The sequence below is a fragment of the Paenibacillus sp. J22R160 genome (assembly GCF_059692135.1).
This window is the reverse complement of record NZ_JCAUAU010000005.1, coordinates 173,014-230,684: the sequence shown is the minus strand read 5'-3', so window position 1 is coordinate 230,684 and position 57,671 is coordinate 173,014. Positions and strand designations below refer to the sequence as shown.

Sequence of the window (57,671 nt, the reverse complement as noted above, 5' to 3'; positions counted from 1 at the left end):
GGAGCTCCGATATCGATTCCTGCATGGAACTCCTCGCCGCGAGAGCCAAAATCCGATGTTATTGTATGGGAAGAAGGGACAGGCCATTCCCATGTACCGGCGCTCTGAATTTCTTTTTCCAGTGCCGCCTTAAGTTGTTCTTTCACATCAGGAGCAATCATAGCATCGACGCTCGACAAATCTTCTACATCTTTTTTAGCATGGTCAACTTCATTGAGGCTTTGTTGCTGTAGCTGGCTTAATAAAGTTAAACGTACTGCGAGCTTTTTTTCTTGTTCGGCTTTCGCGGCGTTTAGCGTATTTTGCTGGGTTGCAAGTAAGGATTGCTTCTCCTCTAATTCTTCCTTCATCTTCGTTAATTTTGTTTTATCATCCATTTTTGTTTCGATAATCTGCTTATCCTCACTAAGCAGCATAATTAACATACTCATTCGATTGATAAAATCGCTAAAATTTGAAGAACCTAAGAGTACATCCATATAAGAAATTGAAATGTTTCCGCTCGTATACATATAAGTAAGTCGATTTTTCAACAACTGATCGCGGTTATCCATATCCTTTTGAACATCAGCAATAGCTTTTTGTAATGTTAAATTTTGGATATTCATTGTGTCGATCTCAGGTTGCAGTTCGTTTGCCAATTTATCATATTCAAAAACTTGACGGTTAATCGTTGTAAGCTGGCTTTCAATTTCAAGTTGTTGATCATTAAGATCATGGATCACTTGTAAACGTTGATTATAAGATGCAATTAAATCTTGGGCACTCTGTTCCGTCATATCTGCTGCATGAACATAATGAATATTAAAAAATAGTATCAACAGGGCTGCTGCAAGAACAAGTTGCTTGGATCTCATCCTATCATCCCTTTCAGCATGAACCTATGATGTCAATGAAGATGAATGAATGAATTTCTACATTAATAAAATTTTAAAACTTATCGTTCAAGCTGTCATTGGTATGTTATTCCTTACAAATTAATTTACAGGCCGAACTTGTTTTACAAGTAAAATTGCAAACGCTTTCTAATGAATTGGTAAATGTGGAAAGGTAATGATGGGTTCGGTATGGAAAGAATAGGGGGATACTGCGTTTCTCTACTTTTTAGACAGGAGGGAGCCGATTGATCAGCCTTATTCAGATTGCCTTTTCCAACTTTAAATTCCGCAGCTTGTTTTTTCGAATTTTGTTCCTGCTAATCCTGCTCGTGGTGATCACGGTGCTAATCGTAGGTTTTTTCGCTAACCGCTACAGTCAGAATGTCGTCAGGAACGAGGTCAAACAGTCCAGCTTTCAAATGCTGGAGCAGACACGGCGTCTAATGGATACGCTGCTGAATGATGTCGACCAAATTACGGTCAGGCTGGCGCAGAACCGCGCATTTTCGGCAGCGATGGAAGCGGAGACTGAAGGGCCGTCCCCATCCGATATGGACCAAATTCATAGCTACTTGCTGGATTCTTACATTACTTCACCGTATATTGAATCGATCTATGTCTATTACGCGGCTAGCGACATAGTTCAAACAGCGTTAATCGGACCAGTCAAGTCCAAGGAATTTGATGATCCGGATTGGCTGTCAAATTATCATACCATGAGCCGCACGGAAGGAAGATGGTTTGTACGTGAATATCCGGGTGATAACAAAAATTTATCAGAGACACAGGTTACTTTAATTCGTACTACCCCTTGGACGGGGTCGCCTATCAAAGGAGCAATTGTCGTCAATATGAATCAGCAGGCACTTTTTCAAATTCCTTCGTTCCGGCTCATGCGGCAAGGGGAAGAAATTTGGATGGTTAGTCCGGATGCTACTTTGGCTTTTAATAGCAATACGGGCCTCCAAGTGCCCAACCAAGAATTTTCCGTTGTTCAGAACAAGCTTGGCAGTGATATATCCGCTTTTACCGACCACTTCCGTGGCAGCGAGTTTTCATTTACCGCTGTATCCTCCCCTTATACGGGGTGGAAATATGTCGATCTCATCCCAACAAGTTCCTTATACAAAAGCAGCAAAGAAATTCAGAGCTTCATGAAGATCCTCATGGCATTCAGTATTTTGGCAGCTGTACTTGTAGCTTTTTATATAACACTTCGGATTTACAGTCCTATTCATTCACTTGTGCAAATGGTTAATAACAAGAAAGGCAATTGGAAGTCTGCAGTTCCGGTCCGTGAGCAGAGCGAACTGGCGATGCTGTTCTCGGCGTTCATATCGATGAAGGAGCAGGGCGCAGAAATGGAGATCCAGTTAAAAGATAATTGGCCGGTGCTGCAGCAGAGTTTTCTCCAGCAATTAATTCATGAACGGTCAAAACTACATGAGGAGCGCTTTGCCAAATTTGCGTATTATCAGCTGCCTGTGACGCGTTGGGGATTTTTTGTCATTGTGATCCGCATCGATGATTATCATGCTTATGTAAACAAATACGGGAGCTTTGACCAAAGCTTGATCCGTTACTTTATCGCCAAGCTCGCCGGTGAGCTTGGCGGCCACATGTATCGAAGCTACCCGCTGCATACGGAGAGCAGAGATGTCATACTCGTCTGCAATCCGGAGGAGAGCATGTCTTCGGAAGCTTTTTACCAGGGAGCGCTCGAAACGGCCGAGCGGATGCGCGCTGCGATCCGGGAATATTTGCACTTGACCGTGAGCACTGGAATTGGCGAGCTCAAACTGCAGGCAGGCGATATCAGCGAGTCTTATCGTGAGGCCGTCGAAGCTCTGGAAAGCCGGGCGTTCAAAGGCTACGGATTAATCGCGCCAAGCTGGCTCGTCCGGGAAAAGAAGCCTGGCGACCACCTGCTGATCCGCAAGCTGGCGGAAATGAAACGCGAGATCCTCCTGCTGTTTCGCGAAGAGCCTTCGAAGAGTTTCGAAGAAGAGCTGCAGAAGTTGGGTGATGCGGCTGAAGGCGCAGAGGGTTTGCCGTTCCCTCTCATCCAGCATGCCTATTTTCAGATGATGGTCGAAGTGTTCCAGCGTTCCACCGAGCTAGGCCTGCCGGCTCAAACCGATAATGAATTGGCCATGCTGCAGGAAAAGCTACTGCGTTTGGAAACGGTTGAAGATGTCGTGCATGTCACACAGACTTATATTCGCCAGACAAATCTGCGGTTTCACGCTGAGAAGAAAAGCGAACCGGAGTCTGTAGCCAAGCAGATCCTGGACTACATTCAGGTTAATTTTGATAAGGAAATCTCACTCGGGGGCATCGCTGACCAATTACAGTTGGACCCTTCTTATGTCAGCCGTTTGTTCCGGCAGGAGATCAGCATCACATTCATGGATTATGTCATCTCGCTGCGATTGGAGAAGGCCAAGGAGCTGCTGCAGATGAGCGAAAAGACGGTGAAGGATATCGGTGCCTTAGTGGGTTATACCAACCAGCGCAGCTTTAACCGCATTTTTAAAAAGCACGAAGGCATGACGCCAGGTGAATTCAGAGACATTCATGCTCCCAAGAAACTCCATAGGGAGGAAATTTATTGATTTCTCCAAGCAAGTGAACGATATCAGAAAAGGTCCATACCCTGTAAGGACACGGTTCTAAGACCCAGGTTACATAGTTCGGAAATGGTCTCTTTACGTTATTTCGTCTTGTCACTATGATCGGTGTTGTAGATGCAGGAGTCTACAACACCATTTTTTCTCAAGGAGGAAGATTCCAATGAAGTGGGGTACTAGAAAAACGTCTACGATCTTGTTCACCACACTAGCCTTATTCGCAGGAGTTCTCAACGGATGCAGCGATTCCACACCGCAAGCGCAGAGCAATGTGGATAAAAAAGGGGGAGTAACCGAGGCAGCTAAGCCCTCAGAGCCGGCTAAGAAAGGTGAGTCGGTAATTTATCATCTCGGGGAAACCGTAAATCCGGAGCAGGTCACCAATTTTAACCCGTTTCTCGCCACCGGCAACTGGCAACCTTTCTTTGATTACGTATTTGACCCTCTGTACTTCTTCAATCCCGTGAAAGGGCAACTTGTTCCCCGATTGGCCGTGGGTGACGGAACTTGGTCAGACGACAACAAAATCTACACCGTCAAGCTGAATATGAAGGCTAAATGGCAGGATGGCAAACCTTTTACCGTAGACGATGTGCTCTATTCCTTCCTTACTTTAAAAAATAATAAAGTGCTCGACCGCTATCAGCTGTGGGGAGACGGCAGGCTGCAAGAAGTAAGCGCACAAGGCAGCGATACCGTCGTGTTTAAACTGAGCAAGCAATTCCCATCCTTACCTTTCTATTTAACGACCGTCTATATCGTGCCAAAGCAGCAGTTTGAGAAAGAAGATCCCTCCCAATTCCTGAACAAAACGCCGATCGGCACAGGTCCATTCAAATTTAAAAGCATTAATGAAAGCGCTATAGTTTTGGATAAAAACGCTGATTATTTCCTTGGCGCTCCGAATATCGATCAATTGTTCGTGAACCGTTTTAATAACTCATCCACCCTCACGCTTGCTTTGGAAAAAGGCGACGTGCAGGGCTCGACCGGAACGGTTGCCATGCCAAGTGTACCGAAATTGTTAGAGAATCCGGTGAATAAATTGCAGGTGTACCCGGGATTGAATACGTACTCCGTGATCATGAATAACGAAAAACCGGGGCTGACAGACGCTGCTGTGCGCCGGGCCATCCAATTAGCGCTCGACCGCAAGTCGCTCATTGAAAAAGGAGAATCCAACGGCGTATTCCCGGCAAATCCAGGTTTCTTGTCCTCTGTTTTTGGAGAAATGGTTGATTCCAAGCTGGTCGATAGTCAAACTTATGCCTATAACGTCAATGAAGCCACTAAGTTATTGGAGTCCGCAGGATACAAGAAAAATGCCAAAAGCATCTACGAAAAGGACGGTAAGCCGCTTTCCTTTACCTACCATATGGCTGCCAACGCACCTGCCCAAAATAAAGAAGGCGCCATGATTACCGACTGGCTGAAGAGCATCGGCATCGAAACGACGGTGAAGCTGGTGACCTGGCCGGAGCTGACTAAGCTCTTAATGTCCGGCGATTATGACCTGCTGCAGAACGGCATTCAAACACCGCCGGATCCGCAAGCCCAGCTGGAGATTTTCCACAGTAAAATGACAGCACCGACCAAAACGAATGCGCCCGGCCTCAACTACATGCGTTTCCGTGACGCGGAAGTCGATAAATGGCTGGACGAAGCTTCTTCCGCCGATACCGGCAAACGGAAAGAGCTCTACCAACAGGTTCAGAATCGAATCGCGGAAAAAACGCCTTTAGCCGTCATGTATAACGTCGGCGGACACATTCCTTACCGTGTCGACCAGTTCACCAATTATAACGAGAATCTGCCGGTCACCTCCGCACTCTCGCTGCTACAAATTAAGAAGAAGTAACCAAGCTAAGGGAAGAGGAGGCGCGTTCGATGCGTTACAATTCCGTATATCTTTTGAAAAGAATCGGCTTTGCCTTGATCACGTTATATGTGGCAGCTACGTTGAATTTCTTGCTCCCGCGTTTAATGGGAGGAGATCCAGCGAGCGCGCTTGCTTCGGAAAAGGCGCTGGGCTCGCAGGAGGTGGCTAATGCACTGAAGGTACAATTCGGACTGGATAACCCAAGTCTCTTGTATCAATACGTGAAGTATTTGAAGCAGCTCTTGCAAGGCAACCTTGGCGTATCGTACGCCAACTATCCTTCTCCCGTAGCCGATGTCATGCTGAAGGCGCTCCCCTGGACGTTAGGCACGGTCCTCACAGCCACGCTGCTCAGCTACCTGGTAGGATGGCTGATTGGGATCCGGGGAGCGTGGAAATCAGGCTCATTCTTTGACAACTCGACGCTATTCACGGCTTTCTTCCTGAATTCAGTTCCTTTCTTTTGGATTGCGATCATCTTTATTATGATTTTCTCCTTCTATTTGGAATGGTTCCCGCTGGGGCAGGCGGTCGATCCTGCCTTTGACGGCTTTTCGGGGTTGGAAAAAGGGAAATCAATCTTGTATCACGCCTTTTTACCCGTATTCACATTAATTATCGCAACACTTGCCGGACATATCCTGGTGCTGCGCAACAATCTAATGCGGGTGCTGTCTGAAGATTATATGCTGCTAGCCAAGGCCAAAGGGATTCGCGAAAGAAGAAGGAAGTACATGTACGGAGCACGGAACGCGTTGCTTCCCTCCTTTACCGGACTCATGACTTCGCTTGGACATGTCATAGGGGGGGCGATTACGACGGAGATCGTCTTCTCCTACCCCGGCGTTGGGCTGGTCACCTTCAATGCGATTCTGAATCATGATTATCCGCTGATCCAGGGGGCATTCTTGTGTATTGCCATTTCGGTTATAGCCTGCAATTTGATCGCCGATCTCGTCTATCCGCTGATTGATCCCCGAGTGGCGCTCAATTAACCGGTCTAGGAGGCTAACATGCAAACCATGAAACAATTACTGAAGGCAAGCTGGTCCGCTTTTCCGGGAACAAAAGGGAAGTTGGGGCTCGTCATCTTATTAATCTTCACCGTTATTGCGCTGTTCGGTTCTTGGTTCGCCCCGTCCCCAAGAAACTTCATCGGCTTCGATTCCTGGCTGCCGCCGTCTTTCAGCCATTGGCTGGGTACGGATAGCTACGGCCAGGATGTTTTGAGCCAAATGATTTACGGCACGCGAACTTCATTCTGGGTCGGGATCCTTGCTGGATTTATTACAACGGTAATCGGCGTCACGGTCGGCGTTGTTTCCGGTTACAAAGGAGGATGGGTGGAGGAATCGCTGATGCGGATCGTTGACTTGTTCCTGATCATCCCTACACTCGCGCTGATGATTATTCTGGCTTCTTTTCTTCCTTCGATGGGAACGCTCAGCACGATTCTCATTATTGGTTCATTAAGCTGGCTCTACATGGGCCGAAGCATCCGCAGCCAGACGATGAGCGAGCGGCAAAGCGGGTATGTGGAAGCCGCACGCATGGTTGGCATGAAGGATTCGGAAATTATGTTTCGCGAAATCCTGCCTAATATCGTCCCGGTTATACTGGCGAATCTCGTTCTCGTTACGACACAGGCTGTGCTGGCGGAAGCAGGATTAAGCTTTCTCGGGCTTGGAGATCCCACGAATGTGAGCTGGGGGACAATTCTGGCGCTGGCTAACGCGAATAATGCCGTTTTGTTTCATGCCTGGTGGTGGATTCTTCCGCCAGGGCTGGCTATCGCTTTCTTCTGCTTCGGGTTTATCCTGATTGGGAACGGCATTCTGGAGAAATATCGGGCGAATCGTGGTAATGCGGCCTTGTAAGACTGCAAGGCAGATGCTAATAAGGAATCAGGAGGAGGGATCGTTATGGCGGATTTGCTGCGAGTCCATAATCTAAGTATTGAATACGCTTCCCCCAGGGGTGTCGTAAAAGCTGTCGACGAGGTCAGCTTCTCCATTGGCAAAGGGGAGATTTTCGGTCTTGCCGGTGAGTCCGGCTGTGGGAAATCGACGACTGCCTTCGGCATATGCAGATTGCTGCGCCACCCGGCTAAAATTACAGGCGGCAGTGTACAATTGACCGGCACGGAGTTGACGGCACTGAAGGACGAGGAATTTGATCGGCTGCGTTGGTCCAAGATGTCCATTGTCCTTCAGAGTGCCATGAACAATCTGAATCCAGTGCTCAAAATCCGCGACCAGCTGGTCGATGCTATTCAGGCTCATGAGCCTGATGGCAGGAAGGAGGTCCATCAGAGAGCGGAACACTTGATGCAGCTCGTGGATCTTCCGTCTGACCGCTTGGACAGCTACCCGCATGAGTTGTCAGGCGGGATGCGGCAGCGGGTGGTCATCGCCATGGCGATGGCGCTTAAACCAAGCCTAGTGATCATGGACGAGCCGACGACCGCGCTCGATGTCGTGGTTCAAAACGGCATTATCCGAAAAATCTTGGAGCTTCAAAAGGAGTTTGGTTTCTCCATCCTATTTATTACGCATGATCTTCCCTTAATGCTGGAGATGTGCGATCGAATCGGCATTATGTATGCGGGTAAGCTGGTCGAGGTGACTGCAAGGGAACAGATTTTGCGGAAACCGCGCCACCCTTATACACAGGGACTGCTCAACTCTTTCCCATCGTTATCTGGTCCCAAACAAAGGCTTGCCGGCATTCCCGGCCACCCGCCGGACTTGATCCGACCGCCTGTGGGCTGTCGATTCTATCCGCGCTGCTCGCAAGCGGTCCCCCAGTGTCAAACCCTGCAGCCAACTTTAGTACAGGACGAATGGGGACAGATTGCCTGCCATCTTTATTCCGAGGAGGGATTATCCCGTGAGCAAGCCTCTGCTGCACGTGAATGAGCTCGGCAAGGTGTTCAGTACCCGCTCGATGTTTCGAAAGAAACAATTTCGTGCGGTTCATGATGTCAGTTTTACATTGGAAGCGGGAGAGGTGTTGGCGATTGTCGGCGAATCCGGAAGCGGCAAGAGCACGATCGCCCGCATGTTGACAAATTTGATTCCAGCCACGTCCGGAGACATTGTCTATAGCGGAGAATCCTTGCGGGCGAGCAGGCAGCTGCGCCAAAAGCTGCCTACCTTTGTGCAAATGATCTTCCAGGACCCTTTCGCTGCTTTAAACCCGCATCATACCATCGGCTATATCATCGGCCGTCCGCTGCAGGTGCAGCACATTATGAAAGGAGATCTTCGGCAGCGTGTGCTGGAGCTGTTGCAAAAGGTAGGTCTTACGCCAGCGGAGGATTTTATCGATAAGTATCCCTATCAATTATCAGGCGGGCAGAAGCAGCGCGTTGTCATTGCTAAGGTGCTGGGGCTGGCGCCTAAGGTCATTGTCGCTGACGAGCCGACATCCATGCTGGATGTTTCCATCGGCGTCGATATTATGAATTTGATTCTTGATTTAAAGGATAAGGAAGATCTGGCGCTGATGCTGATCACACATAATCTGGGCAGCGCCAGATATATGGCGGATCGCATCATGGTGATGTATGCAGGGCAAATGATGGAGTACGGACCGGCGGAAGAGCTGATCCAAAATCCGCAGCATCCTTATACGAAGCTGTTGCTGTATTCGTCTCCCGATCCATGGAGAGAGCAGTTGGATGCCTTCGAAGTGATCGATCCACAGGGACGGGATGTCTCCAGCACGGGCTGCAGCTTCCAGCGCCGCTGCCCTTACGTCACCGACATCTGCAGGACGAAGCCAGTAAAAGCTGTACAGCTCGCAGACGGACATCAGGTTCGATGTCATCTTTTTGGATAAGTGGAGGGACTAAACATGAAAAGACCGAATGTAATCATTTTTTATTGTGATGATTTGGGATACGGCGATCTGGGCTGCTATGGCTCCGACGCCATGAAAACACCGCACCTTGACCGGCTTGCCGGTGAAGGCATCCGCTTCACGAATTGGTACTCCAATTCGCCGGTCTGCTCGCCCTCGCGGGCATCGCTGTTGACTGGCAAATATCCGGCAAGAGCAGGGATTAGCCATATTCTTGGCGGTAAAAGAGGAACTAAAGGGCTTCCACTTGGGCATACAACATTGGCTGCAGCCTTGAAAGAGCAAGGTTATCAAACGGCTATGTTCGGCAAGTGGCATTTGGGCGCATCCGCGGAGTATGGGCCGAATGCTCACGGTTTTGATCAATTTTACGGATTTCGGGCAGGCTGTATTGATTATTACTCACACATTTTTTACTGGGAGCAAGGAGGCGGCGTCAACCCCGTACACGATTTATGGCATAATGAGACGGAAGTATGGGAGAATGGCCAGTATATGACGGAAGTAATTACGAGAGAAACGGTGTCTTTTATCGACGCAGCCTCCGATCAGGAACCCTATTTTCTATATGTAGCTTATAATGCGCCCCACTATCCCATGCACGCGCCGAAAGAGTATGTAGATCGTTTTCCGGATCTTCCTCCAGATCGAAGGATTATGGCGGCCATGATTGCAGCTGTTGACGACGGGGTAGGCGAAATTGTTGAGACGTTAAAGCGGAAAGGCGTCTTCGAGGATACGATCATTTTCTTCTCAAGCGATAACGGTCCGTCGACAGAAGCGCGCAATTGGCTGGATGGCACGGAGGATCTGTATTACGGAGGCAGCGCCGGCCGATTCCGCGGTCATAAGGGCAGCCTCTTCGAAGGCGGCATTCGGGAACCGGCTATTCTTAGCTATCCAGGAGGCCTCACGGGAAGCAATGGCCAAGTAAACGATGAGGTATGTGCGATGATGGATATTTTTCCGACAATGCTGGAGCTGACGGGCACTGGACGCGAAGGCTATAATTTGGACGGTAAAAGCTTATGCGCGACCCTTCGCGGAACTGCCCCTAGCCCTCACAGGCAGCTGTTCTGGGAATACGGAGATCAATTGGCGGTTCGCGAAGGGAGATGGAAGCTTGTGCTGAAGGGCAAACTAGACTTTAGCCGTACAGCAGCCGATCCTGTGCATCTCTCCGATCTAGAGCAGGACTGCGGTGAACGTATCAATCTTGCGGAGCAATTCCCAGACATCGCCCGAAGGCTGGAGGAAGATGTAAGACGGTGGTACCAATCTCTAAGCGAGGAGGCGCAAATGCATTGAAAGCGATTGTGGTACTGTTTGATTCCTTGAACCGGCATATGCTTCCACCTTACGGAGGCGATTGGACACATGCTCCTAACTTCAGCCGGCTGGCCGAGCAGAGTGTTACATTTGATAATAACTGGGTGGGGAGCATGCCGTGTATGCCGGCGAGGCGCGATATGCTGACGGGTCGCTACAATTTCCTGCACCGAAGCTGGGGACCTCTGGAGCCTTTTGATGATTCGATGCCTGCATTGCTAAGAGCGCATAAGGTCTACTCGCATTTGGTTAGCGACCATTATCATTATTGGGAGCCGGGCGGAGCCACTTACCACAGCCAATATACGACCTGGGATTTCGTTCGCGGGCAGGAAGGCGATCCCTGGAAGGGGGAAGTCGCAGATCCGGAAATACCTGAGCACGTAGGGAAATTCGATGGATACCGAAGCCAACTGTTCCGTCAGGATTGGATTAACCGTAAATACATGATGGAAGAACAATTGCATCCGCAGTCAGAGACCTTTGCCAGGGGAATCGAGTTCATTCGAACTAATCGAACCGAGGACAGGTGGCTGCTGCAAATTGAGGCATTTGACCCGCATGAGCCGTTCTTTGCTCACCAAAAGTATAAAGACATGTATCCGCATGAATATACGGGCAAGCACTTCGATTGGCCGGGTTACCAGCCTGTTCAGGAAACGAGGGAGGAAGTCGAACACTGCAAATACGAGTATGCTGCACTGCTCAGTATGTGCGATGCCTACCTTGGCAAGGTGATGGATGCGATGGATGAATACGATCTGTGGCAGGACACGATGCTGATCGTGACGACTGATCATGGTTTTCTGCTCGGCGAGCACGACTGGTGGGCCAAAAACATCATGCCCTTCTATAATGAAATCGCCCGGACGCCACTCTTCGTTTGGGATCCTCGCGATAGGAGAAAAAGCGAACGCTGCGACGGTTTAACGCAATTGATCGATTTGGCGCCGACTTTACTGGAGTTCTTTGGCGTGGATGTGCCCAAAGATATGCTGGGCGTTCCTTTGCATGCAACTCTTCAAGCAAGCGGGAGGCCGCAGCATGCGCCTCAGCGCGAAGCTGTATTGTTCGGTATTCATGGCGGGCATGTCAACTGCACGGATGGAAGGTATGTGTACATGCGCGCCCCGGTACGACCGGATAATACGCCGTTATATAACTATACGCTAATGCCGGCGCATATGGCTTCGTTGTTTAGTGTAAAGGAGCTGCAGGAAATGGAGTTGGCAGATCCGTTTTCCTTTACAAAAGGGGTGCGAACGCTCAAAATTTCGGCTGCTTCGTATATTTCAGCGCATCGCTTTGGAACTTTACTGTTTGACTTGGCAACCGATCCGGAGCAAAAGCAGCCAATTCAGGATGCTGCCGTTGAAAAGCGGATGATCGACCATTTGATCCGAATCATGAAACTTCATCATGCTCCGACTGAACAGTTCGAAAGATTGGGCATTTAACGGCCGAGCTGATACGTATTTGTCTCCTTCTGAAAGGATAGTAAGTAAGGAGAGAGACGAGGATATAAGAAAATATGTTCTGAATTACCTCTGGATGCGAAAAGCCTGCTGTTCTTATAAGCAGGCTCTTCGCAATTAGCTTTGGTCAGTAATATTGCAATAATTTGCTCTTGAAATACTTTTATATTTTTATGTCATGGTGTCTAATTGGAAGCTAATTTCATTCATTACTTTTCTTCGATATACGCCTGGAGTAACGCCAGTAAACTTCTTAAATAACTTATGAAAATAAGGTAAGCTCTCATAACCGCAATTGTGGGCGATCGTATCAATACCTAAGTTGGTAGTTAAAAGCAGCTCCTTTGCAGTTGAAATTCGCTTGGCATTCACATAGTCGGTGATGTTCATACCGGTTAGTTGTTTAAACACCCTAGATAAATGAGCGGCTGAGACGGAAGTGTGCTTAGCCAAATACGAAAGTCCAGCGATTTGTTCAGTGTGAAACTGATCTAAGTGTTGAAGTATGTTTAGTAACCAGGGGGGGCCGATATCGGACGCGACCAATTGATGATGGGATTCTTTTAATATTAAACGATTAATGCTGATGAGAAGGCTATTTAAATGTAGTTGAACTGCGTATCTAAAACCAGCTTCGTGTCGTTCCAATTCTTCATGCATTTGTTTGAGTTTTTCTTCGAGATGAGGGCGCATGGTTGGTGGGATAACAAGCTTATAGTTCTTATATTTTCGGGCTCGCTCAAAAACTTGCATATTCGTAAACGAATCACCTGCTGAATAATGTCCGATCAATTGCGGATCAAAATAGACTGCGGTGGCAGTAATTGGAAATTCAGAATCTGGCAATGCCTGATGAATCGTATTTCCAGGGATGATGAAGAGGTCTCCTTCATTCATCTCATAGAGCATTTGGTTTAAGAAAAACGTACCTTTTCCACTATAAATATAAACCAATTCAAAGCGATCATGAAGATGCTCTGGTAGTTCACGATTTGGTGTCTTTTTGTCCTTAAATACAATGTCAAATGGTAAGAGGTGATCGTTAATAAAGTTCTTTATAAGCGGTTTTTGCATGTTCCGAACCTCCCCAGATCATCTCACTTCGTTATTTTTCTTATTTATAGAATATCAAAATAGAGTACGTTTTTGCAAAGGTAAAGAATTAACAAATGCCATATTCTTGATACAATATTATTGAGCAGCACTAACCTTGAAGAAACTCAATTTATTCTATAAGTTCGGAAAATCTCATTAAAGGAGCCAATCATCGATGGACGTCGTTTACCAATTTGAAGAAGTAGCGAGACTTCCCTTGCCCGGGGATAACTGCGCCGTTGCGATTCACCAATTGAACTCCGGTACTGTCATTCAGTATGAAGGCCAATCCCTCGTCTTGGATAACACGGTTATGGAAGGCCATCGATTCGCGGTGAAAGCGATTGCTCCTGGTGAAGATCTGCTTTCGTGGCATTTGCCTTTCGGTATTGCGATTAAGCCGATTCAGCCCGGCCACTATGTTATTAACGAAACCGTACGGGAAGCACTCAGTGTGCGCCAGTTGACATTCGCGGTTCCGGCGGAACCCAATTTCGCTGATCAAGTTTCTCCGTATATCTTTGACGAGGAGAACTTCCGGCCGGCTCAGGCATCGCCGGTTTTTAAGGATACGCGCACTTTCATGGGATATCGCCGCCATGAAGATCGCGGGGTTGGCACCCGGAACTACATCGTACTGCTTGGCACCACCTCGCACACGGGGAGCTACGTGACTGAGCTTGCCGCTCGTCTGCAAGGCGAATGGAAGAACGATTCGAATATAGACGGGATCGTTCCCGTCGCACACACGGAGGGCGGCACAGAGAATCCGAATAATGTGGACTTGCTGCTGCGGACGCTCGCAGGTTTCATGGTCAACCCGAACGTCGGAGCCGTGTTGGTTGTCGATTATGGCAATGAATCGGTCACGAACAAGATGGTGGAGGCTTATGCTCGCGAGCATAGCTATCCAATCGATGAAGTGCTGCATAAGTTCGTGTCGCTCACGGGCAGCTTCGAAGAGGAGCTGGTTAAAGGTGAAGCGATAGTTCGGGATTGGCTGGGGGCGGTTAGCTCGATGCAGCGGACGCCTGAATCCATCAGCCACTTGCGAATCGGCTTGCAGTGCGGAGGTTCGGACGCATTTTCCGGAGTATCCGCGAATCCGCTGCTCGGCTGGGTTTCGGAACAATTGGTGCGCTACGGCGGTGCGGCTAGTCTAGCCGAAACGGACGAGTTGATTGGCGCGGAGCCCTATGTCCTGTCGAAAGTACGCAACTTGGAAACCGCCCGCAAATTTCTGGAACTTGTGAACCGATTTAAGGAGCGTACGTCCTGGCATGGCACCAGTGCGGAAGGTAATCCATCAGGCGGCAACATGTATCGCGGCTTGTACAATATCTATCTCAAATCTATAGGCGCTGCGATGAAGAAAGACCCGACGACGCGAATCGACTATGCAACGGAGTACGGGGAGCTCATGAAGGATGGCGGCTACTATTTCATGGATAGCCCTGGAAATGACCTGGAGAGCATCGCCGGTCAAGTAGCCGCAGGCTGCAACATGATCTTCTTTACAACGGGAAATGGTTCGATCACCAACTTTCCATATGTACCTACGGTCAAGGTGGTCACGACAACTCGCCGCTTCCAATTGCTGTCGAACGATATGGATGTGAATGCGGGGCAGTATCTGGAAGGCAAGTCGATGGATGAGCTGGGCCAAGAGGTATTCGAGTTGGCGCTCCAAATTGCCTCTGGTCAACAAAGCGTCGGCGAGAAGGCGGGCCATGCCCAAGTACAAATTTGGCGCAACTGGCAGCAGAACGATGCGAGTCAGCTGGAGACGCTGCTTCACACTCCTGTACCGACAGGAACTCCGATAGCAATTGATGATGCTGTAACAATGGCTCACTCGATCCAATTTTCCTTTACTCGGCATCGCAATCGGCAGTCTAGTGATCATATCGGCTTAATCGTGCCGACCAGTCTTTGTGCCGGTCAGGTAGCGGGTATGATCACACGGCGCTTGAACGAACAAGGAGCAGGGAAGCCCGAGCTCTCGCGCTTTGTCACCTTAGCGCACACGGAAGGCTGCGGCACCTCGGGGGGACCAGCTGAATCCCTGTTTTCCCGCACGATGATCGGTTATATTACGCATCCGATGGTGGAGCATTGTTTGCTGCTGGAACATGGCTGCGAGAAAACGCATAACGACTACATGCGCCATCAGATGGACGTGATGGGTGTCGATGCGAGCCGTCTTGGTTATGCCAGCATCCAGCTCGACGGGGGAATTGCCAAGGTGAGCGAGAAGGTTGAGGCCTGGTTCGCCGATCAATTGGCTGCCGCCGAACCTGCCGAGAAGGTGACGGTCGGTCTGGAAGGGCTGCGCATCGGGATCGTAAGCGTTGGTGCCATTAACAAAGATGCCGGCGAGCAGTTAGGGCTGCTAACCAAGATGATCGTCGGGGCCGGAGGCTTGGTCGTCGTTCCCGCGAACAGCGGATTGCTTGCCGAGGACGGGTTCAGTCAGCCTTTATTTGGCTCGTCTCAAGTTCGGCCGTCCATTGCCTATGGGGAACACGTCCGCCGAAACGGCTTCCACGTGATGGAGACACCAACAACGCATGGCGTAGAGACGATCACAGGACTCGCCGCCACAGGTGTGGAGTTAATCATCGCGCTGATCGGTGATCGTCCGATGCAGGCGCATCCTTTCGTCCCTATGCTGCAAGTGACGTCGGAACAGGTTGATCTGCATAACCATAAGCATGATGTCGATTTGGTACTCGAGGGCAAACCGAGCTTCTGGGTGAATCAAATTCTCGAACGCAGCAAAGAAATTCTGGAACATACTTATGTACCGCGTCTCTATCAGCAAGGGAATATCGATTTTCAAATGACACGGGGCTTTTTGGGTGTGTCGTTATAATGCAGACAATATCAAGAAGCGAGGAACACACCATGACGAAAGCATTATTATCAAAAAGACCGCTTGGCAGTACGGGCCTACTCATATCATCGTTATGTTTTGGGGCCGCTCCGCTTGGGGATATGCCGGAAACCTTTCAATACAGCACGTCGGAGGAACAAGCATTGGTGACGTTGCGCACCGCCTTCGAAAGCCCAATCAACTTTCTGGATACGGCTGCGGCTTACGGCGAAGGCGAGAGCGAACGGCGAATCGGTAAGGCCATTCATGCGTATGGTGGTCTTCCCGCAGGTTACGTGTTGGCCACGAAAGCCGACCGCGACCTTAAGACCGGCGACTTTAGCGGCGAACAGATTAAACGTTCCATCGAAGGAAGTCTCGAACGCTTAGGACTTGATCGTCTGCAATACGTTTACATCCATGATCCTGAACATACCACCTTCGAAAATGTGATGGGATCCGGCGGACCGTTAGACGTACTGCAAAAGTTTCAAGAGCAGGGAGTCATCGATCACATCGGCATATCCGGCGGACCGATCGATATGCTCATTCGTTATGTCGAAACGGGAGCGTTTAGCAGCGTTGAAACCCACAATCGATATACGCTGCTCAATCGGGCTGCGGAACCTTTGCTTGATGTTGCGAGCCGTATGGGCGTTGCGGTTATTAATGCTGCTCCTTATGGCAGCGGCATACTCGCTAAAGGTCCGGAAGCATACGCACGTTATGCCTATAGCGAAGCTCCGCCGCTCTTATTGGAGAGAGCGCGTATGTTCGCCAAGGTTTGCTTAGAATACGATGTTCCGCTTGCCGCCGCCGCACTTCAATTTTCGCTTCGCGACCCGCGAATCGCTAGTACGGTCGTCGGCATGAGTAAACCGGAACGGATAGCCCAAACGCTGGAACTCGCGAATTACCCGATTGCCTCTGAGCTATGGCCGGCACTTGATGCCTTTGGCTTTGATATGGAAGATCCCGAAGAGAATCGTTTTGCTTAGAGTACTGAGCGAGCTAAGTTCAAGCAAAGGAGCTTCCACCCATGATAATAGACGCCCATCAGCATTTCTGGAATTTGGAAAAGGTTGCTTACCCTTGGTTGGATCCGGCCTACGGGTCGATATGCCGCAACTTTGAAGCGGATGAATTGGAACCACTGATTCGCAAGGCTGGTATTAACAAAACGGTCATCGTACAAGCTATGAATTCTTATGAGGATACCGAATATATGTTAAAGGTAGCCGCCGAAAGAGAATGGGTAGGCGCGGTTGTTGGGTGGGTACCCTTGAACATTCCGGAAGTGGCGGATAAAAAGCTGCAGGAATATGCCGCCAATCCTTACTTCAAAGGTGTTCGTCATCTGATTCACGAAGAGAAGGATCCAGATTGGGTCATCCGTGATTCGGTGATTGAGGGACTCAAGATTCTCTCTTCTTTCGGCTTGACCTTCGATATCGTAGGGGTGTTCCCGAATCATTTGAAACATATCCCTTATTTGGCTGAGCAAATACCGGATCTTCGAATGGTCATAGACCACTTTGCCAAACCACCGATCAAGGAAAAGCAAATGGGAGCATGGGCGGAACAATTTGCTGCTGCGGCTGGGTACCCGAACGTGTATGCCAAGGTATCTGGATTGAATACAGCAGCGGATTGGCATACTTGGAACTCAGAAGATTTGAGACCCTATATCGACTATGCGTTAACACATTTTGGGGCGGATCGCCTCATGTTTGGAAGCGATTGGCCAGTAGCCAACTTGGCGGGGGGCTTTGAGAAAGTCTGGGAGCAAACCAATCATACAATTGCCGATTATTCGGAACATGAAAGAGCTGCCATATTAGGCGGAACAGCGGCGAAATTTTATGGTATTCAAGCTGAATATTAGAGGAGTGGAAGTATGCGTTTACAAGATAAGATAGCTTTGATCACCGGAGCTGGATCAGGTATCGGGAAAAGCACGGCATTGCTTTTTGCACAAGAAGGCGCGACAGTTATCGTGAACGACTTGGATGAAATCAAGGGCAGAGAAACCGTGAGCGAAATTAAGGACAAGGGTGGCGAAGCACTATTTCTCCACGCGGATGTAACATATCCTGAGCACGTCAAGACGATGGTAGAAGCGGCTATTGCTGAATTTGGTCGCATCGACGTTCTGTTTAACAATGCCGGAATCAGTGGCGTCGGAGCCGTGCATGAAATTGAGCCGGAAGCTTGGGACCGGATTATGAGCATTAACGTAAAAGGCGTGTTCCTGCCCTCGAAATATGTATTGCCCTACATGATGGAGCGTAAAACAGGTTCGATAATCAACATGTCCTCGTGCGTAGCGGAAATTGGACTCGCGCGCAGAGTTTCTTATGCTGCAACGAAGGGAGCCGTACTCGCCTTAACCAAATCGATGCAGGTTGATTATGCAGCCTACAACATCCGGGTAAACGCACTTCTGCCGGGTACGATCTTTACACCGTTCGTAGAGAACTATTTGAAGACTTCCTATGATGATCCTACAGCTGCCATCGAATCATTAAAACAGCGCCAGCTCAGCGGTGAACTGGGCAAGTCAGAGGATGTTGCTAATGCGGCATTGTTCTTGGCATCTGATGATTCCAAGTTTATGATGGGTTCTCCGCTCTACATTGACGGTGGTGTTGTTTTCGGCAAGAACGCCTAACAATAGCTAGATGGAGGAGAATATTTACAAATGAAACTACTGACATTTAACGACAACGGCCAATTTAAGCTTGGTATTCAAACGGAGAAGGGCATTTTGGATGTCGCTGCAGCAATCGAAGGAATGACTTTGGACCAAACGAGTAGCCTGCCGACCACGCTACATGCTGTCATAGAAGGAGGAACGGCGGCGGTTGCGCAACTGCAGCGTCTTGTGAACATCGTGCTTGAAGCAGGCTCAGAGGGAGAAGCTTATTGGCTGGATGAGACTCATATTCAATATGGACCCTGTGTGACGAACCCAAACAAAATTATTTGTGTAGGTCTCAACTATCGCAAGCATGCTGAAGAAACCAATGCGCCGATTCCGGAGTATCCGATTCTTTTTAATAAATTTTCGAACACGCTAACTGGACATGGCTCTGAAGTTCCACTCCCGGAGAAAGTGTCGTCGCAGGTTGATTACGAAGCAGAGCTTGTGATTGTGATCGGTAAAGAAGCTAAATATGTGGAGAAAGAGCATGCGTTAGATCACGTATTCGGTTATTGCAATGTGAATGACTTGTCCGCGCGAGATTTGCAAATGAGAACGCAGCAATGGCTGCTTGGTAAATCGTGCGATAGCTTCAGCCCGTTAGGACCATTCCTTGTTACCGCAGATGAAGTAGGAGATCCGAACAATCTGGACATTCGCTGTATTGTCAACGGCGAGGTTAGACAGCATTCCCATACATCCGATATGATTTTTCATTGCAACGAGATTGTCAGCTACATCTCGCAACACATGACCTTAGTTCCAGGTGATATTATCCTAACGGGAACGCCTGCCGGCGTTGTGTTAGGCTATCCGAAGGAGAAGCAGATCTATTTAAAACCGGGAGACGTTGTAACCATAGAGATTGAAAAATTGGGATCTTTAACAAATACGATGGTTGCTGAGAAATGATGCTTTTCCTTGGGTTAAGGAGATCGAGGTACATAGTAGAATAAATAGTAAGAACCTCGACCGTTGAGGTTCTTTTGCTTTACATATCTGACAATTTAATAAATATATCATTCATATAGATGAGAGGTGCACCATGAAAGTATCCTTATTTATTACTTGTCTTAGCGATGCGATCTATCCCCGAGTAGGAGAAGCGATAGTGCGGCTTTTAGCCAAATATGGGATTCAGTTGGAATTTCCAAACGTTCAAACCTGCTGCGGTCAACCAGCGTTTAACAGCGGATATTGGGATGAAGCACGGATAACGGCCAAAACCATTCTCAAAGCATTTGAAGATAGCGATTTTGTTATCTCTCCTTCGGGTTCATGCACCTACATGATTCATCACTATTCGAATCTCTTTCAAGATGATCCTGTTAACTTGGAGAAAGCGGTAGAGCTTCAGAAGAAAACTTACGAGTTTACTCAGTTCCTTGTGCAGGTGTTGGGGGTTACTGATCTGGGGGCGGTGTTTCCTCATAAAGTTACCTATCATCCATCATGCCACGGAAGCAGGCTTCTTGGTGTCAAAGATGAGCCGTTGGAATTACTAAAAAACGTGCAAGGTTTACAATTTGTTCCGCTTCCTTTTGCTGAAGATTGCTGCGGGTTCGGCGGGACTTTTGCTGTAAAGATGGCAGACATTTCAGGAGCTATGGTCTCAGAGAAGGTGAATCATGTGAAAGAAACGGAAGCGGAAGTTCTCGTCGGTCTCGATATGGCATGCTTAATGAATATCGCTGGCAACCTGCGGTTTCGAAACGAACCCGTCAAGGTGATGCACTTGGCAGAGCTGCTGCATGAAGGAGTGAATCGGGCTTGAGTACTACTAATTCTGTTGCTTCAAGCGTTAAAGAACGTGCGGATCTGGCGCTTAACGATGAATTCTTGCGCAATGCCGTGCGCTTCACGACTGAGCGGCTGCGCGGAGGTAAGAAGAAAGCTGCTGAAGAACATGGCAATTGGGATAGTTGGAGAGAGAGAGGTCGCCAAATCCGGCTGCATACGATTGCTCATCTGGATTATTATTTGAATTTGTTTGCGGATAACGCTCGTGCTAATGGTGTTCATGTCCATTTCGCTGATACATCGGCTGATGCGGTGAAAATTGCTCTGGCGATTGCGGAACGTAAATCTGCAAAGTCGGTTGTAAAATCAAAGTCAATGGTAACCGAAGAGCTTCATCTAAATCACGCGCTTGAATCTATCGGGATAGAAGCTATCGAGTCGGATTTAGGTGAGTACATTATTCAACTCGCAGGAGAAACGCCTTCCCATATTATAATTCCGGCTATTCATAAGAACAGATATCAAATTGCGGATCTGCTCTCCAAAGAAGCCGGAGAGACGCTGCCGCCGGATACTTCGATTCTAGCAGGATTTGTTCGTAAGAAGCTGAGGGAGAAGTTTCTTGAAACCGATATCGGGATGACAGGCTGCAACTTCGCGATTGCCGAGACCGGATCCATGGTGCTGTTCGAGAATGAAGGTAACGCCCGGATGGTAACTACGGTTCCTAAAACGCAAATTACGCTAATGGGTATGGAGCGTATTATTCCTTCCTGGACCGATTTGGAAGTCATGGCAACGCTTCTGCCGCGTTCGGCGACAGGTCAGAAGCTGACGGTGTACATGTCAGGGATTACGGGTCCGCGAAGAGAACATGATGCTGATGGTCCTGAGGAAATGCATATGATTATCGTCGATAACGGACGTTCTTTGCAGCTGGGAGATCCCGAATTTCAAGAATTGCTGAATTGTATCCGCTGCGGCGCTTGCTTGAACGCTTGTCCAGTGTACCGTCATATCGGTGGGCATGCATACGGGGGCACTTACAGCGGCCCGATCGGCGCAGTATTGACTCCTGCGTTAAAGAAAAACGTGGCCGAGTGGGACGATATTGCGAATGCCTCCAGCTTATGCGGGGCTTGCTACGAAGCCTGCCCCGTCAAGATCCCTCTGCACGATATGCTTGTTTCTTTACGGCGCCGTAAGGTGGAGAGCGGTCATGGCAACAAACTTGAAGCGGTAGGCATGAAAGGCTTCTCGGCGGTTATGGGCAATTCGAGCCGTTTCAAAGGTGTGCTGAAGCTCGGTAAGATCGGTCAAAAACTTGTCGTCCGTAACGGAGAGATCCGTACGAAGCTGGGTCCGCTCAAAGGCTGGAATTCGTATCGGGTAACGCCTAGTTTGCCTGAAAAATCGTTCCGCGAGGGGTGGGCGACATTGGAGGCGGAACTGCGCCAAGGGCTGAAGGAGCTGGATCCGGAAGTGCGCCAACGAATGGAAGCCATTGTCAAGGAAAGAAAAACCGGAGGAGGGCATGAACATGGCTGATACGCATCAGGAATGGTTAGATCAGCTTGAAGCGAAGTCACGCGAGAAACAGGAAGCATTTATGAATGGCATCGCTAGCAAGCTTGGAAGAGCACGGGTGACTGAGAAACCGGCTCAGCCTTACCGAGGGGCGCCTGATTACTGGCAAACATTCGAGTGGCCTCTTGAAGAGAGAATTGAGAGATTTACGGAAAATTTCCAAACTGCTGGCGGGTATGTGGCTCGTTTATCTTCCATGGAAGATGTTAAACAATTCATAGTGAATAAAGCACAGGAAATGAGCGCTAAATATATCATCCGGCAAAACCAATCGGAGCTTGATGCTCTTGATTTGGAAGGAGTGCTAAAAGACACTAGCGTATCGGTTTGGAACCGTTACCCGGAGAATCACTGGAAAGCCCGCGCCGCTGAAGCGGATATTGGTATTGTGATGGCGGATTACGCTACAGCGTATACAGGCTCCATGACGGTCCTGTCATCTCGTGACAAAGGAAGATCTGTTAGTTTACTCCCGACAGTATTGATGGCTATTATTCCGGTAGAAAGACTGAAAACACGTTTAGGCGAAACATTAGTTAATTTCGATCGTACAGGAAGTGAGAACCTTCCTGCGGGTATTCATTTCATCTCTGGACCAAGTCGTTCGGCTGATATCGAGAATGACCTGACCATCGGGGTTCACGGACCCGGTATTGTGTACGCATTGATTGTGGGGTAAATAAAGCAGCGGCACTCTGGGACTCCTATTCCAAGATATCTTTAAATCAACTTAAGCATCATTCAACGATCCCAGTCAAATGCATTAACTAGGACAAAGCTGGCAATGTTTGCGGCTCGTTGTATTGAGAACGAAAAGATTGTCTAGACAAAATAAAGCTCCCCTTTCAGTAGCAGGTTTTTTATTACTTCACCTGTCTACCCGTAAGGGGAGCATATCACACTGCAGTTGCTCCTTGTTTTTATTAGACTTCGTGTAGAGCGTCATTTTTCATTTGTCTGACCGGCGAAGATCATTCACGGCATCAATGAGTTCCTGGCCAATGTAGGACCTGGCTTCTTGATACACAGGTTCAAGCGCTTGCTCCCAGCGTCTTCTTTCTTCGTCGGACAGTACGTGAATGTCCATTTGACCGGTTTTATATAACTCTTCCAATTGCTTTTTGTTCAAATTAATCGCATTATGGTTGGCCCAAGCGGTTGCTTCCTGCATAGCTTCCGTGATCGTCTTTTGCTCGGACGCCTTCAACTTATCCCAGAACACTTTATTCATCAAGACGCCGTAGCCCAAATAGGCATGGTTGCTGATCGTCAAATACTTTTGAACCTGATATAGCTTTCGGGAGTATATATTGGATATTGTATTCTCTCCCGAATCTACCTCGCCGAGTTCCATACTGCGGTACACGTTGTTAAATGGAATAGAAACCGTCGCCGCATTCAATTGAAGGAACTGAGCCTCTATGATCTTGCTGGGAAGAATGCGGAATTTCAAGTTGCGAAAATCTTCTAGCTGGACAAGCGGGCGCTTATTAGACGTCATTTGCTGGAAACCGTTGGCCCACAAACCGAGACCGATCATTCCTTTCGAGCCTAATTTGCCCATCAGTATGGAGCCGATTTTACCCTTGAATGCCTTGTCCACCGCATCATCGTTCTGAAAAGCAAACGGTAAATCCATCACCATCCACTCGGGTACGACTTCAGATATGTTGGAAAAGCTTGGGGCAATCATTTGAATACTGCCGTGCTGCAAAGCAGCGACTTCGTCGGTTTCATTGTACAAGGTACCGTTAGGAAATAGCTCAACCTTGATTGAATCGTTCGTTTTTAATTTAACTAATCGGGCAAACTCCTGTGCAGCCAAGCCTTTCGGTGTGTTTTCGGCCACCACAAAACTGAAGCGGATGACGATCTGCTCTCTGAGTCCGCTCTGTTCATCGTCATAGACACGCTGTCCGCTATTAAATTGCGAGGAGAAGCCAAATACCACCGCTGTAACAAGCCCAAAGATGACAAACAGCGCAATTCCTACAAACGCTCTCACAGCTAGCCTCCCGTTTTTTAATGTCAACGTATAAATTCAGTTTATCATATTGTATGATGATTGTAGCAACCAACGGGAACAGAAAGCGAGGGGGCGGATTTTGATAATCAAAGGGCTCCGAATGAATTGGAAAATTACGATTCTATCGTTCGGCATCGTCCTGTTCGCGATATGTATCGGTGGCATTATTCTGATTGGCCGGGTGATTCACCTGCAGGAACAGGAGTTGGGACAGAGGCTGCTTGTTACGGCACGAACGGTTGCCGGGCTGCCGACCATGCTCAGCGCGCTGCCGGAACCAAACCGCTGGGGTGAAATCAATCAAGTAGCGGAACGCATACGAATTATCAACGATGTAGATTATATTGTCGTAATGGATATGAACGGTACTCGTGTATCACACCCTAACGCTGCACGCATCGGGGAGGTGTCGCAAGGGGAAGATGAGCGTTATGCTTTTGCCGAGCATACCTATGTGTCTAAAGCCAAAGGCGAGTATGGTACAGCGCTTCGGGCATTCGTGCCCATAATGAATGAGCAGCATGAGCAGGTGGGTGTTGTGCTCGTAGGGCATATTGTTTCTGGGCTCACAGGTGTCATTTTGGCAATGCGGGGGCAAATATATGTGACTGTTTTCTTGTCGTTGCTGTTCGGCGTATGGGGTTCCTGGCTTCTTTCACGGCACATTAAGAAGCAAATGTTCCAGCTAGAGCCCGAGGAGATCGCACAGTTGCTCGTCGAACGGACGGCGACTTTTAACGCCATGCATGAAGGAGTTATTGCCATCGATAGCCGTGAATTTGTAACGGTGTTTAACGATAAAGCCAAAAGCATGCTCCATATCGAAGGAGATGTTCTTGGCCGTCACATTCGAGAGGTGCTGCCGGATACACGGCTTCCTGAAATATTGCAACTAAACTACCCTATATTTAATCAGGAGCTGCATATCGGACCCGCTTATATCCTAAGCAACCGAGTGCCAATTAAAGTTGGAAATCAGACGGTCGGTGCGGTGGCTATTTTCCAGGACCGAACGGAAGTGACCAAAATTGCTGAAGAGCTTACGGGGGTCAAAGCGTTTGTAGAAGCGCTTCGCGTTCAAAATCATGAATATATGAACAAGCTCCATACGATCGGTGGCTTGATCCAGCTTGGATCAAAGCAGAAAGCGCTTGATTATTTGTTCCAAACGATTGAGTCACGCTCTGAGCTGAGTAGTTTTATCTCCAGAAAAATTGCGAATGAGAGTGTAGGCGGGTTGATTATAGGGAAGATCGGCCATGGCAGAGAGCAGGGGATTGATGTACGGCTGGACCGGGCTAGCAGGTTGCTGCAATTTCCGGTTCATATGGACGAGCATGACATGGTTGTCATTTTAGGTAATTTAATTGAGAACGCTTTCGATGCGCTTAATAGTAAGGAAGGCCGTAAAGAGGTCTTTATTAGCATCGAGCAGGATGAGGAAGTGTTATCGATCCTTGTGGAGGATAGCGGAAGCGGGATGGATGAGGAAACCAAGCGGAGGCTGTTCGAGCGAGGGTATTCCACGAAAGAAGGCGTTAGCAGGGGGATCGGTCTTTATTTAATCCATAATATTGTAAACAAATGCGGTGGACATATGGTTGTAGAGTCCAAGCCCGAGGAAGGGACGAGCTTTATGCTTACTTTTCCTATGACACAGCGGAAGGTGGAGAGTTATGGTCAGAGTCATACTAATTGAGGATGATCCGATGGTTCTTGAAGTGAATAAGCAATTTGTCGAGCAAGTGCCCGGATTCGAGATCGTAGGGACTGCGTCTAATGGACTTGAAGGCATTGACAAGTTGCGCAGCCTGCAGCCGGATCTTGTCATTTTGGATATCTACATGCCCGTTCAAAACGGGATTGAGGTGCTGCAACAGATACGCCAAGATCAGCTCTCTACGGATGCGATTGTGATTACGGCGGCTAGTGATATCACGACTGTGCAGCGGATGCTTCATCAAGGAGCAGTGGATTACATTGTAAAGCCGTTTAAGTTTGAACGGGTCAAGGAAGCGCTGGAAAATTACCATGCGATGAAAATAATGTTAAGCAAGGATTACTCTTTGTCCCAATCGGACCTTGACCAGATTCTGCATGGCCGTCCCATTGTGAAGGCTCCTGAAATTGTGACGGGTCTACCGCTTTTGGACTTACCCAAAGGATTGCAAGAGGCGACGATGAAGCAGGTTATGCAGTATTTGAAGCTGCTGCATAGATCTTTGTCGGCGGAAGAAGTAGCCGAGGGCGTCGGATTGGCAAGGGTCACAGCGCGAAGGTATTTGGACTTTTTGGAGAAAAGTAAACAGGTGAAGCTAGATCTTGCGTATGGTGGCATCGGTCGCCCCGTCAATCGGTATGTGTGGATTGGGTGAGCAACCCTATTGTGAGACCAAAATGACCATAAGTACCAATATGGTCAAATTCTTCACGCCATCTTATGAAAGCGGTATCATTAAAGCTGTCAAAGAAAAACCATTCTGAATGCGTTTGAGGTGTTGTACATGTCAATCCCGTCGGGAGTAAATACGAGCATTATTTTACGTCTTGAATTAGAGAAAGGTGCCGCATCTTTCGGCAGCATTGCGACAGCCATTGGTGACATGGGCGGTGATATTATTGCGATCGACATCGTGAAAACCGACATCAACATCACGGTCCGTGATATCACAATCAATGTGTTTAACCAGTGAGTGGTGGAGCGGGTCAGAGAAGCAGTTATCCAAGCCGCTTATGAAGACGGAGTAGCAAGAAGACGCAGAGAAAAAGTGCAAGGATAAAGATTAAAAAAGGAGGAATCACAAACATGACAATGCTTAGAAAAAACTTGACGTTTCAAGTGTTGATAGCGATTGTGCTAGGGATTGCGGTAGGCCAGTTTTTTCCTTCGCAAGCAGTCGAGTTAAAGGTGCTTTCCGATGTTTTTATCAAGATGATCAAAATGGTTATCGCACCGATCGTTTTTTTCACAATTGTAATTGGATTTGCGGGTATGGGCAATATGAAAAAAATTGGCCGCATAGGCGGCAAAGCGCTGCTGTACTTTGAAATTATAACGACCTTCGCCATGGCAATTGGCATCGCCGTTATGTACGTTTTTCAGCCAGGTGCAGGCATGAGCACCAACGGTGTGAAGGTTGGAGATGTCGAGAAATACACGAAAGAAGCTGCGGCAACGAGTCATGGCTTCATGGATTTCCTTATCGGTATTGTGCCGGATAACGTAATGGCCGCTTTCTCCAGAGGCGAGATGCTCCCCGTGTTGTTCATCTCCGTGCTATTTGGACTCGCGATGGTGGGTCTGGGCTCCAAGGTGAAGCTGGTTAAAAGCTTCTTTGAGCAATTAAACCAAATTTTCTTCCTCCTAGTCGGTATTATTATGAAGTTTTCTCCGATTGCCGCATTCGGAGCGATGTCCTATACGATTGGTAAATTCGGTGTTCATTCCTTGTTCTCGCTAGGTAAAATGATGGGCTCTGTTTATGTGACGATGGCTCTTTTCATCTTTATCGTATTAGGAGCCATTTGCAAATTTTACGGCTTCAGCCTGCTTAAGCTGCTTGGTCACATTAAAGAAGAATTGCTGCTTGTTCTTGGTACGTCCTCTTCGGAATCCGCTCTTCCGAGGGTCATGGAAAAGCTGGAGAAATTCGGCGCTTCCAAGCCAGTTGTCGGACTTGTCATACCGACTGGCTATTCGTTTAACCTGGATGGCACATCCATCTACTTATCAATGGCAGCACTTTTCATTGCGCAAGCGTATGGCGTTCATCTGGATTGGATTCAAGTGCTGACTCTCCTTGGCCTACTGATGCTGACTTCAAAAGGTGCGGCTGGGATTACAGGTTCAGGCTTCGTCACGCTGGCGGCAACACTTGCCGCAATTCCGCATAATGTCATTCCTGTCGAAGGCATGGCGCTTCTGATTGGTGTAGATCGCTTTATGTCCGAGGCTCGCGCTATTACCAATATCATTGGTAACAGCGTTGCGACGATTGTTATTGCGAAGTCCGAGAATCAGTTTCATCCAAATGGTTTCGAATCTAAACCTGAAGAGGCTCCGACTTTTACAGCGAAGGAGCTGCCTGGTAATTTTTCGTAAGTTTTTATAAGACAAATATACAAATAGAGCATCTCGTTGAACTGTTCCCGTCAAGGAGAATAAAATCAATTAAGTAGCCTTTGTCCTGTAACCATCGGACTAATTAAAACGAAAGCGTTTATACGAGGGATATAAATTGGCCTTTGTCAAAAAAGGAGCGCCTCAGTATGATGGGTTTGTCCCGGGTTTAAACCCAACACCATCAAGGAGGCGCTCTTGTTGGTATCGATATGGCTAAGGAAATTCATGTCGCACAAGCACAAATTTCCGGGGAATTGTGCTAACTGTGATTATTTCCAACTAAGACTCGCTTCCAAAATGGGTGCTGGCAAAAACAAGAGGTATAGGCTTATTAAACCTGCGTTCTCACCAGTAGCGGGCGCAGTATTGTTAGCATTAAAGCAATTTAGCATACCGATAGACAAGGAGCTATTATATCGCGGTCGGCAGCTGTTCCTTTTTTGTTGAGCTAAACGGGCAGTTATCCTTACTTGGATGTGTTAAAATACGGAAATGCGTAAGAACGAATTATTAAAAAAGGGGATTATATGTCTGGAAAAAGTCAAGCACACTAAATCTGAGTACTAGATTCAGAAAATGATCTAATTTATACCAACTTCACAAAAAAACAGAAACGGTCTTATCGCTAAATAGATGCGAATACAGACCGTTTTTTCTATTTTTGGTAATCATCACGTAATCATCACATCAGCTTTTGTAGCTAAAAAACACATTTCGAATAATAATCGATCTGTGTTTTTGTATGTTCAAAAAATATTATATTTTCCTTTACATTTGCTCATTTTCATATTTAGATATCTGAGCCTTTCTTGAAGGATGTTCTGGGAGTATATTATGATTTTGCTCTTGGTGGAAAATCTCCGATAGAGGTTTCAGCCAAACATATAAACCAAGGCCTGATAGAAGAAGTATGCATACTATTAACATAAGAATACCTCCTGTTTGTCAGAGTGGTTGGATTTATACTTCATATTACCAGATATTTAACTTGCATCAATATTTATACTGCATATATATGTCATGTTATTTTTATTGATCTGGGGCATTGCCCTTTTTCTTTTTTTTAGCTGTTTCAATTCCTAAAATGTGCTTTATCACTAGAACAGGCTGTTTCATAGGTCCATACACTAATACTGTAAACACCCAAATAGATTAATGTTCCTCCAATGAGAATGCCTATTAGTATGAAGGGAGGGTTAGTTCATATGATTATGTCAAAAGTTTTTATTCATCCTGGTGCACCCCGCATGAAAATTTTCCATAAACCAGTGAGTTATGAGTTTAAGGAATATAATACACTAAAAAAACTCAAAGTCCTTAACTCCCCATCAAGCAACCAAGAGGAACTTTGTAGCATATGTCAAAGCAAAGTCTCCTGTAATCCTTCTAAGCATAAGAAAAAGAGAAAAAAACCATTACGCCTCAGAAAATGGAAGCGGAGTTCGAAAAAGAAAAGTTTGTGTAATGTTTGCGTTCTTTGCTGTAAGGAACCATGTAAATGCTCAAAGCATAAGAAAAAACGATTATGTCGCTCAAAACGTAAGATACACAAATGTAAAAAGATTGTCCATAAGCGAGGTTCCAAGGGAATGAGGGGACAAGGAGGACCAAAGGGGCCTGGAGGGCTAGCAGGACCGCCTGGCCTAGTGGGACCAATGGGACCGGGAGGACCAATGGGACCGGGAGGACCAATGGGACCGGGAGGACCAATGGGACCGGGAGGACCAATGGGACCGGGAGGACCAATGGGACCGGGAGGACCAATGGGACCAGGAGGACCGAAGGGACCGGAAGGACCGAGGGGACCGGGAGGACCGAGGGGACCGGAAGGACCGAGGGGACCGGAAGGACCGAAGGGACCGGAAGGACCGAGGGGACCGGAAGGACCGGAAGGACCGAAGGGACCGGAAGGACCGAAGGGACCGCCAGGACCGCCAGGACCGCCAGGACCACCAGGACCGCCAGGACCGCCGAGACCAGCAGGGCCTCCTAAGCCTCCAGGACCGCCTAAACCGCCAGGGCCACCTAAACATGTCAGATCTTCAGCGAAAAGAGATTGTAATCATTGCTGCATGGGAGATTTTCTAAATCAACTCAAAGGCAAAACAGTGAAAGAAGTGCACACATTAGACAATTCAAATGGGAAGTATTCGAATGTGAAAATTAATTCTGTCGAGAACCTTCTTCTAAATTTCGTAAGCAACGGAGTAGAGCATTTCGTGCCTGTCCATTTAATTGTGGGCTTAGAATTTTGGGTAGCTGATTTTGATGAAAAATCGTTGAATAGTAAAGAAGAGTCTGGTAAAAAGGATTCGGATCAGTGCGAAGCGGCAGCTATGACAAACTTGTTCAAGCCATTAGTGGGTAAAGCTAAGGTGGATTTCAACACTTTGGCCGAACAACTGAACGATGTTTTGAATGCGGAAGTTATCGGACTTAACGAATGTATTGTCGTATTGTCCACACGGGATGTCGTTTTTGCCGTTGCCTTAAGCAGTATCTCCGATGTGTCAAATATAAAGGAGATAAAATCATAATTGGATTGCTAAAAAACCCTTCTGGTCATTCGTGAAAAACGTTTAACGATTTGCTTAGACGTGTTCCGATGTTCGGAAGGGTATTTGTATTTATATCCCCGTGTATATGCCCTCTAGTGATAGTAGTGGAATAAACGGTGAGACGGGTTATTCGTTTAGTACAAACTATTGTCAGGTACATATATATAAGTATGCAACAATCAAACCAATTTCAGGAGGGAAAATAACATGGCATTTGATTATTCTATACTGATGGGAAAACAAGTAAGATTGGATCGTGGAGGCCCGGAGTCTCGGCAAGGTCGGGTGGTTTCAGTAGGTTCTGATTATGTTGTTATTTATAATGAGAAGGACGGACTGGTTTACTATAACACCCAACATTTAAAAAGTATGACACAAAATACGAAGGACTCTGTTGATGGTTCGGAGACTCCAGAGACTCTGCCAGTAACGCTTAAAATTATGGAAGCAGGCAGCTTTGTTGGTTTGTTGGGCGGTATGAAAAATCTGTGGTGTCAGGTTAACCGTGGAGGACATGAAAGTGTTCAAGGAGTTGTATCCGATACCAACGCTGATTATATTACCATGGTTGTGAATCATGAGTTGGTCACTATTTTTACATTTCATATTAAAAGCATATCTTATGGAGTCAAAAAGGAAAACCAAGAAGAGAAAAAGGAACAAAAGCAGGAGAGTAACGAGAAAAAATAACTCATTTTGGCATGTTAATAGTGGAGGAAGGGGGAATCCAAATGGTAATCAATCTATCCAGTATTAGATACACATTTAATAATATTCTCCCTTTCCTGACCATTGTTATCAAACATGAAGTGCCAACAACCAATCTTTGCGAGGTGCAGGCCCATGTTTAGTATGACAACTGCTATAATTTCCACTGTTTTTGTTGCCGTCACCTTGTTAATAATTTGGCGTCCATTCGGTATTAATGAATCAATTCCGACATCAGTCGGTGCTCTGATCCTTTTAGTCTTAGGGATTGTGCCTCTTTCAGATCTATACCGTATCGGCTCTATTGTCAGTGGTGCTAGCATAACCATCTTATCCACAATTGTAATGTCTATCGTTCTTGAGAGTATCGGAATTTTTCGGTGGGCAGCTATCAATTTAGCACTGCGAGCAAAAGGATCGGGACGAGCACTCTTCTGGTATGTTAACATATTATGTTTTCTGATGACGATGTTTTTTAATAATGACGGGAGCATTCTGATTACAACGCCTATCATTATACAGACCTTAACTATACTAAATTTAAAGAACAAACAAAAAATTCCTTATCTTTTATCGGGAGCACTTGTTGCAACCGGAGCTAGTGCACCAATTGGTGTCAGCAACCTGGCCAATCTCATAGCGTTAAAATCAGTGGGATTGGACCTTAACACGTATACCGCTATGATGTTTGTACCTGCAATGATAGGGATTATAACAATAGCGTTTCTGCTATTCATTTATTTTAAGAAAGAGATCCCTGTGAAGATTATGGTTTTACATCCTGATTCTATAAACGCCATTGTGCATAATGACTCCTCAAATTATCATCCTCTTAAGGTAAACCTTAGGGAAGAACGTCTTATTGATTGGGGACTGTTTCGTATTTGCATATTCATTGTGATCTTGATCCGATGCAGTTTTTTCTTATTGACTCCTTTTGGAATCCCGACGGAATGGCCTGCTATTGTTGGAGCTATTCTGCTAATCGCCATTAGGTGGAAACGCAGAGGAACTGGTCTTAAAGATATACTAATCAAGACTCCTTGGCACATCTTAATATTCGCTTTCAGTATTTATGTCATTATTTACGGTCTTCATAATTCTGGCTTGACTCAATTTATTGTAAGATGGTTTGGTGAGACGGTTGCTCAAAGTCACTTCAACGCGATCTTTGTAATGGGGATTTTACTAACAATAATGTCAAATTTATGCAATAACCTGCCATCAGTTATGATTGGCTCTTTGTCTATACAAAGTATGGGACTTGATACCTTTACTCTGCATACCGCTTATTTGGGCAATGTCCTCGGTGCAGATATTGGATCATTACTATTACCAATGGGTACTCTGGCTTCATTAATCTGGATGCATATACTTAAAGCTCATAAAATAACCCTCACCTGGGGCCAATATATAAAAGTAACAATTCTAGTTATACCAATCGGTCTGTTATTAAGTCTCCTTTGCTTATATGTATGGTCGGGCTGGTTATTCATGTGAGAGGAGGTGAAATAAATGGATTTTTTTCAGAAGCAGCTAGGAGCTGTTATTGATGTTGAAATGATTGGCGATAAATGGCATACGGGAGTTTTAGTAGATGCAGAGCATGATATTTTGGTTGTTTATAATGGGGAGCGTTATATGTATATTCCCACTTACCATGTTCTGAACCTCAGTGTGAGCAGCCAAAAAAATTCATCTGACTTCTCCGCTCCTCCTGAAAAACCAATCAATAACGATAAACAAATTTCTTATAGGAAAATATTAATGAACGCCAAAGGAATATTCTCAGAAATCTTTGTTTCTGGAAATCAGCCTATTCATGGTTATATTACTCACGTGATGACAAATTATTTCGAGTTTTACTCCCCCGTATATAGAACTATGTTTGTCCCATTAACACATTTGAAATGGCTAACTCCATATAATAACTATCATACTCCATACCTATTGGATAAAAAATTTTTTCCTGTAAATCCTTCCGATTTGCCTCTATCCCGCACCTTTGAGGAACAGGTTAAAAAGCTGGAAGGCAGTATTGTCGTTTTTGACTTGGGGAGAAGTCATAGTAGGATAGGATTATTAAAAGAGATAGATAACAATATAGTTCATATGATTACAGCGGAGGGCAAGGCGTACTACACGAACATACAACATATTAAAAGCGTCCACTCGCCGTCTATGTAACGGAAATCTAAGGAGGTAATGAACATGCCAGGAGGAAAAGGCCCCGGTAAGCACGGCCATGAACACGGTGAACATAAGAATGAGAAGGGAAATCAAGAAAAAGAGGTAAAGGATACAAACAGTAAGGAACAAAATGAAGAAAAAGGTAAGGAAGCCGAAACGGGTAAAGAACCAAGGGAAGAAAAAGGTAAGGAAGCCGAAACGGGTAAAGAACCAAGGGAAGAAAAAGGTAAGGAAGCCGAAAAGGGTAAAGAACCAAAGGGAGAAAAAGGTAAGGAAGCTGAAAAGGGTAAAGAACCAAAGGGAGAAAAAGGTAAGGAAGCCGAAAAAGGTAAGGAACCAAAGGAAGAAAAAAGCAAGGAAGCTGATAAGGGTAAAGAACCGAAGGAAGAAAAAGGTAAGGAACAAAAAGGTGAAGAAGGTAAGAAGGCCGAAAAAGATCAAAAAGGAAAAGGAAAAGGGGATAAACGGCACTGAGGCCTATAATGTAATTATCGATGCTTAAGTAATGCCATACTCCTCCCAAGTTTCGAATCATACGAGCTTGGGTTCTTTATTTCTTATCGACATAAAAACGAAAGCCGCTTTTTAAATAAGATACTTAGTGAAGTCATGCATTCGAAGACGAGCTTGGAGATTCGAATAACTGCCATACATCAAAACGCAGTTGATGAGGCTAGGAAGCTGAAGCCAACAATCCCTAAAGTGGGTTATTACGATATACCTATTCATGACGAATTATGATCAGTCTAAAAGGAGGAGGGACAGAGTTATCAGCCCTTTATTCTAGTCTTGGCGGACACCTCTGATTTTTGAACAAAAAGGTATGATTTTTAAACTAGCTTTACATTGTTACATAACGTATCGTTAAGTGGAGATGTATTATCCATTAGTTACATGATTGAACCAGAGGAGGAGGAGGAAGATTTGGAACCGTGCTATGCGGTGGTGAACTGCAGGATTCAGCAGATGTCCCAGAAATACGAGGGGGACTACTACAATGATTGTTAAATATTAGCGAAAATGGAAGCGTTTACAATGCGGATATCCACGCCAACTAAATAAACTCGCGGGATTCAATTTGAAGGGTGCAGGGTATCTGCCTCCCGTTTTAAGAGTCTGTAAACCCTCATATCGCTGAGCTGAGTGATCTGGTAGTATATTGAAATTTTAGGAGGATAAAAGATATGGCTAAGTTTAGGCTCTCTTTCGCGCTATTATTGGCGTTTGTTTTGACATTTGCCCTCGTCCAGTTTTCGGCATTGGCGGCAGATGGAGAGGCTGAGGAAACGTTTGCGACTGTATTGAATAATGATGTTGTGCTGAATAAAAGTCCCGGCATTGCCAACACGTGGAGGCTAAGCAACGGCACATTATCGATGGATATATCGACTACTAATGGACAAATAAGTAATGTTAAAATTAACGGAAGTGCATCACTAACGGCGCCAAGTTATCCGTTCACGATTACTAATAACATAGACAGTTTTACCGTAACAAAAGTGACGGCTGTTCTCGATACTGCGGACGAGGTACATATCGCTTTGACATATGCATATACTGCTGCCACCCAAAGGTTCCAAGCGGAGCGTCATTTTGTCATGCGCAGGGGTGTCAATGGTCTATATGACTATGTAATATTGTCAACACCGGAACAAAGAGGCGGAGCGGCGGAAGTGCGTACGCTGTATGGTTTTAGCCACAATCTCCTTCCCAATGGCTATAATAGCGAAATGAACCAAACCATACCGCTCTGGAAGCCGGTGGTTCAGGATACCACATGGAAGGATCCTAATTCAGACACTATTTACTCCAAATACGACTTTGTGGGTTATCACGCCGAGAATCCTCTTGTAGGCCATTATGGCGACAATTACGGTGCCTGGATGATTAACGCCAGCTCTGAGTACTTCTCCGGCGGTCCATTAAAACAGGAATTGCTGGTACACGGTGATGATGCATTGATTCTTAACTATTTTACAGGCGGCCACATGGGCGGCGCTAATATGGACCCGCCTAACGGCTGGCAGAAGATTCACGGCCCATGGCTGATTTATTTTAATGATGCTGCATCCGTCGACGGAGGCGATCTTATAGCCGACGCTAAGAGGCAAGCGGCTGAGGAAAAAGCGAAGTGGCCTTATAATTTCGTAACAGATACTGCTAATACTCCGGGACTGTATCCTAAGGCGGACGAGAGAGCGACCGTTACAGGTAAGCTCGAAACTTCCGACGGCAGGGACTTGGGAGGCGCCATGGTGATCCTATCCGAGCCGGGCGTAGAAGTAATTCGCCAGGTCAATGGATATTACTTCTATGCTTACGCTGACGCGAACGGTAATTTCAGTATTCCTAACGTACGACCAGGGGACTATACATTGTATGTGTTCCCACAGCACGGTTCCATAATAGGGCAGCTTGAGTATGAAGGTGTAAATATTACAGCTTCAGATGGAGGAACAAAGAAAGAACTGGGAACCTTAACCTGGTCTCCTACCATAGACAACAACTATCTGTTCCAAATCGGCAAGGCCAGCCATTCCACGGTAGGCTTCCGAGGCAGTGACGAAAAGAGAAACTACTCTCTTATGCGCGACGCACCAGCGAACTTAACCTATAACGTGAACACCAGTGTTACAAAAGATTGGTATTACGCTCAGGTAAAAACCGAAACCGTCGGCTCCAGCCCCAATATATGGACATCGACTGCAAACGCTTTTGGAGCATGGCCCGGCACCGGTCCATGGGCCGAAACCGGTGCATGGAAGATTGATTTTAATTCAACTAAAGCATATACAGGTGACGCACACCTGCGTATCGCCTTTGCTGCGGTGTCCAATCAGCCCATACTGGAAATCAAGGTCAACGGAACCGTTGTTAAAGTGCTGAATTATGTAGGCAAAAACGACCAAACCATATATCGCAGCGCAAACCGCAGCGGACGCTACCTCAGCGAGGATATCATTTTTGACGCGAGCTTGCTGACAAATGGCACAAACACGATAACCATTACGAATAAGTCGAGAGACCTTATTATTGACACGAATCCGCCGCCATTCTACCGGGGTTCGGTTATGTATGATACCATCATGTTGACCACAGACGAACAGGGCAATATTGATTCGCTTAAGCAACTTGTTAATAGCGGGAAGGGAGCGGGCGATATTACGGATTCCGCTGTTACTGTGCTCCACAACTATCTTGATACTAACGCCGCTAACTTCAGCAATGCGCTTGCCGGCTTTATATCGCTGATGGATACACAAAACGTTGGTAACGACTATAAAGAACTGCTGACCATCAGCGCTAGAAATGTGGCGAATGGCTCGGGCGTCAACAAAACAACGCTTCAGGAGTTAGTCTCGACGGCTAGTTCATTCGACGAAAGTGATTACAATCCAGAGAACTGGGATGATTTTGCACAGGCTCTGAGCGCTGCTAATGCTGTTATGGCTAATGCTGGCGCTACTCAGAATACGGTTTATGCAGCGAGGAACACTCTGCAGCAGGCTATGGATCATCTCTCCCGTGCCGTACCTCCGGTTGCGGGTTATAAAGGACTTTATTACACCGACTTTGAGGACGACTCGCTGTGGGGATTTGACAGAACGGAACCGGGGCATATCTTCGCACAGGTCGATAATGTCGATATAGGCGGGAACACCAACAAAAAGTTTCAGCTTTATGCGAACAACGTAATTAACCTTGCCATGCGGAAGGCATTACCTAAACCTGTAGATAACGATAAAATGATGGTCGTATTTGACTGGTACCCCGCACCGCCAAGAAACAATAGTACGGCCAAAAGTGCCGAACTGCGTTTATTGGACGGCAACGGCGACATATTGGTCGCACTAACAAACAGACACAACACCAATCTGGGAGCCTACACGCAACTCAACCGTCCAAAAAATAATTATACCAGTGTTAAAAATACTACATTCAGCGATAAACTCGCCTGGTATACGGTAACCGTAGTTGTAGATAAGACAGCTAAGAAGATAACCGTCACCTACAAGAATAAAGCTACAAGTGCTGAGCAAGCATTGGAATTTGTTTACGATCCCGCAAAGAATGACGGCACGATCGCTTCCCTTGACGTAGTCATTCTGAGTGAGGATACTACAGGTCAGGTTATGACGACTTACTTGGATTCCATCGCTGTTTATGAAGCAGGGGCTGAAACGGCAGCAGCATCTTTAACCGGTCCGGCTTCCGTTGTACCAAGTACGCCATTTGATCTAAGCTTCAATATCAGTGCAGTGACCGAAAGCGTTTATCAAGAAGTATATGCGCAAGATCTGACGATACAGTTCGATCCCGATGTACTGACATTCGTAAAGGCGAATTCACTGACGGAAGGTTTAGAAGTTATTGAGTCAAAAGAGCTATCTCCGGGGAATATCAGATTCCTGACAGCTGCGCTTGTTAAAGACCAAGTGACTCCGGCCAATGGCAATTTCGTTAGTTTTACATTCGTTGCCAAGCCTAACGCTGTTCCAGTTAAAGCTGAAGTAGCAGTTGGGAATGTAATCATTGCCAACAGTAGGGGTCAGGAATTACATATACCGGGATCCTCCTTCACGTTCAACGTACAGAATCAACCTGTCGATAGGGCTGCTCTTCAGACATTAATTGGCTTAGCGCAATCCAAGGTTAATGCCGCAGTAGAAGGCAAGGCCGATGGTCAATATGTAGCCGGATCGAAGGCATTACTGCAAACGGTGATCAATCAAGCCCAAGCTGTTGTCGATCAAGCCTTGGTAACTCAACAGCAGATCGATCAAGCTGCAACCAACTTAACATTGGCCATTACCGCCTTCGAATCATCCAGAATTTCCGCAGATGTTAGCGGCGACGTCAAAGTAACCATTGGAGATTTGGCGATTGTGGCAGCGGGGTATGGCAAGAAGTCGACCGACAGTGACTGGAATCAATTTAAAGCTGGTGACGTGAATAAAGACGGTGTAATAGACATCGATGACTTAACAGCAGTTGCGATGAAGATATTGGAGTAATTATGTAATAGAAAGGGGGGAGGAGTCCACAAGATTCCTCCTCTTCCTTGTGCGCCCAACATGGGCGCTATCTATTATAAAAGTCCAAGATCTCCAGCTCGATAGACTAAGACTTGCTCAGTATTAATATACATCCAGTATGCTGTGCGATTTACAATCCTCAAATTGCCATCGGCTCAAGGCGTCGTGAAAGAGGCACAAACCTCTGTAAAGAACGATAAAACAAGGCTTAAAATACGTGCTCTCTAATAAAATCCTAACTACGCTCGGTGGAACCTATATTGCTGGAGGGCCGCAAATGCTGTTTCTTATAGGCAACGCAGGGGCTGCCGTAACCATTGTCGTTTCGGGCTTTTCCGAATGGATTTGGCTTTCGTTTTTTATGAAGTTTTTGCTCGGACTAATTTTTACCTGCAATCATATCAGTACGAGTACCATGATCATGCAAAACACGGAACAAGAATTCGTTGGGCGGGTAACCAGCATCTTGAATTTTATATTTTGTAGCGCTATGGTCGTCATGATGAGCGTGGCGGGTCTTGTAAAAGAAATGACTACGCTATTTGTCGCATTTTTGATTTCCGCGTGTCTTTTTGTTATTGGCATCATCATTATTCTTCCGATCTTGCGATTGCATGCAAGCCCGGGCGCGATGGCTTCGTTAACACGAGTCGGGGAAGCTACTTACCGCCTAGGTCCATGGCTACGTAATTTACAACTTAAACCGTGTACATATCGTCTCCTTATAAGAGGAAGTGATGAAGTATATTCTGAGTGATTACCGACTGCTGATGAAAGACGATTGCGAATATATAGCCGAAAAAAATGTGGCTTCAAAACGGCTATCAGGTGCGTCGTGGATTCGAAAATGAAAAGGAGTTTTTAATTAATGGAAATGAAGTTGAAAATTATTTTAACATTGGTAGTAATACTTGTCGCACTTACAGGTTGCTTAAACAAGGAAAGCAGGATTAGTGACCCAACACCACTTCCGCCTGCACCTCCAACCTCATCATCTGATTTTAAGTTATCATCCGAAGAACAAAAGGTGTATAACAACTTTCAAGAAGATTTTAATGAACAGCATTTAAAAGGGTTAGAACCAATTAGTATAGCTAAGATATACGTTCAAGCCTCATTGGATAATAAAAGAGATGTCATTTATGCTCTATACACGGATAGAAAAGAGCATGTTCTATGGACAAAAGAAGAGTTTGAAAATTTCCCGGTTTCAGACAGAGGGACAAAAGAAGAGATTCTTAAACCATTTAAAAATATTGAAACAGGTAAGTTCATACAAACAAGCGATTTTGAAGGATTTATTGAGTTTCAATCAAGAAATGAAGCAGAAGCTAAGTCTGGTTTCCAAATGATTAAAGATGAAGATGGTATCTGGAACGTTGCATTTCAACCTATTCAATAACTAACAAAGTAAATGGCTAAGTTGAAGTTAAGAATAACAGTTTACAAAAAAAGGAATCATTTGATATTATATAGTCAATATTCAAACGCGATGATTAGAAGAGTAATGGAAAATGTTCTTAAACAGAGAGCTCCGGCAGCTGAAAAGGAGCAAAGAGCTTTTCCACGAAACAAGTCTATGAGCAGCATGTCGGAACCTTCAAGGGGGATGGCATGACGGGAGCTCCCGTTATAGAGCTAGAGTATAAGCATTGCCTGCAATGCCGTACTTGAAGAGGTTAATATGGCGACATATTAATGAACCTGGGGTGGTACCACGAAAATTTCGTCCCCAAGACAGAAGGTCTTGGAGGTGAAGTTTTTTTTGTATTTAAATACCACTTTCGCGTTCTTTAGGAGGAGTCGACATTGGACAATATGAAGGAGCATTCTACCGAAAATTTTATATTAAAGTTAATTAGTGAGGAACTTGTAGAGAGAGCATTGGGCAGGGATATGTGCACAAGATTTCCTCCTGAACCCAACGGCTATCTTCATATCGGAAGCGCCTACGCCATACACACGAATTATACAGTAGCTCAAAGGTTTAATGGAACGTTTAATTTACGCTTTGACGACACGAATCCTCTTAAGGAGGACATCGAGTATGTAAATGCTATTATTGAGGATATCAAATGGCTCGGTTACGATCCGGGGGAACATATCTACTACGGTTCGGACTACTCGAACGAAATATATAACGCAGCTGCCACCTTGATCAAACGTGGAAAGGCCTATGTATGTGATTTGTCGCCAGAGGAAGTAACAGAGTATCGAGGAACTTTGACGAAGCCAGGCAAGGACAGTCCTTATAGAAACCGATCAGTCGAGGAAAATCTGGAGCTTTTTGTGAAAATGAAACATGGTAACTATCCAGCTTCATCTAAGGTTGTTCGTGCCAAAATCGATATGGGCTCACCCAATTTAAATCTACGCGATCCAGTTATTTATCGAATCATTCATGCTGAGCATTATAGGACGGGAAATGACTGGTGTATCTATCCTATGTACGATTTTGCTCATCCTATTCAAGATGCGATTGAAGGAATCACCTATTCTCTGTGCTCTATTGAATTCAAAGATCATCGTCCCTTGTATGAATGGGTCTTAAAGGAGCTTGAGATTCCTGAGCCTCCACGGCAAAGGGAATTCGGTCGGTTGAACTTAACAGGCGTCGTAACAAGTAAGCGGTTTTTGAGGCAACTGATAGATGGGGGACACGTGGACGGTTGGGATGATCCCAGACTTCCTACCCTTCGAGGATTTAGAAGAAGAGGCTTCACACCAGAAAGCATACGCAACTTTATAGAGGAGATTGGCAGCATCCGAACCCAAAGCACGGTAGACATTGCACTCTTGGATCATTGCCTAAGGCAGGATTTAAAAGAAAAAACTGTTAACGTCATGGCTGTTATGCAACCGTTAAAGGTCGTTATTACCAACTATCCGGAGGATGACGTTGAGATGTTGTTGATTGAAAACAACAGTGAAAACGAGGCGCTAGGGAAAAGAGAGGTCCCTTTTTCTAAAATAATTCATATTGAGCGCGACGATTTTATGGAAGAACCATCTAAAGGCTTTCACCGGCTTAGTCTGAATGCTGAAGTAAGGTTGAAGGGTGCGTATTTTATCAGGTGTGAGGATGTCATCAGGGATATAGCTTCAGGTGAAATTACTGAACTTCGATGTACCTACGATCCGCTTACAAAAAGCGGTACGGGGTTTACCGGGCGTAAGGTAAAGGGGACGATCCATTGGGTTTCAGAGAGGCACGCGGTTAAGGCTGATATCCATCTTTATGAGAAACTGCTGCTTGACCAAGAAATCCCGAGGGACAGCGAAGATTGGACGACATTGATCAACCCTGACTCGATGGTTACCATAATTGATGTTTTAATGGAACCTTTTGTTGAAACAGCCCATCCAGAACACAAATTCCAATTTTTACGTCATGGCTATTTTTGCTTAGATAGTAAGAACTGTAGAACCAGTGACCGTCTTGTATTTAATCGAATCGTACCGCTAAAAGATACTTGGAGTCAAAAGACCTTAAAAAGCAGCTTGAGAAATCCAGGAAATTCGTCACAGTAAAAAATGCGGAAATTTCCCTAAAGAGATACTAACCCGCAGCGTTCAATTTCATATACCATAAAATGACAATATCTTATACAATTAGATGAGATGTACAAAAAGTCGTAACAAACCAATAACAATCTAAATTCAAGGAGTGGACGTAGTGAGTATTGTAAAAGAGATTAACTGCATTTACATCCCTACAACAGATACAGAAAAATCGGCCCAATGGTATGTGCAAAACTTAGGTTTGGAGTTAATGAGACACGTCCATGAAAATCAGGCTCAGCTCCGTATTCCCTCGGGACAAGCAATATTTTTGATTAGAACTCCTGAGAGGACAACCCTGAACTACACACAAACAGAAGGAATCGAACAATGTGCACTTACCTTGGAAGTCAATGATTTTCACGGACTCTACAGTCAAATGAAAAACAATGGAGCTAATGTGTCGGAGATTGAAGATAACGAGGGCTGTGGTCTTAATTTTTATGCCTACGACCCAGATGGGAATAAACTCGATATATGGGGTGGCTGGCCCAAGTGATTTGCTATTCAACTAACGAAAGAACAATAGTTCAATAAACCACTTAGATGAAGCTGCCACGGCGATCGGCAGCTTCATTACTTTAACGAGCAAGAAGGATACATCAACATCAATTGTCGAATTCTTTGTTCGCGCGAATATATTTATTAACGGGAGGTAGGGTATGGAAATTAAGATCCGGGAAACTGCAGCAGACGATTATAACGAAGTTGTTGTCTTATGGAACGATATACTTGGAGTGCGCACGGTCACAAATGAGAACTTTCGCGTTTCAATGGAACAGATGAACAAAGCCGGTAATTACAAAACGTTTGTAGCGATACTTGAAAATCATGTTGTTGGTTTTATATCTATCGTTCATGCATTAGCTGTAGGGACTAGGAATGGTTATATGCATATAACTGGACTTGCTGTTAATAAAGACTTTCAGCGTCACAGGGTGGGAACTGAACTTCTTCGATATACTGAAGATTATGCGAAAGATCGTGAGATTTCAAGTATTATTTTATGTACCGGGATGAAGCGAACCGGTGCCCATGCTTTCTATGAGCATAACGGCTATGATAAAGATTCATACTGCTTTGATAAGACTATTAAACTTGACTAATAAATAACCATATTTTAGTGACAACAACGAGCTACAAATGCTTAACGACTCCTGATCTAACGTGTGAAAAATGAAAAAAAAACAAAAACAGAGATGCAAAAAAGAATTGCATCTCTGTTTTCATCATGGTGCCATATCATCTGTCACGAGCGTAATATTTTTATCAGTACTAAATCTTCACGAAGGGAATGTATCAAATTGTATCCAAAACTAAATATCGTTGATTATACTGCTAAAGATCAGATTAATGAACAACAGCTAAGTAAACAATATTGGGATACCTATTCAGAAGGTAATCTGTCTGAGAGAGCAACAAAATTAACTGAGGCAAACATATGGGCCTACACACATACTTATGATTTATATCAGATGTTCCCAGATATTATTACATTTGAAGGCCTTTACGCAAAGGATATAAAAAATAAGTTAACGATTAAGTATTACTTAGTTTTTATGGAGAAAGAAGAATTTGTAATTGACAACTTACTTAAGGAGAAGGGCATCACTTTCTCTAATAAAAGAAGTGAGGCCAGTCTAGTTTTTTACGAGTTTTTATATGAAGCGAATCGTGAATACATTGATAATACGATGATGGATCATATAATAAACGATAGTTATTTTGATGTTGCTCAACATACACTAACGGACAAAAAGTTTCATTTTGACCTGACAAAGGATAATATTTCGGAAGTAATTGACACCAATTCACCACTAGGTGCAATGAACATACCAGCGTTTAACTTTTTTATTTCTCTAACTCCGCTTAAAGCCATTCATGATGCTGTAAATTATTGTCTTATTGATCCTTACTCTAAACTTAGATATTCAAGTTATATTGCTATCAATAACGGGAAGATAATGTACCCTACACATTGGGGAATTACCCGGGAGTTTTTAGAGACTTTCGGTCATCATGATTTTCATGATCCGATCTTCTATAAAGATCTGGGTGAGATATTACGTTCCACTTGGGAAGCCAATATTGCGCGCATCCTAAACGAAAAGGGTATTGATTGGAAATACGAAAAAGAAAGATATGAAGTTGAGCTTGAAAAAGGGCAAAAGGCTCAGTATTTGCCTGATTTTATACTACCTAAAGAGAAGATAATCATTGAAGTGAAGGGTTTTTGGGATTCTTATAGCCGGAAAGCCTATACTTCAGCAAAAGAGAAATATACAGGATGGACTTTCTCACATATTGATGCTGATGTCTATCATTCTGTGAATCAAGTATACAAAGATAAATTGGAGAATTGGGACTTCGCAAAAATCCCTATCAAATCAGAATTACTCCCAGTGGTTGGTATTACCCAAAAAGAGCGTATTCCATTTGTTAAGAGGTTATCTGTCAGTGATGAAGTCCTGCTTAGTCGTGATTCACAAAATATATACGATAGAAATGCAATAAAGGTTTTAAATAGTGATGGAGAACACTTGGGTTTTATATCGAAAGAATGGGCAAGTATATATGCTGAAAAGATGGATTTAGGATATACATATCACTGTGAAGTGGAGAGTATAGAGCCAAAAGTGATTACGATAAAAGTCATCAGATCAAATCCTGATAACACCGCGGTTCCAGATCTTTTAAAACCTTGAAGAAAGTTCACTGACTTTAGAAGTAACGATTTTAGCAGTCAAAGGATGGTGTGATGTTGAAAGCGTGGGCTAATATCGATACTCCATTAAAAACCTATACGATTCACTTAGACCATGATGTTTGCCCTTTTGTACTGGAGATGAAGAAGAAGACAGATCAAGGGTGGAAAAAACAGCATGGAACCGGAGGTTGGAAATCATTCCGTTCTAAAGAGGAAGCCTTGGATATTTTTGAGATTAGCTATAAGGGGAAATTAGCTTTAATAGAGTGCGGCCATTGCAGATAGTTCCTCAGATCTAAGTTTCAACTTCGTTATCAGGTGGTGGCATATCAAAAGTGAATTGAGTAGTCTTCTTTTGAGGACACGGTCCGAATCGGCAAGTATATTATCAGTTTTGTCCGAGGAGGATTTAAAAAGGGAAGTCATAATCCATTATGACTTGGACGATTGGAACAGAATGCTTCGGGTTAACGCTTTAGAAGAGGAAACCTATACAGTATCATTGAGATGATAGTTACAACAAAACGGTTCCACGGGGCAGCCGTCCAATGAGGGCAGATTACATCATCTTTTAAATGTTTAATAATGACGTCTGACTAATAACATACCATTGGTAGGATGCCAAATGAACATTGAACTAATTAGTGTAATAAGCAGGGAGCATCTGCTCCCTGCTGTCATTAAAGTACAAGGTATGAGGCCGTCAGGAAAGGACTATCATACTTCTTAACTTAAGCACCGACTCATGTAGTAAAGGATTTGTTTCCTCCACCAGTACCAATCATGATTGACATCGTGCCCCCAAAATTCCACGCTTGCTGGGACGTGTTTCTCCTGCAGCACTTCCAAGAGCTTCTGCGTCTCCGATCGCATTAAATCTTCATAAGCGCCTTGGCCTGTGCAAATGATGATTTTGCTGCTCCTGTATGGATTCAGATAGCAATCGTCCTCCAAGTTTTTTAAATAGTGAAGTGGGGAGTGGTAATAAGCTGAAGAAGGGACCTCTTCTCCAAAAAATCGATTGGTTGAATACAAACCGCTTAAAGCAATTAAACTGTCAAAATATTGTGGGTGCCGGAAAAACATGTTGGCACTGTGATAAGCCCCCAGCGAACATCCTGTCGCCAAGATCTTCAGAGTTTGTCCTCCGTTGCTCTCCTTGCTTTGATGCAGAATAGAAGGAATGAGTTCGTCTTTCACATAGGCATCATATTGGTCATAGCGTTTCATTTTCTCATCGGTCGTCGAGTTCTTGGCATAAAATGTCTCTTCGTCAATGCTATCGCATGTCCAGACTTGAATTTGCCCTTGTTCAATATAACTTTCCAACGTGCCGATCATACCGGAATCTTCATACTGATAAAACCGTCCGCAGGAGGTGGGAAAAACAAGAACTGGCTTCCCTTGATGTCCGTAGGTTTTGTATTCCATGTCCCTATGCAAGTTGTCACTATATGACTTGTGATAGGTTACTTTCATGCATACACCTCGACTTTATTTTCTACTGCTTGGATAAAAGCTTCAATTCGTTTCACTTCATCAAAATCCTTTGAGCGAAATTGATAAGCATAATTTCCCCTTGATTGGCTTTGGACATCATCAATGCTAAAGTGAGAGACAATTTCATGCTGATATCGCTGCATGATCTCTTTGTTCCCATGGGCGTAGCGGAGGTGGTTTTTGTGGCTGGCAAACCCGGTATAATACTTCCCGACAAAAGGTCCTTCCACCTGATTATTAACAACCATATTCGCCCATAATTCGTAGATATCGATATCGTAAGAGTAATTAATCGCATCCGTCATCCATGAACCGGGCGGCCTCATATTGACTTCAAGCGCAATAATATGTCCATCCGCATTGGATTTAAAAAACTCGAGATGAAAAAAGCGTTCTTTGATCCCATAGGTTCGAATGATTTTTCTACCGGCCTCCTCAATTTCCGCGCTTACTTCCTTTAAACAATAATAGCTAAAATGATTTCCGGAATTTACGTTTTCCATGATGCTATGCGGAAATTCGTGGCTTGCAGCAAATATGATTTCTCCATCTTTGTTGACAAGACCATCGTAGGTTTGCAGTACGCCGTCTATATGCTCTTGCATGATAAATTCGACTTCTGACGGTTTGGTATGCAAGAAATGCTCGAGCTCCGACTCGCTCGCGATTTTGTAAGTCATGTTCGCTCCCACGCCTATATTCGGTTTTACAACGACGGGATAGCCGACTTTCTCAATGAATTTCTTTGCCTTCGCACGATCGAGTTTCGTTATGGAACGTATGGACTCGACACCGCTTTTTTTGAAGAACTTTTCCATCTTCGATTTTTGTTTCAAATTTGAAATGAAATCGAGCTTCGTCCCGAAAATGTTGAAATCCGTTCGAATGGACGCATCAAGCTCTAGCCAATGCTCGTTAAGAGATTCGAAACGATCAATTTTCCCATATTTATGGGTATAGTAACCGACTGCGCGCAGAACCTCATCATAATTTTCCAGACGATCTACTTTGATATACTCGGTAAGCGAATGTCTCAGCTTTTCGTTAAGTAGGTAATAATCCACATCGCTAATGCCGAGTACATTCACTCCGCAGTTTTTCAAGTGAAAGCAAAATTCCGTGCAGTGCATTGGATAATTCGGCGAAAAAAAAATAAAGTTCATTTATTTGCCCCCCTGACTCCTATTATCTAAAATCTTATCCTGACATTTCCATGTTTTCAAGAAAATCAATTGTAAAGATCAGTATGAGGTTTTTTTTGTATGAGAAACACTTCTGGTGCAAAATAGCAACTACGGAGTGTACGTTAGTATAATCGTAGTGAAAGTTTATGCGTGGTGATTATTAAATTATATTCTTTACAAGCGAACGTGTATCGTATTATATTCATGGGTGAATTTACCATAATTATGAGGGGGTGATAAATGGCGGAGATTACCAACGAAGTCCGTAAATAAGTCGTTATGCGCAACTTTATGACAGAGACGCTTAGACATAAGCTTAATTGAGGAAAGCTTTAAATAGAGATTATGACTTTTAATTCATAAGGAGATAAAACTATGACAAAAAATAAATTACTACGAATGGACAACGTCCTCATCGTCGTTGACGACCTCGAAGCCGCTAAAGCCTTCTTTTTCCAACTCGGATTCGAGTTGGAGGGCGAAACGACCGTCGAGGGCTCCTCCGTAGATCGTCTCATTGGCCTTCAGAACGTCCGTGCTACCCTCGTGTTTATGCGCACTCCGGACGGCCACGGACGGATCGAGCTGGACAAGTTCCACACGCCGGATGCGATCAGAACTGGGCCCGAGAAGGCTCCAGTGAATGAACTCGGGATCCGCCGCATCATGTTCGCCGTCGATGACATCGATGACGTGGTCGCGCGCCTGCTTGCCCATGGTTCCGAGCTGGTCGGCGAAGTGGTGCAATACGAGGACACGAATCGACTCGCCTACATCCGCGGTCCCGAAGGCATCATCGTCGGGTTGAGTGAGCAGCTCAAGTAATAAATCGGTAATGGATGTTTTAGGAAATCCACCATCATGAATGGAATGAAATCTTAGATATAACTGATGATTTTATTGTCTTTGTAGATTGGGAAGCGTGGGAGGGAGATTTGTTAGTAAGCGTTCCAAAAGTAAAAATTGATAACCTAATCAAAAAAAGTCTGTACGATGAAAAATTTATTAAGAAGATTGATGCTTAGACGGGATTATTAAACTAGCGGAAACGATAGTTGAATAACCAGGGAGCAGATCGCCTTTACCGGCAACTGTTCCCTTTTTCTTCTTAAAATAACGGTTTACACAAAACATCTTAGGAGTGCTACTATGAAAATTCGAATCTGCTTTCTCGTTTTATTTCTTCTTATAGGAGGTTTTCCAATCCAGGAATCACAGGCTTCCGAAATACCCCACCCCATATCAGTCTTATTAAACGGAAAGCCTCTCAGCTTTGAAACCTCACCAATTGAGGACAATGGAAGCATCTTGGTACCAATGCGAAGCATTTTGGAGGGAATGGGAGCAGTAATTCAATGGAGCCCGGAGACGCAGACTGTTGCGGCTCAGCTTGATGATACAAAACTCATGTATACAATTGGAGAAACAGTCGCTTATCAGAACAGAGACGAACTCCGCCTTGTAACACCAGGGCGAATTGTTGGGGGCGCTACCTTTATTCCGGTTAGCCTTATTGCGGAAGCAATGGGAGCGAATTTAGAATGGAATGAGACTAGTCGTACCCTATCCATAGAATATTTATTGAGACATAATATCCGCGTCGAGCAAGTTCTAGACGGGATGTATCTTTCAATCCGCTACATCGATGGGACAAAAGAAGGAACAGAAGAAACTGTGCGCTTTGCAGGTATTTCCCCTATTCATAATGGTCAAGAGGTAACAGGATATATAAGGTCGCTGCTCCCGAATGGTGCTGAGGTGTCGATTGGAATTATAGGTTTACGGGATCGGAACAAGCACTTACATGTAAATGTTTACTTGCAAGATGGCATCCTTTTAAATGAAAAACTTGTAGAAGAGGGATACGCGGCGATAAGTTTGGATCTTCAAAAAGATGGTTTAGCAAGCACACTCGATCCGTTACAGGCCGATGCCATACAGAAAAACAAGGGTCTCTGGGGAAAGCAAGCAACTACTCCGTCTGCTTCAATACATAAAATCAACATTTATACCACCGATGTTGTGGTCGTGACCGATGAAGGGGAATTATGGACGTGGGGACAGTTTTATGAGAAGCCAACTCGTATTCTTCAGGATGTCGTGGACGCCCAAGTAGATAGCGATGCTGGTATTGCTTTAAAGAAGGACGGTACAGTTTGGGTCTGGGGCTTCAACAACGCGGGACTATGGGGCATTGGAGAACAAAAATATGAAACAACCGTTCTCCCTAGACAGGTAGAGGGACTCAAGGACATCGTTTCTATTGCAATTCAGCATTCAAGTATTTTTGCGGTTGATCGCGAGGGTAGCGTATTCGCTTGGGGATCGAATTACAACGGTAGGCTGGGGCAAACGTACAAGATGAGTGAGATCATCTACAAGAAGCCTTATCAGACGCCATGGGTAAATGTTCGATCTGTTAGCTCTGGATTTGAATTTACCGTAGTACTTAAGAATGACGGTACCGTGTGGCAAACACAACCAACAAAATCTGTTCTAAAACAGCTGAGTTCTCTAAAAGATATTATTGCTGTTTCAAACCACAATAACTTTGCAGTGGCTCTCCAAAATGATGGGACCGTATGGACATGGGGGGTTAAGAGCTTCTTCGGTGTTGGAAATGCCGAAAATTCTGAACCAAAACGTGTCGAAGGTCTTTCAAATATCATTCAGGTGGATGCGGGGCATGACCATGCTCAAGCAGTGGATCGGGACGGCAATCTATTTTCGTGGGGTGATAACGAATACGGACAACTCGGAAGCGTAGTGCTCGGGGATAGCAAAGCACAACCTACAAAGGTTCCTAACCTTCCCCCGGTCAAATTAGTGGAAGCAGGTAGCAGGCAATCCCTAATTCTCATGCAGGATGGAACTTTATGGGGAGTTGGGGCGAACGCCCACTATATTTTGAGCTCCCAAACTCTGAGAGATAGATATGAGAACAAAGTGTTATACCAAAACAAATTAACACGGATCAATCTCGATCTCAAGTCATTACGCTAATGGAAGAATGAGAGCTCAATAATCCAGACGAAAAGGCAACCGACACTAAAAGCGGTTGCCTTTTCCCCGCTAACGGGCAGCATTGCGTAATCACTTCGTAATATGTGAAAGGATCTATTCATGGAAAGGCACGTACAAATATACTGTGGTGCATGCATCGGCCAGTTCGGCTGGGACGGCGGTACCGGCACAACGGCGTACGCTGACCCGGACAATCAGCTCTCCGGAATCCTGTTGACCCAGGTCGGAATGTCCAATACGGATTCGCAGCATCTTATCCAAGACTTCTGGACCGCGGTCTACCATATACTTTGCGGGGGTACCAGCTTCGACTACCACCCGCATCTAGATCCACATAGTCAACGGCCGCGACGTGACAGTAACTGCCGAGTCCAGGTCACTTTTGTTATCAAGTTCTTGTCAACCGACAACAACAACGACACTTGGCGAGTGACAAGAATATAGTCCGATTGCCGACAAAGCCAGATAATATATACTTGGGCACATGAACGGGCAGATTAGTTCAAGATTGAATTTAGCGAGTTAGGGGTTATCACATGAACATTTACGGCGTGGATGGAGTTATTTTGGTAACCTTTTACATTCCATTCAGCCTTCAGTGGTTGAACATCTCCATGATCGTTCGTTGCTTTGCTCATAATCGTGTATTGACCTGATATTTGTGCATTCCACGCAAAAGACCATCTCCTCCATGAATAGGGAACATCAGGATCAAGTATGTTTGCTTCACTCCAGAGTGTCCCTCCATCTGTGCTAATTTCTACTTTCGTTACAGAATGCTCGCCAGCCCAAGCATACCCTTCTACCACGTTGGTGCCAGCAGCTATCTCTTGCTCTTCTGTAGGAGACGCTATCGTCGAATTGACTAAAACTGGTGATAACGGTAGTGCATGTTTGTAGTCGTTTGTTTTTTTTAGAATGACATAATCTATACTTTGAAATGGTCCCTTGAAGGGCTGTTCTACAACTCTGATCCTATGAAGCCATTTAACAGACGCAACTGCATACCATCCAGGCACAATTAGTCTTATTGGAAAACCATGTTTATCGGAGAGCGGTTCACCATTCATTTCATATGCCAACATAGTATCTGGGTGAAATGCCTTGGCAACAGGAAGACTTCTTTCAAAAAATACTTGTCCATTCATGTCATTTCGTTGACCATAATCTAATCCTTCAAAAACAATTTCAGTTGCACTTGGGGATACTCCTGCTTGGTCTAATACATCCTTCAGTCGAACGCCTCCCCAAATGGCATTACTTATCGCACCGAGCATGAATTGGTTACCTTGCGCTTTCCTTTCAAATAACGAACGCTTGTTTCCTGCACACTCTAGTGTAGCGGATAGCGTGACCTTATTCATGTTTTTCAAATCAGTATATGTAAATTTAATTGGTTGACCCACTAAATCTTCAATTGAAAGGTACCAGGTGTTTATATCAATTGTCGGGTATTCAAAATGATTTCTTACGTAAAATAATTGATTCGGTGTAATGGTTTGGAGATTGGAAATCATGGGGAATTCAAGATTTTCTGATGGGGAATAGGAAACTGGAACCAAATGAATGTCGCGCATGAACAATTCCACCTTTTCAACTAAATATGAACAGCTCTAGAATTTATTTTTATCAAAGAAACGTAATTTTAACCAGCAAACAGGAAGTCGTCATCTTGAGTTACAAAATCAAGATCGTTATTGTTACGGTTACTAGAGCTTAGTAAAACCGTTAAGCTGCCGCAGAGATTGATCGACAGTCTCGTTGCGTCGAGGGATGGAAAAAAATGATGATTTTTTATGCTGTGAGGTTAGTGAGATTGTTATTGCACTATCGGGGGAAAATCCACAAGCGGTTCTTTATAGGAGTCCGGCGACACAAACTTATGCGGATAATCGTAAAGGTCAAATTAAGCTGACAGATTATATCAATAAAGCATATTAATAATTTCAGAATTAATTTACTGCAGGAGTTGAATCCTACGCTGCTAGCCGTCGGCCACGGAGCGATGCTGGAATATCCACAGGAAGCCATTGCTCATGCAATCGCGGATGCCGAGAAGGCGCTGCGTAACTAAGGGGTGAAGGTCGATTTTTCTAACGGAACGGGTCCTTCACCTCATCTTTATTTCGACTCCGCTTTATCTTCATCTGCCTCTATTAAAATAATCAAAAATAAGTACAAAGCACCTTATTTCTCATTTCTTGGTTCGCCGCTGTTTTATTTTTAATCCAAGGTAAATCTAAGATCACGTTTACAATTGAATGCTTATTGGGGAATTGAGGAAATATAAATAGGATTAGATTTACAATTTGGAAGGGGTTAAATCATGTATGTTTAATATCCTACTTATTATTTTGCTGGTTATTCTAGTGTTACCTCCAATCATTTTTTTCGGATACATGTATGCATTATCTAAGAACCCAAAGCATTCCATCATTCGTTCGCATCCGTTTCTCGGCTGGATAAGATATTTACTAGAAAAGTTGGGGCCTGAATTTCGTCAATACTGGTTTGACAATGATACAGAAGGGAAACCTTTCTCGCGTGCTGATTATGTCGGACTCGTTTATGCCGCGAAATATCGAACTGATCTTATTTCCTTTGGAGGAAGACGAGACTATGAGAAGCCAGGATTCTATTTGTCGAACGCCATGTTCCCCAAATTAACCAGTGAGCTAAGAGTTGATAATGAAGTGCTCTTACCTGGAAGGAAATATGTTATTACTGACGAAGGGCTTTTCACAAGGAAAGAGAAGATCGTGGATGAACAAATTAAGCCTTGGCTACTACATGATAACGATACAATCGTTGTCGGACAAAACCGCTTGTATCCATGGAAGCTAAAAGGTATGTTCGGCGCCTCGGCCACTTCGTACGGAGCTGTAGGGGAGAATTATATACTGTCTACTGGAAGCGGAGCATTCATGGCAGGCGGTTCATGGATCAATACTGGAGAAGGTGGTGTAGCAGATGTGCATCTGGCTACCGGCGTTGATGTTATTTCCCAGATCGGCCCCGGCATGTTCGGCTTCCGCGATAGTACGGGTCTCTTCTCTATAGATGTATTTAAACAAAAAGCTAACACTCCAAATATCAAAGCATTCGAGCTAAAATTTCATCAAGGAGCTAAAATTCGCGGGGGGCATTTGGAGGGCTCTAAGGTTACGGAGAGAGTTGCAAGAGCTCGTTTAGTACCCGTGGGGAAAACCGTTAACTCACCAAACCGGTTCGAGTTCCTAACTAATCCCGAAGATGCATTACGCTTCATAGATAGGTTGCAAAGAGAAGGAGGCAAGCCGGTAGGTGTTAAAATTGTTGTAGGCGACCCAAAGCGTATCGAACCTTTTTTTCAGGCAATGGTGGACTTGGATATGTATCCCGATTTCATCACTGTTGACGGTTCTGAGGGAGGTTCTGGAGCAACCTTCAAAGCGATGGCAGACGGTATGGGGCTGCCACTCTTTACAGCACTGCTGATTTTAGATGATACGGCTAGAAGATTCGGCGTGCGCAATCGTTTTAAAATATTCGCTTCCGGAAAGCTCGTTACTCCTGATAAAGTAGCAATCGCGTTGGCATTAGGGGCGGATTGTGTGAACTCTGCACGCGGTTTTATGATGGCTAATGGCTGTATTATGGCTATGCAGTGCCATACTGGCAAGTGCCCGACTGGCATTACGACTACGGACTTTAAATTCCAAAAGGCTCTAGCTCCTGAAGAGAAACAATGGCGGGTGATGAACTATATTCTTCAGTTGAGGGAAGGCTTATTCTCTTTGGCAGCAGCATGCGGCTTGGAAACTCCTCGAGAATTTAGAAGAGAACATGTGGTGTTTACTAACGAAAAGGGTCAAAGCATAAAAATCATAGACATGTTTCCTTATCCAAAATGAATTTAACCCCGTCAGCGGAACTTTTAAACGGTTGCCTTTTATAAGTGTTCAAGGAATTTAGCAAACCTTTTAAGACTAATGAGACGGGTACTTATATAGTTTTTAAGGTGGAATGACAAACGAGTTACTTATACAAACTACAAAATGAGGCTACCGCTGTGAAAACGAGTCGTAACCTCATTAAGCTATTGGGAGGATAATGGGATGGCATTGTGGAAAAAGTGACTGTGATATAGTTAAATATTAACATTTCGTTAGGAATGGATAGGTCAGTTTTATTTAACTATTAACGAATTTGAAGAACAACTTCCGCCAAACAGATGAGTAAAAGTTACGTTCGTTAGACCGAACTTTGTTACGCTAACTTACCTTCAAATAATAATATCTGGTTCCATACCAACAACACTGGGATTCATTTCTTACACTTTCATCCCAAAGCAGATATTTTATAATTTTTAAATAGCACCAGTCATTTAAAATGACTAACAATTATGAGGCAGCAGTTTAAAGCAGGATTTGAATGTTAATTCGTCAAATATATTCACTAACGCATTTGCCCTAGGAAGGTTTCAAAAAAATGAAATTGGTCTTATTTGGTGACAGTATTACAGCACGTACAGAAGGTCACGACATTCCTTTATTAACAATAAAACTTGAAGATAAATTAAGTGGAAGTTGGGATATCATTAACGTTGGCATGCCAGGTAACAATACATTCGATGCTCTCGAAAGAATTGATGAAGATGTCTTACTTCATAATCCAGATTTCGTGACTGTTTTATTTGGAGCAAATGATGCTGCATTTCACAAAATGGTTCAACTGAATGACTTTGAGAGGAACCTCACCAATATTGTAATAGCGATTACTCCAAAGAAGACGATACTTATTAGTCCTACACCAGTTGACGAAGGATTACAACATGCACGGACTAACGCTATACTTAAGCAATATACAGAAATCGTAAGAGCAGTGAGCGAAGCAACTAGCAGTCATTATATAGACCTGTTCACAAGCATGGTTAGCCTTCATAATTTGTCCGAGATTTTGAAAGGTCTTAGAAATGATGGACTGCATTTTGGTGAACTTGGTTATGATTATATATCCGATAAGATTTGCGAAGAGTTACTTATTCTCTCTGGAAAGGCGTTAAACTAATGAGGTCTTGTCAAAAATTCATAATGAAAGGATGTTTGCAGTGCCACTTACAGAAAAGAAAGTATTGGATTCAAATAATAGACTGGAATTGCAAGATTTAAGAAACGAAGAGATAAATAGGGTTTGTTATAAAGGGGCGTCTTTTAAATATAATGATATGAGGGATACTTCAATTGCTCATTCGAATTTTGTGAATTCTAAGTGGAACCATATCTATTTTTCGAATGTAACTATTGATATGATTCAAATGGGAGGAACTATATTTGAGAATATTGTTCGTCCATCAGCGGAGAAAAGTCATTTACTTGAAGAGCCTGGAACTGACAATTGGGTAAACATCGAGCCAGTAATCTTTAAAAACAGTGATTTGAGTACAGCTATATTTGACTCATGTAATCTTACGAACGTGGAACTTAAGAATTGTAATATTAATGGTTTAAGTATTGATGGAGTATTGATTAAAGATTTATTAGAACAATATAATAAGAATTTGAACTAATTTATTGGATATTTCTCACTTAGAGACTGTTCAACTAACTGGGAACGATAGTTGAATATAACGCAACAGGCAGCCGACTAAATGATGGCTGCCTGTTTTACGAAAGAATCCTTGAGATATAATTTATCTTCCGAATACCCTTATTTTTTAACCACTGGCACCCAAAATTCGCCGTAGAAAGTGCCGTCGCCGTTATCTTTGCGATAAGTCGCATTTGGACCACCGATGTAAGCATAATCAGTGATTTGGGCCAAGACTTCGCCAAAAGCACGGTAAGTTAGCTGGTCAAACAAAGTTTCCTTGTCGCCATTTCCTGCGACCACGATGTACTCGCTCTCTGGAAACTCGATGGTGCGCGTTGCATCAGCTACTGATTTGCCAGCTTCTACCGCGAAATAATTCCACGGTTTTCCTTGATAAACCTCATTGACTGACCATTCGCGATCATCTTTTGCGGCATCTTTGAGCTTAGTAAAACGCCCGTCAGCCTTGAGTCTATCCCAAAACTCGTTTTTTTCTTTTTGCATAGCTGGCATGTCTTGAAAATTCGACTGGATGGAAAATCCATAAGCGGTCAATGTGAATGATTTTTTGTGTTCAAGCGTGTAATTTGCCATTGTAATTGCTCCTTTTAATTAGTATAACTTCTGGTTTTTAGATTTAGTCAAATTGGATAAGGATTAGTTTTCGACTTTATTTGCACGAAGCCACATTTCGCCGTAGAATTCACCTGATTCATTTGCTTTAACGAACGTTGAATTACCAGGACCAACATATTTGTAATCGGTAATTTCTTGGATCAGGCCTCCGAAGACCTTGCCTGTAATTTCGTCAGCAAGGCGGTTTCTGTCAGCGCCAGTCCCAGGCACGACAATGTAATCGCCAGCGAGGAAATCGAGGACGACCGCGCCTTCCACGTTGAACGCTCCCATTACGCCGAAGCCGCGCCATGGCTTGCCGTCGAGGTTGTAGTTGATTTGATATTCTTGCCCGTCAGCGAGAGCGAGAAGTTCAGCAAGCTTGCCATTTTCAGTGATTTCAGCTTTTTTCGCTGTAGTTTTTGCTGCATTACCTGCCCAGTCGTTGTAGTCATCAAATGAAACACCGAAAGCAGTCATTTTGTAGTTTTCTGAGATTGTCTTGATAGAGTAGTTTGTCATTTGTATTCTCCTTTGTGGGATGTATTCTTTACAAGACTGATTCTATAAGCCAAATGTATCAAAAAATGATACTGTTTATTGAAAAATGAAAATTGAACATGTAAATCCGTCAGTGCTGACATTTTCTGCTACATTATTGTTATAATATAATCATGAAGAAAACAGAACGAGTGAACCTGATCATGCGTTACATCAATAACCGCGCGCATTTTACGATTGCCGAGATTCAGCGAGAGTTCAGGATTTCCCGCGCGACGGCGATTCGCGACATAAACGAGATTCAGGCGATG

General features: G+C 44.8%; 48 protein-coding genes, 1 pseudogene and 1 other annotated feature (2 of these 50 only partly in view). Of the genes and pseudogenes, 41 read left to right on the top strand and 8 right to left on the bottom strand.

What is annotated here, in order from left to right; genetic code table 11:
* Nucleotides 1-857 carry the 5' portion of a murein hydrolase activator EnvC family protein gene (locus AC58UW_RS14745; RefSeq protein ID WP_497421394.1) on the bottom strand. Its footprint begins 307 nt before the window's first position, so only the first 857 of its 1,164 coding nucleotides appear in the window; its start codon is at nucleotides 855-857; the stop codon falls past the left edge of the window.
* Between the two features lie 266 nt (nucleotides 858-1,123).
* Between AC58UW_RS14745 and AC58UW_RS14740 the strand changes: the two genes are divergently transcribed.
* From AC58UW_RS14740 to AC58UW_RS14705, 8 genes are all read left to right on the top strand, one after another.
* Entirely contained in the window at nucleotides 1,124-3,493 is a 2,370-nt protein-coding gene (locus AC58UW_RS14740) for a helix-turn-helix domain-containing protein (RefSeq protein ID WP_497421393.1), read from the top strand.
* A 178-nt stretch (nucleotides 3,494-3,671) separates the two neighbouring features.
* On the top strand, nucleotides 3,672-5,366 hold the full coding sequence (locus tag AC58UW_RS14735) for an ABC transporter substrate-binding protein (RefSeq protein WP_497421392.1): 1,695 nt from the start codon (nucleotides 3,672-3,674) through the stop codon (nucleotides 5,364-5,366).
* Nucleotides 5,367-5,395: 29 nt separating this feature from the next.
* Entirely contained in the window at nucleotides 5,396-6,382 is a 987-nt protein-coding gene (locus tag AC58UW_RS14730) for an ABC transporter permease (protein ID WP_497421391.1), read from the top strand.
* Nucleotides 6,383-6,400: 18 nt separating this feature from the next.
* On the top strand, nucleotides 6,401-7,264 hold the full coding sequence (locus AC58UW_RS14725; protein ID WP_497421390.1) for an ABC transporter permease: 864 nt from the start codon (nucleotides 6,401-6,403) through the stop codon (nucleotides 7,262-7,264).
* A 45-nt stretch (nucleotides 7,265-7,309) separates the two neighbouring features.
* Entirely contained in the window at nucleotides 7,310-8,305 is a 996-nt protein-coding gene (locus tag AC58UW_RS14720) for an ABC transporter ATP-binding protein (RefSeq protein ID WP_497421389.1), read from the top strand.
* Nucleotides 8,277-9,230 carry an ABC transporter ATP-binding protein gene (locus AC58UW_RS14715; protein ID WP_497421388.1) on the top strand — a complete coding sequence of 318 codons (954 nt, stop codon included), beginning with the start codon at nucleotides 8,277-8,279 and terminating at the stop codon, nucleotides 9,228-9,230. Before AC58UW_RS14720 ends, AC58UW_RS14715 begins: the two co-directional genes overlap by 29 nt.
* Before the next feature lie 15 nt (nucleotides 9,231-9,245).
* The gene (locus AC58UW_RS14710; RefSeq protein WP_497421387.1) at nucleotides 9,246-10,559 is read left to right on the top strand and encodes a sulfatase-like hydrolase/transferase; all 1,314 of its coding nucleotides are present in this window, start codon (nucleotides 9,246-9,248) and stop codon (nucleotides 10,557-10,559) included.
* Nucleotides 10,556-12,037, top strand: coding sequence for a sulfatase family protein (locus AC58UW_RS14705; RefSeq protein WP_497421386.1), 1,482 nt, complete (start codon nucleotides 10,556-10,558; stop codon nucleotides 12,035-12,037). Before AC58UW_RS14710 ends, AC58UW_RS14705 begins: the two co-directional genes overlap by 4 nt.
* Nucleotides 12,038-12,226: 189 nt before the next feature.
* Here the strand turns inward: AC58UW_RS14705 and AC58UW_RS14700 are convergent, their stop codons facing one another.
* Entirely contained in the window at nucleotides 12,227-13,129 is a 903-nt protein-coding gene (locus tag AC58UW_RS14700) for a helix-turn-helix domain-containing protein (RefSeq protein ID WP_497421385.1), read from the bottom strand.
* Between the two features lie 196 nt (nucleotides 13,130-13,325).
* Here AC58UW_RS14700 and AC58UW_RS14695 point away from each other — a divergent pair, with 196 nt between their 5' ends.
* The 8 genes from AC58UW_RS14695 (at nucleotide 13,326) to AC58UW_RS14660 (ending at nucleotide 22,735) form a co-directional block, all read left to right on the top strand.
* Nucleotides 13,326-16,025, top strand: a complete 2,700-nt coding sequence (locus AC58UW_RS14695) for a UxaA family hydrolase (RefSeq protein WP_497421384.1) — start codon at nucleotides 13,326-13,328, stop codon at nucleotides 16,023-16,025.
* Between the two features lie 32 nt (nucleotides 16,026-16,057).
* Nucleotides 16,058-17,023, top strand: coding sequence for an aldo/keto reductase (locus tag AC58UW_RS14690; RefSeq protein ID WP_497421383.1), 966 nt, complete (start codon nucleotides 16,058-16,060; stop codon nucleotides 17,021-17,023).
* 41 nt (nucleotides 17,024-17,064) lie between these two features.
* A complete protein-coding gene (locus AC58UW_RS14685; RefSeq protein WP_497421382.1) occupies nucleotides 17,065-17,910 on the top strand; it encodes an amidohydrolase family protein in 846 nt (281 codons plus the stop codon).
* A gap of 12 nt (nucleotides 17,911-17,922) precedes the next feature.
* Entirely contained in the window at nucleotides 17,923-18,696 is a 774-nt protein-coding gene (locus AC58UW_RS14680; RefSeq protein WP_497421381.1) for an SDR family NAD(P)-dependent oxidoreductase, read from the top strand.
* 30 nt (nucleotides 18,697-18,726) lie between these two features.
* Nucleotides 18,727-19,641, top strand: coding sequence for a fumarylacetoacetate hydrolase family protein (locus AC58UW_RS14675; protein WP_497421380.1), 915 nt, complete (start codon nucleotides 18,727-18,729; stop codon nucleotides 19,639-19,641).
* Between the two features lie 133 nt (nucleotides 19,642-19,774).
* Nucleotides 19,775-20,503, top strand: a complete 729-nt coding sequence (locus AC58UW_RS14670; RefSeq protein WP_497421379.1) for a (Fe-S)-binding protein — start codon at nucleotides 19,775-19,777, stop codon at nucleotides 20,501-20,503.
* Nucleotides 20,500-22,017, top strand: a complete 1,518-nt coding sequence (locus AC58UW_RS14665; RefSeq protein ID WP_497421378.1) for a LutB/LldF family L-lactate oxidation iron-sulfur protein — start codon at nucleotides 20,500-20,502, stop codon at nucleotides 22,015-22,017. Before AC58UW_RS14670 ends, AC58UW_RS14665 begins: the two co-directional genes overlap by 4 nt.
* Complete coding sequence (locus AC58UW_RS14660; protein WP_497421377.1) at nucleotides 22,010-22,735, top strand: LutC/YkgG family protein; 726 nt, start codon at nucleotides 22,010-22,012, stop codon at nucleotides 22,733-22,735. Before AC58UW_RS14665 ends, AC58UW_RS14660 begins: the two co-directional genes overlap by 8 nt.
* A 270-nt stretch (nucleotides 22,736-23,005) precedes the next feature.
* Here the strand turns inward: AC58UW_RS14660 and AC58UW_RS14655 are convergent, their stop codons facing one another.
* On the bottom strand, nucleotides 23,006-24,061 hold the full coding sequence (locus AC58UW_RS14655; protein WP_497421376.1) for a DctP family TRAP transporter solute-binding subunit: 1,056 nt from the start codon (nucleotides 24,059-24,061) through the stop codon (nucleotides 23,006-23,008).
* Between the two features lie 121 nt (nucleotides 24,062-24,182).
* Here AC58UW_RS14655 and AC58UW_RS14650 point away from each other — a divergent pair, with 121 nt between their 5' ends.
* The 17 genes from AC58UW_RS14650 (at nucleotide 24,183) to AC58UW_RS14570 (ending at nucleotide 45,250) form a co-directional block, all read left to right on the top strand.
* Nucleotides 24,183-25,781: an ATP-binding protein gene (locus AC58UW_RS14650; RefSeq protein WP_497421375.1), complete on the top strand. Its 1,599-nt coding sequence runs from the start codon at nucleotides 24,183-24,185 to the stop codon at nucleotides 25,779-25,781.
* Nucleotides 25,759-26,457: a response regulator gene (locus AC58UW_RS14645; RefSeq protein ID WP_497421374.1), complete on the top strand. Its 699-nt coding sequence runs from the start codon at nucleotides 25,759-25,761 to the stop codon at nucleotides 26,455-26,457. The genes AC58UW_RS14650 and AC58UW_RS14645 overlap by 23 nt, the downstream gene beginning before the upstream one ends.
* A 129-nt stretch (nucleotides 26,458-26,586) precedes the next feature.
* The gene (locus AC58UW_RS14640) at nucleotides 26,587-26,775 is read left to right on the top strand and encodes an ACT domain-containing protein (RefSeq protein WP_497421373.1); all 189 of its coding nucleotides are present in this window, start codon (nucleotides 26,587-26,589) and stop codon (nucleotides 26,773-26,775) included.
* 113 nt (nucleotides 26,776-26,888) lie between these two features.
* The gene (dctA, locus tag AC58UW_RS14635) at nucleotides 26,889-28,184 is read left to right on the top strand and encodes a C4-dicarboxylate transporter DctA (protein WP_497421372.1); all 1,296 of its coding nucleotides are present in this window, start codon (nucleotides 26,889-26,891) and stop codon (nucleotides 28,182-28,184) included.
* 1,610 nt (nucleotides 28,185-29,794) lie between these two features.
* Nucleotides 29,795-30,742, top strand: coding sequence for a hypothetical protein (locus tag AC58UW_RS14630; protein ID WP_497421371.1), 948 nt, complete (start codon nucleotides 29,795-29,797; stop codon nucleotides 30,740-30,742).
* Nucleotides 30,743-30,970: 228 nt separating this feature from the next.
* Nucleotides 30,971-31,453: a hypothetical protein gene (locus AC58UW_RS14625; protein WP_497421370.1), complete on the top strand. Its 483-nt coding sequence runs from the start codon at nucleotides 30,971-30,973 to the stop codon at nucleotides 31,451-31,453.
* 153 nt (nucleotides 31,454-31,606) lie between these two features.
* Nucleotides 31,607-32,971 (top strand): arsenic transporter, encoded by a 1,365-nt coding sequence (locus tag AC58UW_RS14620; RefSeq protein WP_497421369.1) that lies wholly within the window; start codon nucleotides 31,607-31,609, stop codon nucleotides 32,969-32,971.
* 15 nt (nucleotides 32,972-32,986) lie between these two features.
* Nucleotides 32,987-33,658, top strand: coding sequence for a YwrJ family protein (locus AC58UW_RS14615; protein WP_497421368.1), 672 nt, complete (start codon nucleotides 32,987-32,989; stop codon nucleotides 33,656-33,658).
* Between the two features lie 24 nt (nucleotides 33,659-33,682).
* A complete protein-coding gene (locus AC58UW_RS14610) occupies nucleotides 33,683-34,135 on the top strand; it encodes a hypothetical protein (RefSeq protein WP_497421367.1) in 453 nt (150 codons plus the stop codon).
* Between the two features lie 710 nt (nucleotides 34,136-34,845).
* Nucleotides 34,846-38,676 carry a polysaccharide lyase family protein gene (locus AC58UW_RS14605; protein WP_497421366.1) on the top strand — a complete coding sequence of 1,277 codons (3,831 nt, stop codon included), beginning with the start codon at nucleotides 34,846-34,848 and terminating at the stop codon, nucleotides 38,674-38,676.
* 298 nt (nucleotides 38,677-38,974) lie between these two features.
* Nucleotides 38,975-39,454: a hypothetical protein gene (locus AC58UW_RS14600; protein ID WP_497421365.1), complete on the top strand. Its 480-nt coding sequence runs from the start codon at nucleotides 38,975-38,977 to the stop codon at nucleotides 39,452-39,454.
* Nucleotides 39,455-39,565: 111 nt separating this feature from the next.
* A complete protein-coding gene (locus tag AC58UW_RS14595; RefSeq protein WP_497421364.1) occupies nucleotides 39,566-40,099 on the top strand; it encodes an RNA polymerase subunit sigma in 534 nt (177 codons plus the stop codon).
* An 81-nt stretch (nucleotides 40,100-40,180) separates the two neighbouring features.
* Nucleotides 40,181-40,434 (top strand) — a binding site (T-box leader).
* An 81-nt stretch (nucleotides 40,435-40,515) separates the two neighbouring features.
* Complete coding sequence (locus AC58UW_RS14590) at nucleotides 40,516-42,228, top strand: glutamine--tRNA ligase/YqeY domain fusion protein (RefSeq protein ID WP_497421525.1); 1,713 nt, start codon at nucleotides 40,516-40,518, stop codon at nucleotides 42,226-42,228.
* Nucleotides 42,229-42,373: 145 nt separating this feature from the next.
* Entirely contained in the window at nucleotides 42,374-42,757 is a 384-nt protein-coding gene (locus tag AC58UW_RS14585) for a VOC family protein (RefSeq protein ID WP_497421363.1), read from the top strand.
* Nucleotides 42,758-42,920: 163 nt separating this feature from the next.
* Nucleotides 42,921-43,364 (top strand): GNAT family N-acetyltransferase, encoded by a 444-nt coding sequence (locus tag AC58UW_RS14580; protein ID WP_497421362.1) that lies wholly within the window; start codon nucleotides 42,921-42,923, stop codon nucleotides 43,362-43,364.
* 198 nt (nucleotides 43,365-43,562) lie between these two features.
* Nucleotides 43,563-44,963: an HIRAN domain-containing protein gene (locus AC58UW_RS14575; RefSeq protein WP_497421361.1), complete on the top strand. Its 1,401-nt coding sequence runs from the start codon at nucleotides 43,563-43,565 to the stop codon at nucleotides 44,961-44,963.
* Between the two features lie 53 nt (nucleotides 44,964-45,016).
* The gene (locus tag AC58UW_RS14570) at nucleotides 45,017-45,250 is read left to right on the top strand and encodes a hypothetical protein (protein WP_497421360.1); all 234 of its coding nucleotides are present in this window, start codon (nucleotides 45,017-45,019) and stop codon (nucleotides 45,248-45,250) included.
* A 441-nt stretch (nucleotides 45,251-45,691) separates the two neighbouring features.
* On the opposite strand, the gene AC58UW_RS14565 is transcribed toward AC58UW_RS14570, so the two are convergent.
* Both AC58UW_RS14565 and AC58UW_RS14560 read right to left on the bottom strand, forming a co-directional pair.
* Nucleotides 45,692-46,444 carry an esterase family protein gene (locus AC58UW_RS14565; RefSeq protein WP_497421359.1) on the bottom strand — a complete coding sequence of 251 codons (753 nt, stop codon included), beginning with the start codon at nucleotides 46,442-46,444 and terminating at the stop codon, nucleotides 45,692-45,694.
* Nucleotides 46,441-47,628 (bottom strand): ATP-grasp domain-containing protein, encoded by a 1,188-nt coding sequence (locus AC58UW_RS14560; RefSeq protein WP_497421358.1) that lies wholly within the window; start codon nucleotides 47,626-47,628, stop codon nucleotides 46,441-46,443. Before AC58UW_RS14560 ends, AC58UW_RS14565 begins: the two co-directional genes overlap by 4 nt.
* A 396-nt stretch (nucleotides 47,629-48,024) precedes the next feature.
* Here AC58UW_RS14560 and AC58UW_RS14555 point away from each other — a divergent pair, with 396 nt between their 5' ends.
* From AC58UW_RS14555 to AC58UW_RS14545, 3 genes and pseudogenes are all read left to right on the top strand, one after another.
* Nucleotides 48,025-48,474: a VOC family protein gene (locus AC58UW_RS14555; protein ID WP_497421357.1), complete on the top strand. Its 450-nt coding sequence runs from the start codon at nucleotides 48,025-48,027 to the stop codon at nucleotides 48,472-48,474.
* Between the two features lie 324 nt (nucleotides 48,475-48,798).
* Nucleotides 48,799-50,652 carry an RCC1 domain-containing protein gene (locus AC58UW_RS14550; protein WP_497421356.1) on the top strand — a complete coding sequence of 618 codons (1,854 nt, stop codon included), beginning with the start codon at nucleotides 48,799-48,801 and terminating at the stop codon, nucleotides 50,650-50,652.
* 132 nt (nucleotides 50,653-50,784) lie between these two features.
* Nucleotides 50,785-50,964: pseudogene (locus AC58UW_RS14545) on the top strand (serine hydrolase); the annotation flags it as partial.
* Between the two features lie 206 nt (nucleotides 50,965-51,170).
* Here the strand turns inward: AC58UW_RS14545 and AC58UW_RS14540 are convergent.
* Nucleotides 51,171-52,250, bottom strand: coding sequence for a sulfite oxidase (locus AC58UW_RS14540; protein WP_497421355.1), 1,080 nt, complete (start codon nucleotides 52,248-52,250; stop codon nucleotides 51,171-51,173).
* A gap of 196 nt (nucleotides 52,251-52,446) precedes the next feature.
* On the opposite strand from AC58UW_RS14540, the gene AC58UW_RS14535 reads away from it, so the two are divergent.
* The 4 genes from AC58UW_RS14535 (at nucleotide 52,447) to AC58UW_RS14520 (ending at nucleotide 56,221) form a co-directional block, all read left to right on the top strand.
* Complete coding sequence (locus tag AC58UW_RS14535; protein WP_497421354.1) at nucleotides 52,447-52,614, top strand: hypothetical protein; 168 nt, start codon at nucleotides 52,447-52,449, stop codon at nucleotides 52,612-52,614.
* Nucleotides 52,615-53,003: 389 nt separating this feature from the next.
* On the top strand, nucleotides 53,004-54,566 hold the full coding sequence (locus tag AC58UW_RS14530) for a glutamate synthase-related protein (RefSeq protein ID WP_497421353.1): 1,563 nt from the start codon (nucleotides 53,004-53,006) through the stop codon (nucleotides 54,564-54,566).
* Nucleotides 54,567-55,143: 577 nt separating this feature from the next.
* The gene (locus AC58UW_RS14525) at nucleotides 55,144-55,722 is read left to right on the top strand and encodes a GDSL-type esterase/lipase family protein (protein WP_497421352.1); all 579 of its coding nucleotides are present in this window, start codon (nucleotides 55,144-55,146) and stop codon (nucleotides 55,720-55,722) included.
* Nucleotides 55,723-55,729: 7 nt separating this feature from the next.
* Nucleotides 55,730-56,221, top strand: coding sequence for a pentapeptide repeat-containing protein (locus tag AC58UW_RS14520; protein WP_497421351.1), 492 nt, complete (start codon nucleotides 55,730-55,732; stop codon nucleotides 56,219-56,221).
* Between the two features lie 140 nt (nucleotides 56,222-56,361).
* Here the strand turns inward: AC58UW_RS14520 and AC58UW_RS14515 are convergent, their stop codons facing one another.
* Both AC58UW_RS14515 and AC58UW_RS14510 read right to left on the bottom strand, forming a co-directional pair.
* Complete coding sequence (locus tag AC58UW_RS14515; RefSeq protein ID WP_497421350.1) at nucleotides 56,362-56,838, bottom strand: GyrI-like domain-containing protein; 477 nt, start codon at nucleotides 56,836-56,838, stop codon at nucleotides 56,362-56,364.
* A gap of 63 nt (nucleotides 56,839-56,901) precedes the next feature.
* Nucleotides 56,902-57,381 carry a hypothetical protein gene (locus tag AC58UW_RS14510; protein WP_497421349.1) on the bottom strand — a complete coding sequence of 160 codons (480 nt, stop codon included), beginning with the start codon at nucleotides 57,379-57,381 and terminating at the stop codon, nucleotides 56,902-56,904.
* 152 nt (nucleotides 57,382-57,533) lie between these two features.
* Between AC58UW_RS14510 and AC58UW_RS14505 the strand changes: the two genes are divergently transcribed.
* Nucleotides 57,534-57,671: the beginning of a helix-turn-helix transcriptional regulator gene (locus AC58UW_RS14505; RefSeq protein ID WP_497421348.1), read on the top strand. The gene runs 831 nt beyond the window's last position; 138 of the gene's 969 nt are visible here — the first part of the coding sequence; the start codon lies at nucleotides 57,534-57,536; its stop codon lies beyond the right edge, outside the window.

What these genes read in the sequence shown, in the direction of transcription:
- AC58UW_RS14735 (WP_497421392.1), top strand. Translation starts at nt 3,672, where the DNA reads ATGAAGTGGGGTACTAGAAAAACGTCTACGATCTTGTTCACCACACTA.
- AC58UW_RS14730 (WP_497421391.1), top strand. Translation starts at nt 5,396, where the DNA reads ATGCGTTACAATTCCGTATATCTTTTGAAAAGAATCGGCTTTGCCTTG.
- AC58UW_RS14725 (WP_497421390.1), top strand. Translation starts at nt 6,401, where the DNA reads ATGCAAACCATGAAACAATTACTGAAGGCAAGCTGGTCCGCTTTTCCG.
- AC58UW_RS14720 (WP_497421389.1), top strand. Translation starts at nt 7,310, where the DNA reads ATGGCGGATTTGCTGCGAGTCCATAATCTAAGTATTGAATACGCTTCC.
- AC58UW_RS14710 (WP_497421387.1), top strand. Translation starts at nt 9,246, where the DNA reads ATGAAAAGACCGAATGTAATCATTTTTTATTGTGATGATTTGGGATAC.
- AC58UW_RS14700 (WP_497421385.1), bottom strand. Translation starts at nt 13,129, where the DNA reads ATGCAAAAACCGCTTATAAAGAACTTTATTAACGATCACCTCTTACCA.
- AC58UW_RS14695 (WP_497421384.1), top strand. Translation starts at nt 13,326, where the DNA reads ATGGACGTCGTTTACCAATTTGAAGAAGTAGCGAGACTTCCCTTGCCC.
- AC58UW_RS14690 (WP_497421383.1), top strand. Translation starts at nt 16,058, where the DNA reads ATGACGAAAGCATTATTATCAAAAAGACCGCTTGGCAGTACGGGCCTA.
- AC58UW_RS14685 (WP_497421382.1), top strand. Translation starts at nt 17,065, where the DNA reads ATGATAATAGACGCCCATCAGCATTTCTGGAATTTGGAAAAGGTTGCT.
- AC58UW_RS14680 (WP_497421381.1), top strand. Translation starts at nt 17,923, where the DNA reads ATGCGTTTACAAGATAAGATAGCTTTGATCACCGGAGCTGGATCAGGT.
- AC58UW_RS14675 (WP_497421380.1), top strand. Translation starts at nt 18,727, where the DNA reads ATGAAACTACTGACATTTAACGACAACGGCCAATTTAAGCTTGGTATT.
- AC58UW_RS14670 (WP_497421379.1), top strand. Translation starts at nt 19,775, where the DNA reads ATGAAAGTATCCTTATTTATTACTTGTCTTAGCGATGCGATCTATCCC.
- AC58UW_RS14660 (WP_497421377.1), top strand. Translation starts at nt 22,010, where the DNA reads ATGGCTGATACGCATCAGGAATGGTTAGATCAGCTTGAAGCGAAGTCA.
- AC58UW_RS14650 (WP_497421375.1), top strand. Translation starts at nt 24,183, where the DNA reads ATGAATTGGAAAATTACGATTCTATCGTTCGGCATCGTCCTGTTCGCG.
- AC58UW_RS14645 (WP_497421374.1), top strand. Translation starts at nt 25,759, where the DNA reads ATGGTCAGAGTCATACTAATTGAGGATGATCCGATGGTTCTTGAAGTG.
- AC58UW_RS14640 (WP_497421373.1), top strand. Translation starts at nt 26,587, where the DNA reads ATGTCAATCCCGTCGGGAGTAAATACGAGCATTATTTTACGTCTTGAA.
- dctA (WP_497421372.1), top strand. Translation starts at nt 26,889, where the DNA reads ATGACAATGCTTAGAAAAAACTTGACGTTTCAAGTGTTGATAGCGATT.
- AC58UW_RS14630 (WP_497421371.1), top strand. Translation starts at nt 29,795, where the DNA reads ATGAGGGGACAAGGAGGACCAAAGGGGCCTGGAGGGCTAGCAGGACCG.
- AC58UW_RS14625 (WP_497421370.1), top strand. Translation starts at nt 30,971, where the DNA reads ATGGCATTTGATTATTCTATACTGATGGGAAAACAAGTAAGATTGGAT.
- AC58UW_RS14620 (WP_497421369.1), top strand. Translation starts at nt 31,607, where the DNA reads ATGTTTAGTATGACAACTGCTATAATTTCCACTGTTTTTGTTGCCGTC.
- AC58UW_RS14615 (WP_497421368.1), top strand. Translation starts at nt 32,987, where the DNA reads ATGGATTTTTTTCAGAAGCAGCTAGGAGCTGTTATTGATGTTGAAATG.
- AC58UW_RS14610 (WP_497421367.1), top strand. Translation starts at nt 33,683, where the DNA reads ATGCCAGGAGGAAAAGGCCCCGGTAAGCACGGCCATGAACACGGTGAA.
- AC58UW_RS14605 (WP_497421366.1), top strand. Translation starts at nt 34,846, where the DNA reads ATGGCTAAGTTTAGGCTCTCTTTCGCGCTATTATTGGCGTTTGTTTTG.
- AC58UW_RS14600 (WP_497421365.1), top strand. Translation starts at nt 38,975, where the DNA reads ATGCTGTTTCTTATAGGCAACGCAGGGGCTGCCGTAACCATTGTCGTT.
- AC58UW_RS14595 (WP_497421364.1), top strand. Translation starts at nt 39,566, where the DNA reads ATGGAAATGAAGTTGAAAATTATTTTAACATTGGTAGTAATACTTGTC.
- AC58UW_RS14590 (WP_497421525.1), top strand. Translation starts at nt 40,516, where the DNA reads ATGAAGGAGCATTCTACCGAAAATTTTATATTAAAGTTAATTAGTGAG.
- AC58UW_RS14580 (WP_497421362.1), top strand. Translation starts at nt 42,921, where the DNA reads ATGGAAATTAAGATCCGGGAAACTGCAGCAGACGATTATAACGAAGTT.
- AC58UW_RS14570 (WP_497421360.1), top strand. Translation starts at nt 45,017, where the DNA reads ATGTTGAAAGCGTGGGCTAATATCGATACTCCATTAAAAACCTATACG.
- AC58UW_RS14565 (WP_497421359.1), bottom strand. Translation starts at nt 46,444, where the DNA reads ATGAAAGTAACCTATCACAAGTCATATAGTGACAACTTGCATAGGGAC.
- AC58UW_RS14560 (WP_497421358.1), bottom strand. Translation starts at nt 47,628, where the DNA reads ATGAACTTTATTTTTTTTTCGCCGAATTATCCAATGCACTGCACGGAA.
- AC58UW_RS14555 (WP_497421357.1), top strand. Translation starts at nt 48,025, where the DNA reads ATGACAAAAAATAAATTACTACGAATGGACAACGTCCTCATCGTCGTT.
- AC58UW_RS14550 (WP_497421356.1), top strand. Translation starts at nt 48,799, where the DNA reads ATGAAAATTCGAATCTGCTTTCTCGTTTTATTTCTTCTTATAGGAGGT.
- AC58UW_RS14540 (WP_497421355.1), bottom strand. Translation starts at nt 52,250, where the DNA reads ATGCGCGACATTCATTTGGTTCCAGTTTCCTATTCCCCATCAGAAAAT.
- AC58UW_RS14535 (WP_497421354.1), top strand. Translation starts at nt 52,447, where the DNA reads ATGGAAAAAAATGATGATTTTTTATGCTGTGAGGTTAGTGAGATTGTT.
- AC58UW_RS14530 (WP_497421353.1), top strand. Translation starts at nt 53,004, where the DNA reads ATGTTTAATATCCTACTTATTATTTTGCTGGTTATTCTAGTGTTACCT.
- AC58UW_RS14525 (WP_497421352.1), top strand. Translation starts at nt 55,144, where the DNA reads ATGAAATTGGTCTTATTTGGTGACAGTATTACAGCACGTACAGAAGGT.
- AC58UW_RS14515 (WP_497421350.1), bottom strand. Translation starts at nt 56,838, where the DNA reads ATGGCAAATTACACGCTTGAACACAAAAAATCATTCACATTGACCGCT.
- AC58UW_RS14510 (WP_497421349.1), bottom strand. Translation starts at nt 57,381, where the DNA reads ATGACAAACTACTCTATCAAGACAATCTCAGAAAACTACAAAATGACT.